This window comes from Acidilobus saccharovorans 345-15 (assembly GCF_000144915.1).
In the GTDB taxonomy this organism is placed as follows: domain Archaea; phylum Thermoproteota; class Thermoprotei_A; order Sulfolobales; family Acidilobaceae; genus Acidilobus; species Acidilobus saccharovorans.
In genome coordinates this window covers 1,427,607-1,484,440 of record NC_014374.1, presented here as the reverse complement: position 1 = coordinate 1,484,440, position 56,834 = coordinate 1,427,607, and the positions used below count along the sequence as shown (strand labels likewise).

General features: G+C 62.1%; 60 protein-coding genes (2 of these 60 cut by a window edge). 32 read left to right on the top strand and 28 right to left on the bottom strand.

Annotated features, from left to right (window positions below):
• Both ASAC_RS07580 and ASAC_RS07575 read left to right on the top strand, forming a co-directional pair.
• On the top strand, positions 1–713 hold the 3' end of the coding sequence (locus ASAC_RS07580; RefSeq protein ID WP_013267416.1) for a hypothetical protein. The gene continues 1,864 nt to the left of window position 1, outside the view; 713 of the gene's 2,577 nt are visible here — the last part of the coding sequence; its start codon lies beyond the left edge, outside the window; the stop codon is at positions 711–713.
• A gap of 393 nt (positions 714–1,106) precedes the next feature.
• Complete coding sequence (locus ASAC_RS07575; RefSeq protein WP_238523608.1) at positions 1,107–3,134, top strand: APC family permease; 2,028 nt, start codon at positions 1,107–1,109, stop codon at positions 3,132–3,134.
• Positions 3,135–3,455: 321 nt separating this feature from the next.
• Here the strand turns inward: ASAC_RS07575 and ASAC_RS07570 are convergent, their stop codons facing one another.
• The gene (locus ASAC_RS07570) at positions 3,456–4,046 is read right to left on the bottom strand and encodes a DUF973 family protein (protein ID WP_013267413.1); all 591 of its coding nucleotides are present in this window, start codon (positions 4,044–4,046) and stop codon (positions 3,456–3,458) included.
• A 459-nt stretch (positions 4,047–4,505) separates the two neighbouring features.
• On the opposite strand from ASAC_RS07570, the gene ASAC_RS07560 reads away from it, so the two are divergent.
• Complete coding sequence (locus ASAC_RS07560; protein ID WP_048812906.1) at positions 4,506–5,126, top strand: 2,3-bisphosphoglycerate-dependent phosphoglycerate mutase; 621 nt, start codon at positions 4,506–4,508, stop codon at positions 5,124–5,126.
• Positions 5,127–5,617: 491 nt separating this feature from the next.
• Here ASAC_RS07560 and ASAC_RS07555 read toward each other — a convergent pair whose 3' ends face one another.
• A complete protein-coding gene (locus ASAC_RS07555) occupies positions 5,618–6,313 on the bottom strand; it encodes a creatininase family protein (protein WP_013267410.1) in 696 nt (231 codons plus the stop codon).
• A gap of 110 nt (positions 6,314–6,423) precedes the next feature.
• On the opposite strand from ASAC_RS07555, the gene ASAC_RS07550 reads away from it, so the two are divergent.
• Entirely contained in the window at positions 6,424–6,654 is a 231-nt protein-coding gene (locus ASAC_RS07550; RefSeq protein ID WP_013267409.1) for a MoaD/ThiS family protein, read from the top strand.
• Here the strand turns inward: ASAC_RS07550 and ASAC_RS07545 are convergent.
• Positions 6,651–6,986, bottom strand: a complete 336-nt coding sequence (locus tag ASAC_RS07545; protein ID WP_048812905.1) for a hypothetical protein — start codon at positions 6,984–6,986, stop codon at positions 6,651–6,653. The genes ASAC_RS07550 and ASAC_RS07545 overlap by 4 nt on opposite strands.
• Before the next feature lie 142 nt (positions 6,987–7,128).
• Between ASAC_RS07545 and ASAC_RS07540 the strand changes: the two genes are divergently transcribed.
• From ASAC_RS07540 to ASAC_RS07530, 3 genes are all read left to right on the top strand, one after another.
• Positions 7,129–7,605, top strand: coding sequence for an aminoacyl-tRNA deacylase (locus tag ASAC_RS07540; RefSeq protein WP_013267407.1), 477 nt, complete (start codon positions 7,129–7,131; stop codon positions 7,603–7,605).
• Positions 7,602–8,063, top strand: coding sequence for a vitamin K epoxide reductase family protein (locus tag ASAC_RS07535; RefSeq protein ID WP_013267406.1), 462 nt, complete (start codon positions 7,602–7,604; stop codon positions 8,061–8,063). Before ASAC_RS07540 ends, ASAC_RS07535 begins: the two co-directional genes overlap by 4 nt.
• Positions 8,064–8,346: 283 nt before the next feature.
• Positions 8,347–9,879, top strand: coding sequence for a cytochrome b N-terminal domain-containing protein (locus tag ASAC_RS07530; RefSeq protein ID WP_013267405.1), 1,533 nt, complete (start codon positions 8,347–8,349; stop codon positions 9,877–9,879).
• 12 nt (positions 9,880–9,891) lie between these two features.
• On the opposite strand, the gene ASAC_RS07525 is transcribed toward ASAC_RS07530, so the two are convergent.
• On the bottom strand, positions 9,892–11,370 hold the full coding sequence (locus ASAC_RS07525; protein WP_013267404.1) for a dihydropteroate synthase-like protein: 1,479 nt from the start codon (positions 11,368–11,370) through the stop codon (positions 9,892–9,894).
• A 106-nt stretch (positions 11,371–11,476) separates the two neighbouring features.
• On the opposite strand from ASAC_RS07525, the gene ASAC_RS07520 reads away from it, so the two are divergent.
• From ASAC_RS07520 to ASAC_RS07505, 4 genes are read left to right on the top strand one after another with little or no spacing between them, the layout of a single operon-like run.
• Positions 11,477–12,493, top strand: a complete 1,017-nt coding sequence (locus ASAC_RS07520) for an alcohol dehydrogenase catalytic domain-containing protein (RefSeq protein ID WP_013267403.1) — start codon at positions 11,477–11,479, stop codon at positions 12,491–12,493.
• The gene (locus ASAC_RS07515; protein WP_013267402.1) at positions 12,490–13,260 is read left to right on the top strand and encodes a CBS domain-containing protein; all 771 of its coding nucleotides are present in this window, start codon (positions 12,490–12,492) and stop codon (positions 13,258–13,260) included. The genes ASAC_RS07520 and ASAC_RS07515 overlap by 4 nt, the downstream gene beginning before the upstream one ends.
• A 34-nt stretch (positions 13,261–13,294) precedes the next feature.
• Positions 13,295–14,593: a histidine--tRNA ligase gene (hisS, locus tag ASAC_RS07510; protein WP_013267401.1), complete on the top strand. Its 1,299-nt coding sequence runs from the start codon at positions 13,295–13,297 to the stop codon at positions 14,591–14,593.
• The gene (locus ASAC_RS07505; protein ID WP_013267400.1) at positions 14,593–15,342 is read left to right on the top strand and encodes a PEP/pyruvate-binding domain-containing protein; all 750 of its coding nucleotides are present in this window, start codon (positions 14,593–14,595) and stop codon (positions 15,340–15,342) included. Before hisS ends, ASAC_RS07505 begins: the two co-directional genes overlap by 1 nt.
• On the opposite strand, the gene ASAC_RS07500 is transcribed toward ASAC_RS07505, so the two are convergent.
• Both ASAC_RS07500 and ASAC_RS07495 read right to left on the bottom strand, forming a co-directional pair.
• On the bottom strand, positions 15,321–15,836 hold the full coding sequence (locus ASAC_RS07500) for a hypothetical protein (protein ID WP_013267399.1): 516 nt from the start codon (positions 15,834–15,836) through the stop codon (positions 15,321–15,323). The two genes, ASAC_RS07505 and ASAC_RS07500, sit on opposite strands and share 22 nt — an antisense overlap.
• A gap of 83 nt (positions 15,837–15,919) precedes the next feature.
• Positions 15,920–16,090, bottom strand: coding sequence for a ribbon-helix-helix protein, CopG family (locus tag ASAC_RS07495; protein WP_013267398.1), 171 nt, complete (start codon positions 16,088–16,090; stop codon positions 15,920–15,922).
• Between the two features lie 175 nt (positions 16,091–16,265).
• Here ASAC_RS07495 and ASAC_RS07490 point away from each other — a divergent pair, with 175 nt between their 5' ends.
• A complete protein-coding gene (locus ASAC_RS07490; protein ID WP_048812904.1) occupies positions 16,266–16,625 on the top strand; it encodes a hypothetical protein in 360 nt (119 codons plus the stop codon).
• Here the strand turns inward: ASAC_RS07490 and ASAC_RS07485 are convergent.
• On the bottom strand, positions 16,615–17,649 hold the full coding sequence (locus ASAC_RS07485; protein WP_013267396.1) for a DUF1152 domain-containing protein: 1,035 nt from the start codon (positions 17,647–17,649) through the stop codon (positions 16,615–16,617). The two genes, ASAC_RS07490 and ASAC_RS07485, sit on opposite strands and share 11 nt — an antisense overlap.
• 95 nt (positions 17,650–17,744) lie before the next feature.
• Positions 17,745–18,509, bottom strand: coding sequence for an SDR family oxidoreductase (locus ASAC_RS07480; protein ID WP_013267395.1), 765 nt, complete (start codon positions 18,507–18,509; stop codon positions 17,745–17,747).
• A gap of 71 nt (positions 18,510–18,580) precedes the next feature.
• Between ASAC_RS07480 and ASAC_RS07475 the strand changes: the two genes are divergently transcribed.
• From ASAC_RS07475 to ASAC_RS07460, 4 genes are read left to right on the top strand one after another with little or no spacing between them, the layout of a single operon-like run.
• Positions 18,581–19,480 carry an ABC transporter ATP-binding protein gene (locus tag ASAC_RS07475; RefSeq protein WP_158303802.1) on the top strand — a complete coding sequence of 300 codons (900 nt, stop codon included), beginning with the start codon at positions 18,581–18,583 and terminating at the stop codon, positions 19,478–19,480.
• Positions 19,481–20,239, top strand: a complete 759-nt coding sequence (locus tag ASAC_RS07470; RefSeq protein ID WP_013267393.1) for a hypothetical protein — start codon at positions 19,481–19,483, stop codon at positions 20,237–20,239.
• Entirely contained in the window at positions 20,236–20,853 is a 618-nt protein-coding gene (locus ASAC_RS07465) for a hypothetical protein (protein WP_013267392.1), read from the top strand. The genes ASAC_RS07470 and ASAC_RS07465 overlap by 4 nt, the downstream gene beginning before the upstream one ends.
• Before the next feature lie 42 nt (positions 20,854–20,895).
• The gene (locus ASAC_RS07460) at positions 20,896–21,222 is read left to right on the top strand and encodes an AlbA family DNA/RNA-binding protein (RefSeq protein ID WP_013267391.1); all 327 of its coding nucleotides are present in this window, start codon (positions 20,896–20,898) and stop codon (positions 21,220–21,222) included.
• Here the strand turns inward: ASAC_RS07460 and ASAC_RS07455 are convergent.
• A complete protein-coding gene (locus ASAC_RS07455) occupies positions 21,191–22,525 on the bottom strand; it encodes a signal recognition particle protein Srp54 (RefSeq protein WP_013267390.1) in 1,335 nt (444 codons plus the stop codon). The two genes, ASAC_RS07460 and ASAC_RS07455, sit on opposite strands and share 32 nt — an antisense overlap.
• 76 nt (positions 22,526–22,601) lie before the next feature.
• Between ASAC_RS07455 and ASAC_RS07450 the strand changes: the two genes are divergently transcribed.
• Positions 22,602–23,687, top strand: a complete 1,086-nt coding sequence (locus ASAC_RS07450) for a DUF711 family protein (protein ID WP_148217218.1) — start codon at positions 22,602–22,604, stop codon at positions 23,685–23,687.
• Here ASAC_RS07450 and ASAC_RS07445 read toward each other — a convergent pair.
• Positions 23,684–24,211 carry a hypothetical protein gene (locus ASAC_RS07445; protein ID WP_013267388.1) on the bottom strand — a complete coding sequence of 176 codons (528 nt, stop codon included), beginning with the start codon at positions 24,209–24,211 and terminating at the stop codon, positions 23,684–23,686. The genes ASAC_RS07450 and ASAC_RS07445 overlap by 4 nt on opposite strands.
• A 50-nt stretch (positions 24,212–24,261) precedes the next feature.
• On the opposite strand from ASAC_RS07445, the gene ASAC_RS07440 reads away from it, so the two are divergent.
• Positions 24,262–24,897, top strand: coding sequence for an archaellin/type IV pilin N-terminal domain-containing protein (locus ASAC_RS07440; RefSeq protein ID WP_013267387.1), 636 nt, complete (start codon positions 24,262–24,264; stop codon positions 24,895–24,897).
• A gap of 188 nt (positions 24,898–25,085) precedes the next feature.
• Positions 25,086–25,388 (top strand): CpXC domain-containing protein, encoded by a 303-nt coding sequence (locus ASAC_RS07435; RefSeq protein WP_013267386.1) that lies wholly within the window; start codon positions 25,086–25,088, stop codon positions 25,386–25,388.
• On the opposite strand, the gene ASAC_RS07430 is transcribed toward ASAC_RS07435, so the two are convergent.
• From ASAC_RS07430 to ASAC_RS07385, 10 genes are read right to left on the bottom strand one after another with little or no spacing between them, the layout of a single operon-like run.
• The gene (locus ASAC_RS07430) at positions 25,385–26,221 is read right to left on the bottom strand and encodes a deoxyribonuclease IV (protein ID WP_013267385.1); all 837 of its coding nucleotides are present in this window, start codon (positions 26,219–26,221) and stop codon (positions 25,385–25,387) included. The two genes, ASAC_RS07435 and ASAC_RS07430, sit on opposite strands and share 4 nt — an antisense overlap.
• Positions 26,222–26,280: 59 nt before the next feature.
• Complete coding sequence (locus ASAC_RS07425; RefSeq protein ID WP_013267384.1) at positions 26,281–28,254, bottom strand: DUF2079 domain-containing protein; 1,974 nt, start codon at positions 28,252–28,254, stop codon at positions 26,281–26,283.
• 55 nt (positions 28,255–28,309) lie between these two features.
• The gene (locus ASAC_RS07420; RefSeq protein WP_013267383.1) at positions 28,310–29,935 is read right to left on the bottom strand and encodes a type II secretion system F family protein; all 1,626 of its coding nucleotides are present in this window, start codon (positions 29,933–29,935) and stop codon (positions 28,310–28,312) included.
• The gene (locus ASAC_RS07415) at positions 29,932–31,641 is read right to left on the bottom strand and encodes a type II/IV secretion system ATPase subunit (RefSeq protein ID WP_013267382.1); all 1,710 of its coding nucleotides are present in this window, start codon (positions 31,639–31,641) and stop codon (positions 29,932–29,934) included. Before ASAC_RS07415 ends, ASAC_RS07420 begins: the two co-directional genes overlap by 4 nt.
• Position 31,642: 1 nt before the next feature.
• A complete protein-coding gene (locus tag ASAC_RS07410) occupies positions 31,643–32,332 on the bottom strand; it encodes an ATPase domain-containing protein (protein ID WP_013267381.1) in 690 nt (229 codons plus the stop codon).
• 1 nt (position 32,333) lies between these two features.
• Positions 32,334–32,822, bottom strand: a complete 489-nt coding sequence (locus ASAC_RS07405) for a hypothetical protein (protein ID WP_048812902.1) — start codon at positions 32,820–32,822, stop codon at positions 32,334–32,336.
• A 9-nt stretch (positions 32,823–32,831) separates the two neighbouring features.
• On the bottom strand, positions 32,832–33,326 hold the full coding sequence (locus ASAC_RS07400) for a hypothetical protein (RefSeq protein ID WP_013267379.1): 495 nt from the start codon (positions 33,324–33,326) through the stop codon (positions 32,832–32,834).
• A gap of 6 nt (positions 33,327–33,332) precedes the next feature.
• Positions 33,333–34,004, bottom strand: a complete 672-nt coding sequence (locus tag ASAC_RS07395; RefSeq protein WP_013267378.1) for a hypothetical protein — start codon at positions 34,002–34,004, stop codon at positions 33,333–33,335.
• Entirely contained in the window at positions 34,001–34,378 is a 378-nt protein-coding gene (locus ASAC_RS07390; RefSeq protein WP_148217217.1) for a hypothetical protein, read from the bottom strand. The genes ASAC_RS07395 and ASAC_RS07390 overlap by 4 nt, the downstream gene beginning before the upstream one ends.
• 11 nt (positions 34,379–34,389) lie before the next feature.
• A complete protein-coding gene (locus tag ASAC_RS07385; protein ID WP_013267376.1) occupies positions 34,390–35,049 on the bottom strand; it encodes an archaellin/type IV pilin N-terminal domain-containing protein in 660 nt (219 codons plus the stop codon).
• A 252-nt stretch (positions 35,050–35,301) separates the two neighbouring features.
• Here ASAC_RS07385 and ASAC_RS07380 point away from each other — a divergent pair, with 252 nt between their 5' ends.
• The gene (locus ASAC_RS07380) at positions 35,302–37,779 is read left to right on the top strand and encodes a tRNA(Met) cytidine acetyltransferase TmcA (protein WP_013267375.1); all 2,478 of its coding nucleotides are present in this window, start codon (positions 35,302–35,304) and stop codon (positions 37,777–37,779) included.
• 23 nt (positions 37,780–37,802) lie between these two features.
• Here the strand turns inward: ASAC_RS07380 and ASAC_RS07375 are convergent, their stop codons facing one another.
• The 3 genes from ASAC_RS07375 to ASAC_RS07365 all read right to left on the bottom strand — a co-directional run bounded on the left by ASAC_RS07375 (position 37,803) and on the right by ASAC_RS07365 (position 39,475).
• Positions 37,803–38,291: an SAM-dependent methyltransferase gene (locus tag ASAC_RS07375; protein WP_013267374.1), complete on the bottom strand. Its 489-nt coding sequence runs from the start codon at positions 38,289–38,291 to the stop codon at positions 37,803–37,805.
• A 99-nt stretch (positions 38,292–38,390) separates the two neighbouring features.
• The gene (locus ASAC_RS07370) at positions 38,391–38,882 is read right to left on the bottom strand and encodes a flavin reductase family protein (RefSeq protein ID WP_420805110.1); all 492 of its coding nucleotides are present in this window, start codon (positions 38,880–38,882) and stop codon (positions 38,391–38,393) included.
• Between the two features lie 26 nt (positions 38,883–38,908).
• Positions 38,909–39,475 carry a hypothetical protein gene (locus ASAC_RS07365; protein ID WP_013267372.1) on the bottom strand — a complete coding sequence of 189 codons (567 nt, stop codon included), beginning with the start codon at positions 39,473–39,475 and terminating at the stop codon, positions 38,909–38,911.
• 166 nt (positions 39,476–39,641) lie between these two features.
• On the opposite strand from ASAC_RS07365, the gene ASAC_RS07360 reads away from it, so the two are divergent.
• The 5 genes from ASAC_RS07360 to ASAC_RS07340 all read left to right on the top strand — a co-directional run bounded on the left by ASAC_RS07360 (position 39,642) and on the right by ASAC_RS07340 (position 45,573).
• On the top strand, positions 39,642–39,851 hold the full coding sequence (locus tag ASAC_RS07360) for a DUF3311 domain-containing protein (protein ID WP_048812900.1): 210 nt from the start codon (positions 39,642–39,644) through the stop codon (positions 39,849–39,851).
• Positions 39,848–41,341: a sodium:solute symporter family protein gene (locus ASAC_RS07355; protein WP_238523607.1), complete on the top strand. Its 1,494-nt coding sequence runs from the start codon at positions 39,848–39,850 to the stop codon at positions 41,339–41,341. Before ASAC_RS07360 ends, ASAC_RS07355 begins: the two co-directional genes overlap by 4 nt.
• An 89-nt stretch (positions 41,342–41,430) precedes the next feature.
• Positions 41,431–43,128 (top strand): M28 family peptidase, encoded by a 1,698-nt coding sequence (locus ASAC_RS07350; RefSeq protein ID WP_013267369.1) that lies wholly within the window; start codon positions 41,431–41,433, stop codon positions 43,126–43,128.
• Between the two features lie 45 nt (positions 43,129–43,173).
• Complete coding sequence (locus tag ASAC_RS07345; protein WP_476692188.1) at positions 43,174–44,340, top strand: pyridoxal-phosphate-dependent aminotransferase family protein; 1,167 nt, start codon at positions 43,174–43,176, stop codon at positions 44,338–44,340.
• 54 nt (positions 44,341–44,394) lie between these two features.
• Positions 44,395–45,573 carry an MFS transporter gene (locus tag ASAC_RS07340; RefSeq protein WP_048812899.1) on the top strand — a complete coding sequence of 393 codons (1,179 nt, stop codon included), beginning with the start codon at positions 44,395–44,397 and terminating at the stop codon, positions 45,571–45,573.
• Between the two features lie 94 nt (positions 45,574–45,667).
• Here ASAC_RS07340 and ASAC_RS07335 read toward each other — a convergent pair whose 3' ends face one another.
• From ASAC_RS07335 to tldD, 4 genes are read right to left on the bottom strand one after another with little or no spacing between them, the layout of a single operon-like run.
• The gene (locus tag ASAC_RS07335; RefSeq protein WP_013267366.1) at positions 45,668–47,329 is read right to left on the bottom strand and encodes an SLC13 family permease; all 1,662 of its coding nucleotides are present in this window, start codon (positions 47,327–47,329) and stop codon (positions 45,668–45,670) included.
• Between the two features lie 10 nt (positions 47,330–47,339).
• Complete coding sequence (locus tag ASAC_RS07330; protein ID WP_013267365.1) at positions 47,340–47,843, bottom strand: hypothetical protein; 504 nt, start codon at positions 47,841–47,843, stop codon at positions 47,340–47,342.
• A 48-nt stretch (positions 47,844–47,891) separates the two neighbouring features.
• Positions 47,892–49,151, bottom strand: coding sequence for a TldD/PmbA family protein (locus ASAC_RS07325; protein ID WP_013267364.1), 1,260 nt, complete (start codon positions 49,149–49,151; stop codon positions 47,892–47,894).
• A gap of 4 nt (positions 49,152–49,155) precedes the next feature.
• Positions 49,156–50,490 (bottom strand): zinc metalloprotease TldD, encoded by a 1,335-nt coding sequence (gene tldD, locus ASAC_RS07320; protein ID WP_013267363.1) that lies wholly within the window; start codon positions 50,488–50,490, stop codon positions 49,156–49,158.
• Between the two features lie 84 nt (positions 50,491–50,574).
• On the opposite strand from tldD, the gene gcvH reads away from it, so the two are divergent.
• The 7 genes from gcvH (at position 50,575) to mvk (ending at position 56,535) form a co-directional block, all read left to right on the top strand.
• A complete protein-coding gene (gene gcvH, locus ASAC_RS07315; RefSeq protein WP_013267362.1) occupies positions 50,575–51,000 on the top strand; it encodes a glycine cleavage system protein GcvH in 426 nt (141 codons plus the stop codon).
• A 111-nt stretch (positions 51,001–51,111) separates the two neighbouring features.
• Positions 51,112–52,863 carry a succinate dehydrogenase/fumarate reductase flavoprotein subunit gene (locus ASAC_RS07310; RefSeq protein WP_013267360.1) on the top strand — a complete coding sequence of 584 codons (1,752 nt, stop codon included), beginning with the start codon at positions 51,112–51,114 and terminating at the stop codon, positions 52,861–52,863.
• Positions 52,864–52,876: 13 nt separating this feature from the next.
• Entirely contained in the window at positions 52,877–53,368 is a 492-nt protein-coding gene (locus tag ASAC_RS07305; protein ID WP_013267359.1) for a succinate dehydrogenase/fumarate reductase transmembrane subunit, read from the top strand.
• Positions 53,369–53,380: 12 nt separating this feature from the next.
• Complete coding sequence (locus ASAC_RS07300) at positions 53,381–53,740, top strand: succinate:quinone oxidoreductase hydrophobic anchor subunit D (RefSeq protein ID WP_013267358.1); 360 nt, start codon at positions 53,381–53,383, stop codon at positions 53,738–53,740.
• A gap of 11 nt (positions 53,741–53,751) precedes the next feature.
• The gene (locus tag ASAC_RS07295; protein WP_148217215.1) at positions 53,752–54,663 is read left to right on the top strand and encodes a succinate dehydrogenase/fumarate reductase iron-sulfur subunit; all 912 of its coding nucleotides are present in this window, start codon (positions 53,752–53,754) and stop codon (positions 54,661–54,663) included.
• An 80-nt stretch (positions 54,664–54,743) separates the two neighbouring features.
• Positions 54,744–55,523, top strand: a complete 780-nt coding sequence (locus ASAC_RS07290) for a tRNA (adenine-N1)-methyltransferase (RefSeq protein WP_013267356.1) — start codon at positions 54,744–54,746, stop codon at positions 55,521–55,523.
• Between the two features lie 7 nt (positions 55,524–55,530).
• Positions 55,531–56,535, top strand: coding sequence for a mevalonate kinase (gene mvk, locus ASAC_RS07285; RefSeq protein ID WP_083774124.1), 1,005 nt, complete (start codon positions 55,531–55,533; stop codon positions 56,533–56,535).
• On the opposite strand, the gene ASAC_RS07280 is transcribed toward mvk, so the two are convergent.
• A protein-coding gene (locus ASAC_RS07280; RefSeq protein ID WP_013267354.1) for an MFS transporter crosses the window boundary here: on the bottom strand, positions 56,536–56,834 show its end. It continues 991 nt past the right edge of the window; the window shows 299 of its 1,290 coding nt (coding positions 992–1,290); its start codon lies beyond the right edge, outside the window — the gene reads right to left on this strand; it ends in the stop codon at positions 56,536–56,538.

Genomic DNA, 56,834 nt, shown 5'->3' with positions numbered 1-56,834 from the left:
GGGGAGCGGTCTACGTGGCGGCCATGGGCTTCGGCTCAGGCGCGGAGTCGTTTTACGCCAACTCCTCAGAGTTCGGCGCTGTTGAGGAGCCGAGCGGCTCAGCGTCGGCGTCCCTGGGCACTATTTCCTTTGTCGAGGCGGGCCTCCCAGGCGGGAGCCTGTGGGGCGTTGAGCTCGCAGGCCTCACTAGCAACACCACCTCAGGCGTCATAACCTTCACCGAGGCGCCCGGCAGCTACGAGTTCCGCGTCCTGCCGCCGCCCAGCTTCACCGCCTCCCCCTTGAGCGGGGTGGTCCAGACCGGGCAGACGGTCTACGTGAGCTTCTCACCGTCGTCTTCCTCCACCTCTACGACTGTGACTACCGTTACTGCGACTTCAACTACTACAGTCACAAGCACTATCACTACCACGAGCAACTATACTACGACTGCCACCGAGACGACCACGACCACCACAACGACAACTGTTACTCCTCCGCCCTCTACCGTAACTTACACCACCACGACAACGGTGCGCGTGACAAGCCCGACGACCTACACCATCACCAGCACCGCCTACAGGACGCCGACCGCGACCCACACCACAACGCCGACAACTGCTACGTACTCACGGGTCAGGATCAGCACGGCCCCGATAGCGGCGGCAATAGCCATAATAGTGGCGGGCGCGGCCGTTGCAATTCTCTATAGGCTGAGGCGCGGCCGCGCCTAGCTGCCCTCGGCCTTTTCTTCACTTTTTTTATTTTTGTTTTCAGTAAAGAGCTGTACTTAGGTAACTTGCTGCGCTGAAAGTCAGCTCGCTATGAAAATGGCTCAAATCCTGGAGCACGTGCCCTGCCCGATCTCGCCCGGCCGACCCCGCGGCCCGACCGACGGCTTTAGCTCCTGAGCGAGGAGGCCTGGTCTACGTGCTCAGCAGCCCTGCCGGCTGATAAAGGGCCTGGGGCTGAGGGCCGCGCTAGGCGCTCACCACGGCTTAGCTCGGCCTCCTGGGCCCTCATGCTTCCTAATAATAGAAAGTGGGAACTTAGGCGGTTTAATTACAGGTAAAATTTTTATTTTTCCCACTATTTGTTGTAACTCCGATATACATGAGGTGATCCTGGTGGGCAGCTCGAACTCCTACATAGAGAAGGCGCAGGCGAGCGACAGGGAGCTGAGGAAGGCCCTAGGGCTCCTCGAGATAATGTTCCTGGTGCTCGGCGCCATAATAGGCAGCGGCTGGCTCTTCGGCTCCTTCTACGCGGCCGCCATGGCAGGCCCGGCCGCCATAACGTCATGGATTATAGCGGGCGTGCTCCTGCTCTTCGTGGCCCTCGCCTTCGCCGAGCTCTCGGGCGCTATACCTAAGACCGGCGCGATAGTCAGGTACCCGCAGTACAGCCACGGGAGCTTCGCCTCGACCCTGCTCGGCTGGGCCTACTTCCTGAGCGCCGTGACAGTGGCCCCAGCAGAGGCTGAGGCGGCTGTGACCTACCTCTCCACCTGGTGGCCCTCCAAGTGGCCCCCGCTGACCTACTCAACTACAGTGGCCGGCGTCACGGTGACCCTGCTCACCGGCGTGGGCTTCGCCATAGCCTTCGCCTTCCTCACAGCGTTCTTCCTGCTCAACTGGTTCGGCGTCAGGCTGCTGGGCGCCGTGACCCACGGGGCCGGCTGGTGGAAGCTGGTCATACCGTTCGCCACAGTCATACTGATACTTGTCCTCATTTTCCACCCGGCCAACTTCGCCTCGCTGGCTTACTCGGGCGGAAACATAACGGTTGGCAACAAGACCTACTCGTTCTCCCCGGCCCACGGCTTCGCCCCCTACGGCTGGGCCCCGGTGTTCTTCGCGCTGCCCACAACAGGCATAGTGTTCGCCTACCTTGGCTTCAGGCAGGGCCTTGAGTACGCCGGCGAGGCCAAGAACCCGCAGAGGGACGTGCCCCTCGGCACGATACTCGGCTTCATAATAGCCATAGTGCTCTACGTGCTCCTGCAGGTCTCCTTCGTGGGAGGCATAGACTGGTCCAGGTACCAGATGAACCTGACCTACACCTACCCGAACGGGACCACGGTCTACAAGGTGGTCCAGCTCTCGCCCGGCAACTGGCAGGGCCTCGGCTACACCGTGCTATCCTCAGGGCCCTTCTACGAGCTGCTGGCGGTGAGCGGCATCGGCATACTGCTTGGCTGGGCCTTCATACTGCTCATTGACGCCGTCGTCTCGCCAAGCGGCACCGGCTGGATATACGAGGGCACCACGACCAGGGTGCTCTACGGCATGGCTGCAGACGGGGTGCTGCCCGAGTGGTTCCTTAGGCTCAACAAGTACAGGATACCGTGGATAGCCCTGATAACCTCGTGGCTGCTCGGGGCCCTGTTCATGGTGCCCTACTCCGGCTGGGCCCTCATGGTCAGCTTCATATCGCTGACCACGGTGCTGACCTACATAATTGGCGGCTCCGCCCTCATGGTGCTCAGGAGGACGGTTCCCAACATGCCGAGGCCCTTCAGGGTGGGGAGCGACAGGGTCGCCTGGGTGATAGCTGCCATAGCGTTCATAGCCTCCTTCCTGATAGTTTACTGGTCCACGTTCTCGGTGCTCTGGCTGGCGGCGACCTTCATACTTGTCGGCGTGAGCCTCTACTACATGATGGTCGCCCCGTCCAGGTTCGGCGTCAGCAGGGCCCACGGCGTTGCGGCGGGCGTGGTATTCTGGGCAATACTGGCGGCCACCACGTACTTCCTGGTGTGGAGGAACGTCATGTCCGTGGCCCCGGTGCCCGTCGACGCCAGGACCGTCGGCTCCCTGGTGGGCTTCGTGGTGGTAAACCTGGGCGCGGCCGTTGGGCTCACGGAGTGGCTCAAGGGGGAGATGAACGAGGAGGGCAGGGCCCACACCAACGCTGGCTACTGGGTGCTCGCCGTGCTGTTCGGCGCCTACACGCTCTCCTGGCTCGGCCAGTACGGCCCCTTCACGTCGCCTATAATACCGTTCCCGTGGGACACCGTGGTGACCGCCCTGGTGGCCCTGGCCCTGTTCTTCTACTCGGTGTACAGCGGCATCTTCACCAGGGACCTCGACGCCGTGCTGAGGGAGCTCGGCGTCGCCCCAGTGCAGGCCGACGGGGGAGGAAAGGGCTCCTGAGACCTGAAGGGCGGCCTAGGCCTTAACTTGGTCTTTTTTATTTCCGTTCGTCCCTGCGCTTTCACCTCGGTCATTTTACGTTCACTCGTGATCGAGTGTAGGGACTGCCCTCGGCCACCTGCCGAGCTCAGCGGCGCGGGGCTCGCATATCACCGCGGCGGCCCTCGCCCGCCCTTCTGGGCACAGCCCACGCTGGCGGGAGCTCATCCTTTGTCAATATTTTGTTTTGTAAACAGATACAAAAAGGGTTTCTGTTAGCATGAGAAATGGTTCAGCCCAGGGCTTGGCCTGATTCTCAGGCGACCTTGGCAGGCCGCGGCCTCACGAGGGCCCCGGCTGCTGGCCTCCCCCTCCGAGCCTCTGGGCAAGGGGGTCGGCCTCCACGAAGGTAATTATCCAGCCCACCACGTCCGCGAAGGGGACTATTATCAATATCCCGGCCACCCTCAGGAGGTCGTCGTTGAGCCTGCTGCCGACGTCATAGACCTCAAGGCCGGGGAATATGGAGGCCAGGAGCACGCCGACCCAGCCCAGGGCCGCCACGGCATAGCCGAGCTCCCTGACAACGATTACAGCTATCAGGGCGCCGGGCCCCGGGATGGAGGCCAAAGCCATCAGCGCGGCGGCCGCCATTATCAGCTCCCCGAGCGCCACGGCCCCAAGGGCATACGGAACGTACCTGACCCAGCCGGAGCCGTCGTACTGGCTGAGGCCTGAGGAGCGGAGGTCCCTCAGGGAGGCCTCGAGGCTCCCCCTGGACCTTGTCAGGAAGAGGTAGGCCCCGACGCCCGTGACGAGGAAGCCCACGACGGGGATCCCCGCCCCTATCGCAGCCAGCAGCAGGGATATGAAGGCCCAGAGGGACCCCTCCTTCAGCTGCTCCGCGGCAGCCTTGGCGTAACCTTGGCTCATAAGCCGTCAACTCATGTACATGGGTTCGGCCAGGTATATATGCTGACCCTCGCCTTGGCCCCGCGCGGCCTCGGCCAGCTGAAGGGCGTGTTAGGGGAGGCGCTGGTCATATGATACGTGAGGGACGGCTACGCCACGCGGGGCCTCCTGAGACAAAGGACTACCTTGATTCTATTATTTTACTTCCCTTTTCCCACTCATTTCATTATCAAGATGGCGAAGTTGTCTGGAGACGCCATTATCAAAGCCCTCCCGCTAAGGCTGGCGCGCCCCTTAGCGACTTTTTATAGTCTGGAGGGCTTCGGCCTGGCCAGCGATCAGTGGGGAACGACAGCAGCAATTAGACTATAGGTTAGGCAGCAGAGGAAGCAAAGAAGCTCGAGAAACTCAAGTGAGTTCTTCGACGTCACGGGCTTAAGGCTTTCTTTTCTGATTATGACTAGAGTAGGGGCGAACCGCGTGCCTACGTTGTGCCTGTTAAGGCATGGGGAGTCGCTGTGGAACAGGGAGAACAGGTTCACTGGCTGGGTTGACGTACCACTAACCGACAAGGGCAGGGAGGAGGCCATCAGGGCTGGGCTTCTTCTAAGAGGTTATAGGTTTGATGTGGCCTACACGAGCAGGTTGGAGAGAGCTATTGAGACCCTGGAGCTGGTGATGCTAGCCATGGGCTATCGCGTGCCAGTAATTAAAGACGAGCACTTAAATGAAAGACATTACGGAGACTTGCAAGGCCTAAACAAGGATGAGATAGCCAAGACATATGGAGAAGAGCAGGTCAGGCTATGGAGGAGGAGTTTCAGAGCAAGGCCTCCCAACGGGGAGAGCCTAGAGGACACTCAGAGGAGGACAGTGCCGTTCTTCAAGAATACTATACTGTTGGACCTTGTTAATGGCAAGAACGTCTTAGTGGTAGCGCACGGCAACAGCCTAAGGTCAATAATAATGTACCTTGAGGACGTACCTGAGGATAAAGTACCTCAGCTGGAGATACCAACAGGCCAACCCATAGTTTATGATGTCTACTGGGACCAAGAGGCCCATATGCTGAAGATAAGATCTAAGAGCGTTTTAAGGTAGCTAATGTAGTTATTCATATAGTTACTCATCGCGCAATCCTAAGTAAACATAAGGGCTCTACGGTCAAGCAAGGCCTATACTTACAGTGGAAGCCTGAGTTTTCCCTATCCATACAGAACACGCCTTAGACTTGGGGACCCCGCAGCAGGATCAGTCAAAGGGCCAGCTTGACCTCTCCGGCATGGTCTATCTATGAGTTAGCAGTGCCAGCTACGTGGGGCTGGCCAGGTGGGCCCAAGACTAGCCTAATGGAGACCAGTGAAAGGACTAGGATAATTGCTGGAGTATCAAACTGGCTCCTAGCCACGGTTATCCTAGTGTTGTCTATGCATGTTGGGCTGTTGTGGCCATCTTCTTGACCGAGCTCCACAGCTTCTTCTCAGGGCTTCTATAGAAAAAGCGAAGAAATGAGAGCAGTCATAAGCATCTACAACTGCGGCCCTGACGTGCCTGACCACCCTCAGCGGACAGTGGCCAACAAGGCCAAGGGCCTACGGCAGGGGCCTCCTTGAGCCCCTGGCTGCCCCCAGGGCGGCCTCTATGGCCTCAGCCACGGCCGACCCTATGAAGTCCCTGGTGAGCCCCCTGGCGGGGGACCTAAGCGTGGCGGGCCCCTCGCCCGGCCTCACGTAGACCTTCGCGCCCCTCGGCGAGCCCTGGAGGCACTCGCACCTGCCGAAGTCAACGCTGTAGCCCAGGGCCTTCATGACCTCAGCCTCGGCGTCGCTGGCATGGCCCACGTCGAGCTCCAGGGCCTCCCAGTAGTTGACCTGCACCACCGCGACCTCGGGCGGCAGGGAGGGCATCATGTCCCTGAGGGCAGCCTCGACCGCCGGGGAGTTGCCGTAGTGACCGTTCACTATGACCACGTTTCTGGCCCCGGACCTCACCAGCGACGTTATGACGTCCCTGAGGAGCAGCTGGAGGGCCTGGAGCGAGAGGGACACCGTGCCCGGGGCCAGGGACCACTCGGCGGAGAAGCCGTAAGCTATGGGGGGAGCGAGGACGCAGGGCCCGCTCACCCTCTCGCACGCCGCCTCCGCGACGCCCTGGGCTATCATGAGGTCTGTGCCCAGGGGGCCCTCGCAGTGCTGCTCAACGCTGCCCACCGGTATGATAACTATCGCGTCCTCCCTTGACATGAGCTCCCTGGCCTGGGCGGAGCTGAGCTCCTCGAGCCTGTACAAGCCGCTCACCGACGTGGTTGTGCCTGGACGGTATATTACAATGAGGCCCTGGGAGGTAAGTGCTAAAGCGTTAGAGCCCCCTGGGCATCAGCTATCAGGGGAAGGGGAGGATGGGCAAGGTCAGGGTCAAGTACCTGGGCTTCCTGGCCGACCTTGCCGGCACCAATGAGGCCCAAGTGGAGGTCAACGGCGAGGCCAAGGTAGAGGACATCGCCCCGGTCATAAGGAAGCTGAGGAGGTCCGACTACGTGCTCCTGGTGGACGGCAAGGGAGCTGAGCCCGACACCCCGGTCAGGCCGGGGAGCACGGTTGTGCTGCTGCCCGAGACCGGCGGCGGCTAGAGCCTGAGCTCCACCTCCCTGCCTGGCACCCTGGCCCTGAGGTAGCAGAGCCTCCCCCTCAGGCCCGAGGCCGAGAGCGACCTGGCCACGTACTCTAGAAGGTCCTCCAGCGTCCCCTCCCTCCCCGTGACCTCCCAGAGGGGCCTCCTGTTGGCCCTGCTCAGCGCGGAGTCGAGGGCGGCCCCTATGGCCTCCAGGTCGTCCCTGGCCTCCCCCTCCCCGTAGCAGTAGCAGGCGGTGACCTCAACGTCGTGGCCGTGGAGGCCGTAGCCCATGCTCTCCAGCCTCATGGCCACGCTCACCGTTGAGCTCGCGCAGAGCGACCACTCCAACGGGACCTCACCGCCCTGTACAGGGATATGGCCAGGGCCGCCAGGGCTAACAAGAGTGATCCCCAGGCTATGAGGCTCAAGGCGGCCCCCCGCCCCTCGTGAGTGCTTAGGCTAAAAGTGTCGCGCTCCACTATAAGCTCCGGTGAGCACCCTGGCCTGCGTGGACTCGCCCAGCGACTTCATAAGGAGGTACGGAGTTGACGCCAAGATTGTCGAGTTCGAGGAGAGCGTTGAGACTGTCGAGGCCGCGGCCAGGGCCGCGGGGGCGCCGCCGAGCGACATAGTGAAGACCCTGCTCCTCATAGTGGACGGGAGGCCCATGGCGGTCCTGCTGCCGGGGGACAGAAAGCTTGACTACAGGAAGCTCTCGGAGCTGACCAAGGCCTCGAAGATAAGGATGGCGTCGCCCGACGAGATAGAGGAGCTCACAGGCCTGATGCCAGGAGGGCTCACGCCGCTCTCGGAGTGCATAAGGGGCCTGAAGGTTATAGTGGACGGGAGCATAGCCTCCAAGGAGAGGGTCTGGACCGGGGGAGGCTCGATGAACGCCCTGGCCAACGTGTCAGTAAGAGATCTTTTAAGGGCGCTCAGGCCGATAGTCGCGGACGTCTCGCAGTGAGGCAGAGGACCTTAGCCGCGGCCCTCCTCCTGCTGGCCTTCTCAGCCGTGGGCCTGGCGGCGGCCCTGGAGGTCTACAACAGCTTCTACCTCCACAGGTCGGCCCCGCTGGCCTGCACATACCCGGTCAGGGTCTCCGGCGTTGCAGTGAACTGCCTCGACGTGCTCTCGAGCGGCTACTCGAGGGTCTACAGCTTCAGCCTTGACGAGCTCGCGATAGCGTGGTTCTCGGCGGACCTGGCGCTCTCAGCATTGACAATAGCCACGGGGCTCCCGAGGGCCCTGAGGGTCGCCCAGGCGGCCTGGAGGTTCCTCGGCGTCTCCTTCGTGCCGTACCTGGTCTACCTTGAGCTCTTCAGGATACACGCCATCTGCGTCTACTGCACCACAATGCATGTGATGCTGATAGCCAACGCGGTAGTCGCGGCCGCAGAGCTTAAGGGCTCCGGGCCCCTCTAGGTCGCCCAATCAACCCCTCCTCATCGTTTCCTCGGCCTATGTCGGCCCGCTCATCCCAGGCTATGGTTGGCCCCGAGGTAAATTACGCTTTTTAGGGTTACGTAAGCGCGTCACGGGCGGTCCCTGGCAGCCTTTTCTGGCAGTAACGCTTTACATCTAGTATCCGATATCATAAACGTGTATGTCCACGTTTTAAGCATCTGTCAAATCAATACCAACGCTTAAAAAGACTTGTACATACACAGCCCCAGACGTTAGTCCCCTTGGACGAGGTGAAAATTCTGTGGGAAGTAAACAGGAGCCTGGCGAGAGGGGCTCGAAGTTCAGGGACATATTCAAGGACCTGAGCGACATATTTCACATGTTCTACATAGAGACGGTGCCCTCGTATGGCAACAGCTTCTGGTTCCAGATAGGGTTCTACCTGCTGGTGCTTGCCATAGTGCTGGCCGTCACCGGCGCGATAATGATGTTCTTCGGCCCCTACTGGTGGAACTACAGCGTCGCGGGCATGTACGTTAGCCAGATACACTTCTGGGCCGCTGAAATACTGGTGACGTTGCTGTTCGTCCACATGTTCGTCAACTTCTCCACCAAGGCCTACGAGAAGAGGAAGGACATGTGGGTCCTCGGGACCATAATGCTGCTCCTGGTGCTCATACAGTACGCCTTCGGCATAGGGCTTAACAACAACATAGTGGCACAGTACAACGACAAAAGCGGCGCCGGCCTCTGGAACGCCCTCGGCCTCGGCTGGTTCGTCAACCCAGAGAACTTCGGGGCCGTCCTGGGCTGGCACGCCATAGTTGTGCCAGGCATACTCATGCTCCTGGCCGGGGCCCACTTCATGCTCGCCTGGAGGAGGGGGCTCAGCAAGCCGCACAGGCCGGAGATAAGGTACTCCGTGGTTAAGGCCGACCACAGGAAGATGTTCATAGGGGCGGGCGTCCTCGTGGTCATAGTTATAGCCCTTGGCCTCATACTTGGGCCCCTCTGGGCCTACCCGTTCATACCAGCCCTTGACGCCCAGTGGGCGGCCCAGCACTACCCGGACCTCTTCGCCGCCACGCTGCTGCAGGAGTACAACTACACCTCGGGGACCGCGACCTACCAGAAGTTCTCGATATTCGGCTTCATAAACCCGTACTCTTTCAGGTGGGACAACATAACCTACGTCAACACGAGGGAGGTCTACGTGGTGAAGCCCTACGAGATGCTCATAAACTCCACCGACGGAACCAACTACCTCGCCGAGTTCCAGGCCGAGCCGCCGTCAGTGCAGCTTGAGCAGCTCAACGCGGCCTACAACTACTTCAGTGACAACGGCTCCATAACCGCCGCCCTCCACAACACGTCAAACCCGATAGAGGTCGTGGCGGCCCAGCTGACCGTGATGGCCCAGTCTGGCCTCTACGACGGGGCCCTGAGCCAGGAGACCTGGGACCACAGCAGCCTGGACCAGCTGTATGAGATAAGGCTGATAGCCGACACGGGCCTCATGCACACCATAGAGGGCTTCAAGTACCACCTGCACGAGTACTTCATGGGAATGACGAAGTTCAACGTTGAGCCGTGGCAGATAGGCAGCTACTGGCTGGCCCCCTACGACGCCCTCGAGGCCTGGGGCGACCACATACCTTGGTGGCACACGCTCTACAACGCATCAATAGCCATGGTGTTCTTCCTCATAGTGCTGTTCCTGCCCTGGATACCCGGGCTGAGGAACCTGCCGGACTACCTGAGGCTCTACAAGATATTCTGGAACAGGTACACGATACCTGAGATGAGGGGGCAGGAGGCCAGGAAGGGCAAGTGACTTCCAGTTTTTTCAGCAGTGCGAGTTCCCGTTTTTCTCCCAGGGCGTCACTATGATGGGCTCGTCCTGGACGTATGTCCTGCCCAGCTTAAGCGAGAGCTCCGCCTTGCTGAGCTCGTAGCCTATGTAGGCCGCGTGCTCCGCGCTCACGTTAAACCTCCTGACCAGGGCCCTGGCGAGGCTGAGCGCGTGGGACCCCTCGAGGCTCCCGACGGCCCTGCCGTCCCTGTAGAGCGTGACCCTCATCACCCCCCTCGCCGGGTCGGCTGATACCCTGACGTACTCGCTGGCCGAGACCTGCGGCTCCACGTAGCCCACCGGCTCAGCGCTGACCTCCTCCTGGGGCTGCGGAGGGGGCGGGTAGTCCTGCTTTAGCACCAGGAGCCTGCTGAACATGCCCCTCTCGCTGGCCCTGGCGGCGTAGGCGCTCTCGGCCAGCCTTATGGCCTCCCTGGCCTCGGAGGTGCCGTGCACTGACTTGTAGGTCTCCTCAACAACAAGGTACGCGGAGGCCCTGACCTCGACGGCCATCAGGGCCAGGACCGCGTGCACCCCCGCCGTGTCGGCCTCAACCTCCTCGGTGACGTTAGCCGCTGAGAAGAGGAGCGGCGACGACAGCTCCCTGGAGGCCCTGAGGTACCTCTCCACGCTCTGCGACAGGCCCAGCGGGGGAACGGCCAGGGAGGGGTCAACTATGAGCTTCGCCCTCCCCGCCAGCTCCCTCTCAACGTCCCTGAGCCTGTCTAGGCTGTCACCGCCCACCAGGAGCGCCAGGTCCTTGGACAGCAGGTCCTCGAGCTCGAGGACCTGGTAGTCGGCCACGCTGAGCCCGTCGGCCCCGGCGGCTATGGCCTCCTCGGCGTAGGCCCTCGATGGCGCCTCTGCTATAACTGGGAGCCCGAGCCCCTTGGCCTCCCTGACCCTGCGGCGAAGCTCCCCGAGGCTCATGCCGTCCTCGGCCCCAACCACTATGACCTGAGCTCCCTCGCCTGCGTACCTCCTCGCGGTCGCCGTGAAGTCCTGGGCCCTGGGGTCCACCTCGGAGAAGAGCAGCACTGGGGGCCCCCTCCTCGGCACAGGGACCTGGCCTATCCTGAAGGCCTCCTCGTAGCTTATGCTGGGCGCCAGGGAGCCCAGCACCTCGTCGGCAGCCTTAACGGTGTCAAGCCTGGCCCCCTGGCTCACGTACTTCAGCGTGACCGGCAGCTCCCCGAGGCTCCTGGGGCCCTTGAAGGCGGGCTTCCCCGTGACCTTGGCGACCTCGGAGGCGTCCCCCCTCACAGTGCCAGGCAGCACGACCACGTCGACGTCCGAGAGGCCCGAGAGGAGGTCCCTCCTGGAGCTGAGCACCGAGGCTATGGCGGTAGTCGTAAGGAGCGATATTGCGGGCACCGGGAGCGCGACTATGACGAAGTCCTTAAGTCCCCCCTCCTGCAGCACCTCCCTGACCACTGGCTCGGCGGGCCTGCTGGTTATGATGCCGAACCTCAACCGCGTTCCCAATACCTGGACACGGTATCCAGGAATTTAAATAGTTAGTTTTTAAGGCGAGCGGCTCAAGCTTAAGCTTTTATACATTCCCTTACATATAACCACGGTGGTCCTGTTGAAGGCCAACCTGATGAAGGCCTTCGGCGTAGACTCGCTCAGCTACGTTGACTTCGACGACCCCAGGCCGGGCTACGGCCAGGTCGTGGTGAAGGTGGTCGAGGCCGGCGTCAACCCAGTTGACTACTTTGTCGTGAGCGGCATGAGGAGGGTTGAGCCCATGCCCCACATCCCTGGGGCCGAGTTCGCGGGCATCGTGGAGGAGGTGGGCCCCGGGGTAAAGGACTTCAGGCCGGGGGACAGGGTCGTCGTGTACCCCAGGGTCTTCTGCGGCAGGTGCGACATGTGCATGGGCGGCCACGAGCACCTCTGCAGGTTCGGCGGCATAGTTGGGATGATAACCCACGGGGGCTTCGCGGAGAAGGCAGTGGTTAACGAGGCCAACCTGTTCAGGCTGCCCGACAACGTGCCCTGGGACCTGGCCGCGTCGCTGCCGGTGGCGGCTCTAACCTCCTTCCACGCCCTCCTCGAGGCCGGCGTGGGGCCTGGCGACGTGGTGGCAATAGTGGGCGCCTCGGGCAACACCGGCCAGTTCGCCCTCCAGCTTGCAAAGATCATGGGCGCCAGGGTCCTGGCCGTGAGCACCAAGAAGTGGCCCCTGGAGCTCGGGGCCGACGCCGTGGCCCCGGTGGAGCAGAGCTACGACGCCCTCATCAAGATGACCGGCGGCAAGCTGGCTGATGTAGTGATAGACGCCATAGGCACCCCCACCCTGCCGGTGAGCATGAAGCTCCTGGACAGGAGGGGGAGGCTGGCCATATTCGGTGCCCTGAGGGGCGAGACCGTGACCTTCTCGGTGCCAGAGCTCTACAACAGGGAGGTGAGGGTCATAGGGACGACCGGGGGCACCAGGGCCGAGATGGCTAAGCTCATAGACATGGCCTCGAGAGGACTCCTGAAGGTCAAGGTCTGGAGGAAGCTGCCAATGTCGCAGGCCAAGGACGCTTTAAGGCTCCTCTTCTCGAGGGAGAGGGACGGAAGAATAATGCTGGTGGGTGAGGAGTGAGCGAGAACGTCATAGAGGTCGCCTCGAGGCCCGTGCTCTCGGTGTCCTCGGAGACCAGCGTGAAGGACGCGGCGGAGTACATGGTGTCCCACAACGTAAGGAGGCTCCTCGTCACGGAGGAGGGCAGGGCCATAGGCGTCTTCAGCGCCTTCCACCTGATAAGGATGCTGGCCACGGGCACTGACCCCTCCTCGAGGCCCCTGTCCAGGGCAGGCCTTGACGTGCCCGTCTACGTGGAGCCCACCACGCCCGTGATCGAGGCGGCGAAGGTTATGGCCTCAAGGGACGTCACGGCCGTGCTGGTGGGCCCCGAGGGCTCGCCCCAGGGAATACTGACGACCCACGACGTGGTCTCATACCTGCCCTACGGCGCCGCCGGGTCTGCCTCGCTCCACGAGGCGCTGGTCCCCGACTACCCCGTGCTCGACCCGGGGGCCACGCTGCTCGAGGCTGCCTCGGTGATAAGCTCCAGGGGGACGAGCGGCGTCCTAATTGTTGACGGCGACAGCTTCCTGGGAATAGTCACCGTGAGGGACGTGCTCCAGGCCTACGCCTCCGCCGGGGGCCAGGCCATGTCGGCCAAGGTGGAGGACCTGCCCATGTCGCCCGCGGCCTACATAGACGAGGGCGCCACGGTGGGCGAGGCAGCTGACGTGATGGAGTCCCTGGGCTCCGACGTGGCCGTCGTCTTCTGCGGCCCCAGGCCGTGCGGGGGCATAGACGACATAAGCCTGACCAGGTGGCTGGCCTCCAGGGCTAAGGCTTAAGTTATAGCCTCTCCCCAGCCGCCTGGGGAAGCGCTTGGACCTCAGGCCCCCGAGGGGCTTCAGGGACATACCGCCCGACCTAGCGATACTAAGGAAGGAGCTAATGGGCAGGGTGGAGGCCGTCTACAGGAGGTACGGCTTCGACCCGCTCGAGACCCCGGCCGTTGAGAGCTGGGAGGTCCTGGCGGGCAAGTACGGCGAGGAGGCGGAGGGCAGGCTCATATGGAGGTTCAAGGACCCCTGGAGCGACAGGGAGTACGCCCTCAGGTATGACCTCACGGTGCCCCTTGCTAGGTACATAGCGTCCCACCCGGAGATACCGATGCCGTTCAAGAGGTACCAGATAGCCCCAGTGTGGAGGCACGACGAGCCCCAGAGGGGCAGGTACAGGGAGTTCTACCAGGCAGACGTTGACGTGGTCGGGAGCCCCTACCCAGAGGCCGACGCCGAGATCATAAACGTCATAGTTGACGCCCTGGACGCCCTTGGGGTTGGGTCGGGCTTCAGGGTTCTCATAAACGACAGGAGGATACTGGCGGGCATATTCGAGGAGGAGCTCTCCCTTAAGGACCCGCTGGCCGTCTACAGGATTATAGACAAGCTCGACAAGGTGGGCGAGGAGGGGGTCAGGGCCGAGCTTGAGAGGCTCCTGGGCGCCCCGGCCGCCTCCAAGGTGATGGAGGTCATCTCAATTAAGGGCGACGTGGCGGACTCGCTGGACAGGCTCTCCAGGGAGCACGGCTCCAACGCCACGCTCATGAAGGGGGTGGAGCACCTGAGGCAGGTGGCCCAGCTGGTCAGGAGGCCCCAGGCCCTGGAGTTCAGCATGTCGCTCGTGAGGGGCCTTGACTACTACACCGGGCCGATACTTGAGGTCGTGCTTGACAGGCCCAGGATAGGCAGCGTGGCCGGGGGAGGCAGGTACGACAACCTGATATCTCTGTTCGCCAAGAGGGAGGTCCCTGCTACCGGCGCGAGCATAGGCATAGACAGGCTGATAGACGCTGGCCTGGAGGTCGGGCTCTTCAGGGCCGACAGGAGGACCTACACCCAGGTCATGGTTGTCAACGTGAGGCCCGAGAGCTACGCCTACGCCTGGAGGGTGGCGGACGTCCTCAGGTCCTGGGGCTTCAGCGTGAGGGTTGACCTCAACAGGTCGGGGCAGGACGAGCAGAGGAGGAGGGCGCTAAAGCTGGGCGTCCCTGTCGTGGCTTTCGTCGGCCCCCAGGAGGAGGCCTCCGGCTCGGTGACCCTGTACTCGCCATCCAAGGGCGAGAGGCTCACCGTAAGGCTTGAGGAGGCGAGGCAGGCCCTGGAGAGGCTGCTGAGCTGATGATGCCCCTGAGCGATGCCACCAGGTCAGGCGGCGTCAAGGCCTACAGGCTCAGGCTCCTCATCGACGCTGGCCTCAGGGTGCCCCCAGGGTTCGTCATGAGCGTCAGCGAGGTGACCCCGAGGGCCGTCGAGGAGGCCTGCTCCTCCTCTGGCTGCTCCTTCCCGGCGGCTGTGAGGATAAGCCCTCCCGAGGTGGGGCTGGCGGAGTTCGCCCTCTCTGCCATAGGCCTCAGGGTCGCGGAGGGGCCGGAGGACGTGCCATACCTGGCGACCTGGCTCATCTCAAGGGCCGCAGAGGTAACGCCGGCCGCCGCGGGGAGCATGATAATAGTCCAGAGCCTGGTGGCCTCCCCCAAGGCTTCTGGGGCGGCCTACACGGTCAGCCCGATAACCTGGTTCAGGAGGCTGATAGTTGAGGCGGTGCCGGGCCTCGGGGACGAGTTCATGAGCGTCGGCTCCCCGCACGACAGCTTCACCTTTGACCTCTCCCTGAGGCTTGTGGAGAGGAGGGTCATGAGGAAGGCCAGCGCGAGGCGGTACGTGCCAGGCAGGGGGGTCGTGGCCATCCCCATGGCCGACCCCTGGACGCAGTCCCTGAGCGACGAGGAGGCCAGGGAGGTAGCCTCGTATGCTTTGAGGGCTGAGGAGGCCGTCGGAGGGCCGTTGGAGCTCGAGTGGGCCTACAGCTCAGGCCCCTGGGCCCTGGGGGCCAGGCCGCTGCCCCGTCAGAAGTTTATGTCTATGTAGCCCCCCTCGGCCGGGGTGTACTCTCCCCTCGACTCGAGGGTGCTGAAGACCTCGGCCACCTCCGATGGCGGGCCGTTGACAAAGAGTATGCCCACGTCAGCCTCCTCCATCACGTTGCCCAGGTAGAGGTAGGCGGCCGTGGTCATGGCGCCCTTCCTCGAGTAGTAGACTAATATCGCCTTGCCCTCCGCGCCCTCGGCCCACTCGAGCAGGTCCTCCATCTCCTTGCTTGCCTCAACTGCGAGCATCGTGTGCCTGGGAGGCATGACTATTATGAGGGCTGAGGCCCTGCTCAGCCTGGCCTCAAGCTTCGGCATCTCGGACCCGACCCTGACCTCCCTCGGGGACCACCTGCTGGTGGCCATGATCACCTCCTGCTTCTCCTTAATGGCCTGGCTGACGTCGGGCCTCTGAATGTGCCTGGCCCTCTCCAGCATGTCCCTGTGCACGTCCTCCGCGCCTATGACCTCAAAGCCGCCGTACTCCAGCGACACTTTCTCCCCAGGAAGCTGGCTGAGGCCTAGCTCTTAACCTTCAATCACAAGGAGGAGGGGCCGGGACTAAAGGGGCTCAGGGCTCACGTGTAGATCTTTATGTACTTACCCACGTAGGGCCTGTCCCTGTCCGCGCTTATGTACTGCCTCAGGGCCCTCCTTATGACCTCGGACTTGGGTATGTTCCTCTTCCTTGAGTACTCCTCAAGGAGCTCGAGGAGGTCGTCCTCGAGCTTGAAGCTGAGCACCTTCATGCGTTCCACCTCCTGTCTTCACCCTCCAACAGGGCTCCGATACTACTGCAGTACTACTGGAGGCTTTATTGAAAGTCCCTCTCGGACTACAAGAGGAAACCTGCAATAGGACTCTATGTAACATAAGAGTATATTAGGCCTCCTGCAGTACTCCTCTTACAACGGGGAGACAGCAGTGCCCACAGTGCACCTGTCGCTGAGCGACGCCATGTACAAGCAGCTGAAGGAGAAGAGCGACGAGATAGGCATACAGATAACGGACCTGATAAAGCTCTACATAAAGATGGGCCTGCAGGGCGGCCTCGCTGCCAGGCAGGAGGGCGCCTCAGAGGTGATGGTCGCCAACCTGTCGAACAGGCTTGACAAGGTTGAGAGGGACCTGAAGCTCAAGGTGACCATGATGGAGGGCAGGTACAGGCAGCTGGAGGAGGCGCTTGACTACATACTCCAGAGGCTTGACGCCCTTGAGGACCTGATAGGGGAGGTCAAGGCTAAGAAGGCGCTTGGCGTTGAGCAGGAGAGCGTCAACACTTAACCGGCCTGCAGCCCTGCCTCACGAGCCTTCCTATGCCCTCCCTCCTGATGTCCTCGAGGCTCATGGGCCTGGAGCTGGTGGAGCCCCTCATGTTAAAGAGGTCGTACTCAAGGTCAAGCTCAGTGTAGATGCACATGGAGTTGAGTATCTGCCTGGCTTGCGAGATCCCCATGGTGCCTGAGACGGCCCTGGCCAGCGGGCTCCTGTTGTAGACGGTCAGCGCATCCATAACGTAGGTGGTGGCCAGGACGGGCGAGAGCCTGACGGTCCTCGTGCCTCCCCTTATCCTCTGGTCCCCCCTCCTTCCCCTGAAGGCCAGCAGGGGCATCAGGGAGGCCTCAGTCTCGATGGCCTTAGTTGCCCTGTCGAGCAGCTCCGCCTCCTCCTCGTTTATGCCGTATATGCCCAGCAGGCCTCCCTGGGCGGCCACGTCAGCTATGTAGGAGAGCACCTGGTCCGTCGAGAGCTCCCCGTCAGCGCCCGGGCCGTGCACAGCTATGAGGGAGTCGACGCCGGCCGAGCCGAGGCCGGCCAGCGAGACGGAGTCGGCCAGCGGGCTCCAGAGGTTCTCCTCGCACCCGAGGGCGAGCGCGTCCCCTCCCACGTCAACCCCTATGACGAGCTCAACCCCGAGCTGGTCCCTGGCTGCCTCAAGGGCCCTCCTAACCCCCTCGCTCCCCTTGCTTATGTCGACGAAGAGGGCCTTCTCGCCCAGGAGCTCGGCGGCCCTGACTATCTGGGGCCTGAGCTGCCTCCCAAACCTTACTGCATATGAGCTCCCGCTGACCAGGGCGGCGGAGTCCCCGAGTATGTCGACGTCCACCATGGCCTCAAGCGGTATGGGCCCTGGGTAGGGGTCTATGGCGTACCTCTCCCAGACCACTGAGCCTAGTATTGGCCTCCCGCCGAACCTCCTGACCTTCTGGTAGAGGTAGAGGGCCCCAGCGGCGTCTCCCCCTCCGCCTATGCCGAGCACCAGGACCTTCCTGTTGGCCACAGCCTCCTCAAGGCTCTTGAACTTCAACCTAGGCCCCAGCGAGGCCTGTGCCCTTGCTCTTAAAAGGCTCCACCAGGGCCCTATGATATGGATTCCTCATGTAACGGGAATCCATATCGTGGCTAGAGGGACTGCAGCGTGGCCCCGTCGAAGAGCACGGTGACGCCGGTGAGGTACTCGGGCGAGAAGGCGAGCCACGCTATGAGCTCCCTCAGCTCCTCCGGCCTCCCGAGCCTCCTCAGGGGCGACATGGAGGCGACCCTTGACCAGTAGTCCTCGGCGCTCACGCCCTCCCTCCTCGCGAGCTCACCTATGAGCCTCTCAGCCCCGGGGGTCCTGAAGCTGCCCAGCTCAAGGACTATGACCCTGAGCGACCCCGGGTAGGCCCTTGAGAAGAGCTTCGCCATGGCCGGGAGGCCGGCCCTCACGACGTCGCTTACCCCGGTGGGCCACATGGGCGACCTGGAGGAGAAGCTGGAGACCAGTATCACTGTGGCCTTCCTCCCGTTGACCCTGGCAAGCCTCCCCAGGAGCCTGGCGGGGAACACGAGGTACATGGAGGCGGCGTACTGCCAGTCGTCCCAGCTGGCGTCGGCGGGCTCGCAGGGCTCGCACGGGGGGTTGCCGTAGCTCACAAATGCCACGTCTATGTCGCCCAGGAGGGACCTGGCCTCGTCAACTATGGCCTCCGACTCCCTTGACGTCATGTCGGCGGGCCTTGGTATGGCCTTAACCCCGTACTTCGATGACAGCTCCCTGGAGGCCTCCTCGAGCCCCGCCCTGTCCCTTGCGACCAGGAGCTCGTCGCAGCCCCTCGAGGCCAGGGCCCTGGCCGCCTCGAGGCCTATGCCCCTGCTGGCCCCTGTGACTATTGCGTTGCAGCTCAACCCGACCCCGGTCTTCCCTGTATTAAAGGAAAATTAAGCCCGCGCCCACAGTGGGGCTGGGAGCTAAGGCTTTGGGCCAGGCCGTGCTGGAGCTCAGGGACGTGCGGAAGAGGTTCGGGGACAGGGAGGCCCTGAGGGGCGTCAGCGTGAGCATTGGGGAGGGCGAGTTCCTGGGCCTCGTGGGCCCCAACGGCGCGGGCAAGACAACCCTCATAAGGGTCTCCCTGGGCCTCCTGAGGAGGGACTCGGGCGACGTCAGGCTGTTCGGCAGGGACCCCTTCCTTGACCCCACGGCGAGGGAGAGCGTGGGGGTCATATTTGAGAGGCCCTCCCTCCCGGCGACCATGCCGGTCATAGAGCTGCTGAGGAGGGCTGCCAGGATCTACGGGGTGCCCGAGTCTGACGTGAGGGAGGCGGTTAAGCTGGCAGGCCTCGAGGGCCACGAGTCCAGGCCCTTCGGCCAGCTCTCGGCAGGCCTCAAGCAGAGGGCAGCCATAGCCCACGCCCTCGTGGCCTCCCCAAAGTTTCTTGTGGCCGACGAGCCCACCAGCAACCTTGACCCCGTCGAGAGGGCCTCCGTGCTCGAGACGCTCTCAAGGCTAAAGAAGGAGAGGGGGGTGACGATACTGCTCTCAAGCCACGTGCTCTCCGAGGTGCTGAGGGTCGTCGACAGGATAGTCGTGATAAAGCAGGGCTCTGTGGTGGCCCAAGGGGCCCCCGACGAGGTCATAGGGTCCATCAAGGTCGCCAGGGTCAGGGCGCCTGACCCCCAGGCGCTGGCAAAGGCGCTCATCGGGAGGGGGCTCAACGCGGAGGCCGGGGTCCAGGAGGTCACGGTCAGGCTCAGGGGGCCTGACGACGAGAGGGCCCTCCTGCTGGCGCTTGCGGACGCAGTGAGCTCCGGCATAAGGTACTACGGCATAGACCTGGTGGAGCCTGGCCTCGAGGAGCTCCTGAGGGAGGTGAGCTGAATGTCCATAAGGAGGAGCCTTGAACTGCTTTACCTGGACCTCTGGGACGCCCTCAGGCCGCCCGGCTTTGACATAATGCTCCTCGTGGTAGCGGCCATGGGCGGCGCCCTCTCAGTGCTTCAGCCAATATCAAGCCCCGTGGCCGCCCTGGGGCCCGGCTTCACCTTCAGCCCAGAGTCGCTGGCGCTCTTCGTGACAACGATATACATCGCGATAAGGGCCTCGTCAGACCTCGTGAACATAGTGCAAGGGGGGATAATGCAGGTCTACATGAGCTACCCCATCTCGAGGAGGGCGGTGGCGGCGGTGCTCTACATAACCAGGTCGCTGCTCCCGGCGGCCATGCTCCTTGGGGTGCCGGCCATAGTGACGGCCGTAATGCTCTACCCCGTGGTGCTCAGGGGCCCCGCCCAGTACGCGGCCATGTGGGCCTCGTACCTGGTGCAGAGCCAGCTCTACGGCACAGTCTTCCTTCTGCTGGCCAGCAGGTTCAGGTCTACGGGCACCGCTATAATTGCAAGCATATCCTTCTACTTCGGCTACGTGGCCCTCTCGGGGGTGCTCTACCTGATAGGGCTCCTTGACAACATACAGTCGCTCGTGAACGCCTCGAACTCCATGGGGTTCTACTTCGACGTCTACTACGGCCTCACTGGGCAGGCCGTCAGCGCATGGCAGTACCTTGTGGTGCCGCTCTCGTACGCTGTTCTATTAGGCCTCTACTTCTACTACTTTGAGAGGAGGTTCGAGCCGACTTGAGGTGGTACAGGACAGCCGTGTCAAGGCTGCTGTTCTTCGTCGGTGTCGCGTTGATAATATCGAGCCTGGTGGCCACCTACTACGGCGTCCAGCTGGGAACCTCTTACTCGACCGCAGTGCCCTCGTCACAGGTGGGCGCGGCAGTTGCAGTGGTTATGCCGACTACGTCCCAGGGAGTCGCCACCATGAGGATCATCGGGGCCTCCCAGGTGCTCTACCTGAGCCTTCAGGCAAACCCGATAGCCCTCCTGCCCCAGGTCAAGGGCCTCGGGCTCAAGGTCGTCACGCTCTCGACGGACGAGGACTTCAGGGCCGGAGTGATAGTGGAGGTTGCCGGCCTCCAGGGCAACCCCATATTCGTGGAGGAGGCCTTCCAGAACGCGGTGAAGTACTCCAGGCCGGTGAACGGCGTCTACACCGTGAGGGGCAATGTGAACAGCTCCAGCTACCTCGTGGTGGTGGCAGTGCCCAGCAACTCCAGCTCAAGCGTGGGGGTCAGCGTGGACTACAGGGTGACGGGCTACGGGAGGCTCTCAAACCTGGGGGCGGCCGCCGGGGCAGCGGTCCTCGTGGTGGCCTCGCTGGCCTACGACCTCCTCAGGAGGGCTGCCTAACGCTTTTATTGCCAAGCCCCCACCCACCTTGAGGCGAAGTATATGTCGCAGGGCCAGGAGAACGTGGTGCTCATAGGCAAGAAGCCCGTAGTTAACTACATGCTTGCCCTCATAGAGGTCTTCAACTCGTCCCCCTCGGCCGAGGTCAAGGTTAAGGCCAGGGGGAAGGCCATATGCAAGGCCGTTGACGTGATAAGCGCCGTGAAGGCCAGGTACTTCACGAACCTCTATGTCAAGTCCTTCTCGGCGGACTACGAGGAGGTCGACACAGACAAAGGCAAGGTGAAGCTCCCGGCCGTGGAGATAACGGTGGCCCTCGCCCCGCAGGGCTCCCAGCCTACTCCCCAGCCTGCAGGCCAAACCTCCTGAGGAGGGACCTGTCCCTCTTCAGCCTCTTGACCACCGCCTTGACTGACTTGTAGTAGGCCAGCAGCTCCTTGACGTCGTTAACCGTGGTCCCGCTGCCCACAGCTATCCTCCTCATCCTCGACCTGTCTATTATGTCCGGGTCGTCAAGCTCCTCGTAAGTCATGCTCTCTATTATGTGAAGCCACTTGTTGATCTTCTCCTCCCCGAGCTTCACCTGCTCGTCGCCAACCTTGACAGGGAGCGTGGACAGGGGCAGCATCTCCAGGACCCTGCTCAGCGGGCCCAGCCTCCTTATTGACTTGAGCTGGGCGTATATGGTCCTCATGTTGACCCTGCCCTTCTCTATGTCCTCCTCCACTACCTTTACAGCCCTCTCCTCGGCCTCGGCCTCCCTGACCCTCTCCAGCAGCGACCTTATGTCGCCGAGGCCCATGATCCTTGAGACGAAGCCCTGGGGGTCGAAGGGCTCCAGCTCGTCCACCTTCTCGCCCGTGCCCACGAACTTAACCCTCGCCCCCGTGGCCGCGACGGCCGAGAGAACCCCTCCGCCCTTGGCCGTGCCGTCAAGCTTTGTCACTATTATTGTGCCGATCGGTGTGGCCTCGTGGAACCTCCTTGCAAGGTCGAAGGCCCTCTGGCCTATGGCGGCGTCAACCACGAGGGCCACCTCGTCGGGGCTCACGGCGTCGGCTATCCTCCTCATCTCGTCCAGGAGCGCCTGCTCGTCGCCGTAGCCGTGCCTCCCGGCGGTGTCAACTATGATGACCTGGGCCCCCCTGGACTCGAGCTCCTTGACCCCCCTGGAGGCTATCTCCTCGGCCCTCCCAGCGGGCTCCCCGTAGAAGAGGGCCCCTGACATCTGGGCCAGGGTCCTCAGCTGCTCGAGGGCCCCGGGCCTGTAGGTGTCGGTCTCCACCAGGCCTACCCTGTAGCCCCTGGCGCTGTAGAACCTGGCGAGCTTGCCCGCCGTTGTGGTCTTCCCCGAGCCCTGCACGCCCACGAGGAGGATCACCCAGGGCACCTTCCTCGGCTCCACGCTCGGCGGCTCCTCTCCCCCGAACACCTTGACAAGCTCCTCATAGACTATCTTCAGGAACCAGTCCCTCCTGCTGACGCCCGGGGGCGGCTCCTGCTCGAGGGCCCTCTGCCTTATGGCGTCGCTGAGCCTCTTTACAAGTGCGACGTTGACGTCCGCCCTTATGAGCTCCCTCTGCAGGTCCCTTATGAACTCCTCGACCGAGTCCTTGTAGGTGGAGCCTCCGCCGAGGAACTTCCTCACAGCCTCCCTGAGGCCCTCGAGCACCAAGGCAGCTTTCCCTTGGTTTCCCCAGCGATTGAGGCTAATAACCTCAAGGCCTCCACAGGCCCAGGTGCAGGCCGTGAGCTTCGAGGTGAGGGCCGTAACCCTTCACCTTGGCACGGTGGAGGGCGATGAGGTTGCAGAGTCGCTCGAGGACGCCGTGAGCAGGCTGCTTGACGCTGTGGACTCCGCCGCCTCCCAGCTCGGCGTCAGGCCGACGTACGTGAGGGTAGCCATACCTGACCCAGGTGGCGCCGGGCTGGGCGGCCTGGCAAAGGAGCTTGAGCACCTGACCTCGCAGGCGTCAATAAGCGTCGGGCAGCTCGAGCTGAGCGTCAGCCAGGACGACCTGAAGGCGCTGGCCTCGGCGGGGCTCTACGCCTCCCTGCTGCTCAGGGAGCCCTCATGGAGTGAGGCCAGGGCCGCCGCCTCCCTCATAGCGGGCATAGCCTCCGAGGACCCCACCCTCGCCACGAGGGTGGCAGTTAACGTCTCCGGCGAGAGGCACTTCGTCACGCCCTACTACCCGCTCGCGTCCGCGATACCCGGCAGGGTTGGGGTCACGGCGGCCCTCACCTACCCCTCGTACCTCGCCTCGGCCTACAGGTCTGGCGGAATCAAGGGCCTAGTCAAGGCCATAGCCGAGGCCCACGGCAGGGCTGAGTCGCTGGCCAAGGCGGTCGCCAGCTACCTGGGGGCGGAGTACATGGGCGTGGACCTCAGCGTCTCCCCGTGGATGGAGGACTCATCCCTTGGCCTTGTGGAGGAGGTGGCCGGGGTCAGGATGCCGAAGCCGGGCTTCGTGGTCGGCGTGAGGCTGGTCAACGAGGCCATAGCAGAGGCCTCCAGGGGGCTCAGGACTATAGGGTTCAACGAGGTCATGCTACCCGTGGGCGAGGACTCCAAGCTCAAGGCAAGGGCCAGCGAGGGCGACGTTAACGCCAGGTACCTTGCGATGCTCAGCGGGGCCTGCGTGGCTGGCCTTGACATGGTCGCTGTCCCGGCGGACCTGCAGGGGCTGGCGGGCCTCATACTTGACGTGGCCTCGTACTCGAGGGCCAAGGGAAGGACCCTCGGGGTGAGGCTCATACCGGTTGACGGCGCTGAGCCCGGGGACAAGGTGGACCTGGGCCGCTTCGGCGAGGCCCCGGTGATTGCTATCTAGCCGCCGTAGGTGAACTGGCAGCTGGCCTGGTAGCCGGAGGCCGTGAAGACGGTCACCGTGTAGGGCTCATACTGGTTAAGTGCCATGACATACATGGTTATGGGCACGTAGTGCTTGGGAGGTATGTATACCTGAGTGGTGTTCGAGGCGTCCTCAAAGCCGGCGCTGTCGTAAAGGTAAGCGCTTGAGACCTCGACGCCCGAGGTCCCGTTGTTATAAGCTATAGCGTAGACCTGGAGCATGCCCTGCTGCGTGGCCACAGCGCCGCAGGAGAGCAGCGTGACCCTCTGCTGCGTTATCGCTATCCCAGGGGCCCCTATCCTTGAGGCTATTATGGGCGACAGCCTGGCCAACATCAGGGCTATGAGCACCGCCGCGGCGAACATTGCTATGGCAGCCAAGTTCTCCCTCACGGGGAGCCCTGGCAGCCTTGGCCTCCTCAAGTCCAGGACCGTAATACTGTGCAGGGCCTGAGGTATTACAGGGGTCAGCCTAGGCTCCTCACACTTGGCAAGCCGTCCCACGTAAATCCCTATATCTTACGGGGGCGCCTTAACATTCCTTGGTCTGAGACATGCCCAGGAGAAGCAGGAGAGGCATGGTGGGCATAGACACGGCCATAATCCTCATAGCGTTCGTCCTCGTGGCCGCGGCCGTGGCCTTCGTGGTCCTCGACATGGGCATGACGTCGGCCCAGAAGGCCAAGCAGACCATGGAGAGCGGCCTCCAGGAGTCGTCCACGGCCCTCCAGGTTGACGGCAACGTCATGGCTTACGTGAACAGTAACGGTGAGGTGCAGGACGTATTCATACCGCTCGGAGTGACCCCCGGCACGGGCTACGTCAGCTTCGCCCCGAGCCTGATGGAGGTGTCAATTATAACTCCAAGCGGCAGCTACGCTAACATATACAGGGGCGTCAGTAACCTACTGGAGATGAACCCCTCAACCCCCTTATACACTATTGCTACTGATATGCAAACCGCGTATACGACCAGTACTGCCGCGGTGGTCTACTTCATACACGGCAACATAACTCCCTACGTCCTGGGCCCCTACGGCCAGGCCCTGCTGGTGATTTACCTGCCCTCGGGGCTGCCTGCCTACAAGAGCTTCACCGTGACCATATCGCCAAGCATAGGAGGGGCTATAACTGTAGCCAGGATCATACCGCCTGACAACGTGACTAACACCACAATAGACCTTGGATGAGAATCGGGCCCTAACGACTAATATCTGAGCTATACCTAGCTCTATTCCATCTCCTTTTTTTCTTTTATTACCTTTTTCTACGTCTTCTAAGCTAAGTCCAGTATGTCGCATGTGCATCTGCAGCAAAGGGCTCCTGCCAGCCTCTGCCCCCTTTATAGTCGCTTTACAAGAGTAGTACGGGGGCCAGCGTGGAGACGAGGTCGATAGTTAAGCCTGCCGTGTGCCCATCCTGTGGAGCCCTGGGCGAGTACCACTACGAAGTCTCGGGCCCCGTGGTCAGGGACGGGCAGGCGTTCATAGAGGTTAAACACCACTTCAGGTGCGAGGCCTGCGGCCACGTTGAGGAGGGAACCGTGTACGTGCCCCTGGAGGGCCTCTACAGGCTGAGGTACCTGCTGGTCCCGGAGGCCATGGCGGTGGTTGAGAAGGCTAAGCTGCTGAGCGAAATAAGTCCCGAGGTTAAGGGGTTGGCCGCGGCTGGGACAGGCTAAAGGTACTTCTCGCAGACCCTCTTCATCAGGAGCGCGTCCTGCTCAAGTATAGGGCTCTCGCTTATTATGACCCCGTCAATTCCTGTGTCCACGTAGGCCTTGCAGACGTACTCCCACTCGGGCCCGAAGTCCCTCTCGCCCAGCGTGTGGTGCTCCCTCTCGCCGCCCTTGCCGTACTCTATCTTTGAGAAGTGCGTGTGCAGCGGCCTTACAGCCCACGTGCCGAGCTCCTTCTCTATCCTGTCAATCACCTTAATGACGTCGTCCTCGCTGTTTATGTCAGCCCCCTCCGTCCTGGCGTGGAGGTGGGCCCAGTCAACGGCAGGCCTGAGCCTGTCGTGGGACTGGCATATCCTTATGGTCTCCTCCACGTCGCCCACCTGGGACTCCTTGCCAGTGGTCTCGGGGGCCAGCCAGGCCACCCTGAGCTCAAGTCCGTCGAAGACCTGTTTGAGGGCCTCAATGACCCTGTTCAGGGCCTCCTCTCTGCTGGAGTTCCCCTTTATGTAGCCTGGGTGAAAGACCACCGCGTAGGCGCCCATCCACTCGGAGGCCTGGGCCGCCTCCCTGAGCCTCTCCACGCTCTTCCTGACGGTCTCCTCCTCGGGGCTGGCCAGGTTTATGAAGTAGGGGGCGTGCATGCTGAGCGTTATGTCGTACTGCTGCGCCGCCTCCCTTATCTTCTCAGCCTTCTCCTTGGTCACCCTAACGCCCCTGACGGCCTCATACTCGAGGGCGTCAAGGCCCATCTGCCTCAGCACCGGGGGCACGTCCTCGTAGTCCCCACTGAAGTTCGTGGGCTTCCCCGCTGGACCGAACCTCAGCGCGGTCAAGCCTCTCCCCAGCCAGAAGTTGAATAGGGAAGGTAAAAGGGGGGAACACTTACTTATGCCTAAGAAGGCGAAGTCTGGGCAATGGAGAAGCCCCTTATCAGCAGGGTGCCGTTCACGTCGTCAGAGAGCAGCGTCACTGAGCCCAAGCCCACTAACGTCGGCGAGTAGAAGCTTAGAGTAAGCCTCACCCACCTTCCCTGGGGCAGCAGTGAGACGGGCACGCTCTCGTTGAGGAGCGTTATCTGGGTCAGGAGGCCGTCGCCGCTTATGTAGTAGCCTGTGACCACGGCGTAGAGCCTCGTTGACGGCGAGAGGCCGTCGTTCATTACGTAGAAGGTCACGTTGTACCTTCCCGGCAGGAAGTTCAGCGCGTGGGGCTCCGCGAAGAGCCCCTCAAGCCTGCCGTAATGGAAGCTGGTCACATTTATGTAGCCCTTTCCATACCATGCCGTGAAGAGGGGCCAGAGGTCGCCGGCCCCGTAGCTGTAGGAGTACGGCCTGAAGGCGACCACGCCGCCCGAGTAGTTCCTCTCAAGCAGCATGGTGCCGCCCTCCTCGGCCACTATGCCGTAGCCTGACCTGAGGGCCCAGTCCGCGACCTCAAGCATGCTCTTGCCGCAGACGTCAGTGTTATCGTAATATAGGTAGAGGCCGTGGATTACGTTAACGACTATGTACTGGCTCTGGTTGGCCTCTATGCAGCCCAGGAGGACGTCGCCGTTGGGCCTGGGCAGCAGCTCAGGCATGTTGTCCTGGGCCGCTATCATTGTGGCGTTGCGCGGCACCATATTTATGACGTCTATCATGCTCTCATAGTAGGTCACGTTGAAGCTTGTCCACTGGGAGAGCTGGTAGTCCGTGAAGGACATGTAGTTGAGCGGCCCGTAGGGCTCAAAGAAGGCGGCAGTCACAGCTGACATGACGAGCACGCCAGCTGCCACGTAGGTGGCGACCCTCCGCGACCCCCTGGATATCACGGCTGCGCCCTCTACCGTGCCGAGCCAGACGGGAGCCATGATTATCGAGGGGTACTCGAACCTGAAGAAGTAGGGGTAGTGGTAGCCCCAGTAGGATGAGAACGCCAGGAGCGCTATAAACGGCAGCAGCGCGGGGGCCCACCTCCACGAGAGCAGCGGCAGGAAGAGCACAGGCAGGAGGGAGAGCCCGATGGTCAGGGCGTCAACCACGTAGCCCCTCACGTAGAGCAGCTGCACGTGGCCGGGCTCGGCCACCGGGGGCGCCACTATGTTTATCGAGAGCAGCTGCGACAGGCCTGGAGTCAGCCTTAGATACGTGGACGCCGTTGAGCTCACCGAGGCGGGGGCCGCCTGGATCGCCTTAGTGGGCGACGTAAAGAGCGACGTCAGGATTCCTACGTTATACGCCGCCAGCAGGAGGGAGGCGACTATGAGCGTGAGGCCCGCGGCAAGGCCGAACCTCTCCCTCCTGTCCCTGAGGGCCCAGTAGCCAACTAGCGTCACGCCGAACCACAGGGGGTAGACCTCGTAGCCGAACCTGAGCATCGAAGAGAATATCATCAGGGGCACCGAGACGTACCTGGATCTGCCTCCCCTCAGGTAAAGGTAGTATGAGGTTATGAAGAGGGTCGGGAAGAGGGCCTGCCTGTGAACGTCGAACCAGTTAACGCCCGCCAGGGGGAAGTATATGAGGTATGAGATAGCTAGCATGAGGGCGGCGACGTCGCTCCTGAGGTACCTCCTGGCTATCGCAAATATCGGGAAGGCCGCGGCCCCCAGCCACAGCGTCTGGAAGATCACCAGGGCCTCTATCATGTGGGGGCCGAGGGGCAGGAACAAGGCATATATTAGGAGCGCCGCCTGGCCCGTGAGGTAGTTAACGAAGCCCTGGACGCCCGAGTGCACGGAGTCCCAGGCGCCCTGCACTATTATGCCCAGGTCCCCTAAGGTCACCCTGAGGCCATACACCTTGGCCAGGGCTATGTAGGACCACGCGGCCGAGTATGCAGCGTAAGCCGCTAACAGCACGAGGTAGAAGGCGACGTTCCGCCTCAAGCAGGACCCCGAGGGTGCCTTGCCTGGGGCAGGTATTTAGGGCGGGAGGCAAGGCCTAGGGGAGGCCGGCTGCCGTCACTGGGAATATGTGGAACAGGTACGACATCAGGGCGGCTACCCCAACTATGGCGCCTCCCGTCATTATTGAGAGTATTGCCAGGAAGAGGTAGAAGGACCTCGGGCTCCCCACCTTGGTGACCGCGAGTATGTAGGCGTTTATGAGCGTTATCACTGCTGCAAATATGAGCGTTGAGGACTCCAGCAGGGGCACGTTTATGTTGCCGAAGACGAAGATGTTTGCAAAGGAATCGCTTATGCTGGCCCTCAGGGGTATCAGCAGCTGTGAGAAGTAGTACATCATCTCTGCCATGAACACCATTATCGCTATGACGCTGGCGTGCATAAGTATGAGCGTTGACAGGAAGTTCCCTGTGACCTGGAGCTTCCTCTCCCTCAGGGTGAGCAGCAGGTTCATGTGATCAGAGAGGGCCACGCCCGCCTCGCTCAGGTCCCCTCCGTGGTCCATGACGTCAGTGAAGACCTGAAGCGACCTGTATATGTTCTCGCTGCCCGTCTGCACGGCGAACTTGGCCATAGCTATGCCCTTGTCGACCCCCATGGCGAGGGAAGCCTGGAGGTTCTCGAGCAGCTTCCTCAGCCTGCCGAGCTCTATCTTGGAGAGCTCCTTGACCGCTTGCCTCAGGTCGGGCACCTGGGACAGGTATATTCCAAGGCTCCTTATCATGACTGGGAAGAACTTGTCGTAGTCGTCTATCAGGTTCTCCATGTTGTTTATCACGTAGCCCGCGGGGACGAAGAGGAGGCCGAAGACTATGAATGATATGCCCACGGTAACGTAGTTGACGCCGTGCGACAGCACCAGGTATGATATTATGACGCCCAGCACGAACCCGGCAGCGGCAAGGATGTCGGCGAGGAGCGCCGTGGGGTTCCTGGACCTCTTGGCCTCGAATAGGTCCTTTGGGGCCTTCAGTATCACCAGCACCCCAAGCACGGAAATCGCTACCAGGGCGGCCACGTAGCTCAGTATAACTATCCTGAGGCTGGTGCCCCCAAAGAAGAAGAACAGCAGCATCATCGTTGTGACTGCAAATATCACCGAGACCATGGTTGACGCGTAGGCGCCGTACAGCACGTTGAGCGAGTCAAGGCTCCTGTTGTAGAAGTTCTGGTAGTTGAACTTTATGGTCTCGTACTCTACCTTGAGGAACGACGTCACCTCCTCGCCCACTGCTGAGATGACAGCGAACCTCTCCATGAACTCCTTGAACGCCTTGTTCCTCTCCCCCCTTGAGGAGAGCGACAGGGCCTCGGGTACTGTGTAGCCCCACCTCTTCGAGAGCTCGGCGGCCTTCTTGTAGGTCTTCGAGTAGTGCCCGTAGGGCCCCTTGGACGCGCTCCTGACTATTTCACCTGGCGGCTGGGAGCCTGTGGAGACCACGTACATGTGAAGCAGGGAGTAAAGGAAGTCCACGTCTAGCTTTATGTACGTCCTGTGGGAGAGCAGCCAGTAAAGGAGCGCGCCGCCGCCCGCCATAATTATCAGCAGCGACGGCGCCTCCAGCCTCGTCCTGCCCACCGCAAGCAGCAGGAGGCCGGCAGCTATCACCAGGGCTGAGACGTGCAGCAGGCTAACCTTAGGCCTCCCTGGCCTCCTCAAGACAGGTCAAGCCTCCCTGCCCTCAGCTCCGCCAGGGCCTTCTCTATGCCCATGCTCTCTGTCTTGACCACGGCCTTGAAGACCTGGAAGTAGTCGAAGACCTTCCTGTTCACCAGCTCCCTCAGGAAGGAGGCCCTCAGCTCAAGCTCGTCATATATCAGCCTGTAGTCCCTCCTCGAGAGTCCCCTCATCCTCGCTATCTTCTCCTCCAGCAGGTAGCTTGAGCCCCTGCCTGAGAATATGAAGCGGTCAGTGGAGGGGTCCCAGGTGAACACGGGTATTGCGCTCACCGAGTCGCTGTTGGGGTCGTAGCCGACTATCTCGTAAAGCGCGGTCATCCTCCTGACCAGGAGGCCCGTCTTAGAGTAGGTCGAGGCCTGGAACCAGGCGAAGTTAAGGTTGTCCATGTAGGGCTTGGGTATGTCTATGGGGTGGCCCGTGAGCCTCTGTATGAGCCTCGTGAAGTCGCCCGCGTGAAACGTTGAGAGCACCGGGTGGCCAGTCTGCATGGCCTGGAATGCGACTGCGCCCTCAGCACCCCTTATCTCACCCACTATTATGTAGTCGGGCCTCTGCCTCAGAGCTGCCCTCAGCAGGTCGAAGAGGGTCACGCTGGTCTCAGGCCTTCCGGTGTCCCTCGCCAGCTCCCTGGTCCAGTTGGGGTGGGGAAGCTGGACCTCGGCCGTGTCCTCGATTGTGACTATCTTGTAGGTGGGCCTTATGAAGACGGCTATCGCGTTTAAAGCTGTTGTCTTGCCTGAGGCCGTCTCGCCGCATATGAAGCCGCTCATGCCCTCCCTCAGCAGCATCCAGGAGTAGGCCGCGACCCTCTCGTCTATCGTGCCCCAGTCTATGAGCTGGGTGACGCTTATGGGCACCTTCGACGACTTCCTTATGGTGAAGTTCGTGCCCCTGAGGCTCACGTCGCTCCCGAAGACAATGTTTATCCTGCTCCCGTCGGGCAGCGTGGCGTCGACTATGGGCCTCGCCCTCGTTATGGGCTTGCCTATCTTCTCCCCCAGCCTGAGCACGAAGGAGTCCAGCTCGTCCTCAGAGGAGAAGCTCACGGTGCTCTCCATCCTGTTGAATATCTTGTGCACCAGGTATATGTTGCCGACGCCGCTGGCCGAGATGTCCTCGAGGTACGGGTCCCTGAGGAAGGGCTCAAGTACCCCGACGCCTATCTTGTCCCTGACCACGTGGTACTTTATGTAGTCGACCCACTCCCTCTTAACAGGCACCTTCCTCAGCTCCAGGTCGCTGGAGAGCGAGGAGTAGTCCACGTCCGAGCTGGCAGGCTCAAGTATCCTGTCCAGGAGCGAGAGGAGGAGCCTCCTCCTCTCCTCCGCAGACTCTGGGGCCTCGCCGCTTATCACGTTGGCCAGGGCGACGTCTATTGCCCTAAGGAGCTCGGGCGGGGGCCTCGGGGGCTCTATAACTATGTACCTGCCCATGTCGCTGCCCCTGACGGAGTGCGCGTGAATGAAGACGCCCCCTCCCACAGGGTAGATGACGTTGTACTCCCTCCGCTTCTTAAGCGAGGAGTCCAGCTTCTCCATGTAGACGGGCTCCCCGAGCTCCCCGCTCACCTTTGAGATGTACTCCTGGAGGTACTGGGGCCTCTCGCCGAAGTCAGGCTCCTTTACCTCAGGAGGCCCCTGGCCCTTCGACCTCCTCGGCAGAAGGCTAAACCTCAAGGCAAGCACCTCAGGACAACACTATTGGTATGACCTTGATCCCGAAGGCTGGGTCCACGTCAAACGTTATGGAGCTCTGGGCCCCCGAGGGGAGGCCCTTGAGCTTAACTATTGTGAGCACCTTGAGCCTCCTGCCCCCAAGGCTGGCCTCGCTGAGCTTTATGTAGCCGTCACACGTGGCCTTTATGGGCTCCGAGAGAGCCTTGGGCAAGGTGTTCGGGTGAAATGTGACAACCACACTCATGCCCCTGTCCGCTGACTTCCTGAGGGCCTCAAACAGCATCTTTATTGAGCTCTCGGGGGCCGCCGAGGAAAGGTAGGAGAGCGTGTCTATCACGGCGGCGTCGAAGCCCAGCCTGCCCGAGGTGAATATGTAGGACAGGGCGCCCAGGAGCTTCTCAGCGGTGTTCCTCGTTACTGGGACGCCCACGTTCATAGTGTAGACCCTCAGGGAGCCCCTCAGGAAGTAGTCGAAGAGGTCAAAGCCTGATTCCTTCGCCTTGTTCACGAAGGTGTAGCTGCCCCCCTCGTTTGTGAAGTAGACCACCGAGAGGCCCGCCCTGAGGTATGTCTGCGCCAGGAGGAGCGCGATGCTGGTCTTGCCCGAGCCGTTGTCGCCCTCGACAGCTATGAGGCTCGGGTGGGGTATCCCTCCCCCCAACCTTGAGTCTATCTCCTCGTTGCCAGTGCTAAGTATCACTCTAGGGGCCCGGTGTAAAGGAATACTGGGCGGGAGGTGCTTTAAGGGGTATTACTGTAACGCTCATCGGCTGCGACCTAATGGCCTGGTACGTCAGGGTCAGGTTCAGCTCTATGGTCTCGCCCGGCATGAGGCCGGAGCCAGGGGAATAGGGGGCCGCGTAGTCCCCCACGAACTTGAACACGGGAGGGCTCGAGGTCAGGTTAAACACCTGGACCCTCTCCCCCAGGGAGGTGCTGTAGAGCACTATCACGTAGGTCTCGCCGACCAGGTACAGCGGCTCCTGGCCATAGTTTGTAACGTTTACCAGCAGGGTCCTGTTGTTGGACTCCAGGTAGGCCGAGGTCACCCTGATGTAGGGGGGAGGGCTGAGGGCCTGGGGCTGCGGGACCGCGCGGTAGGCAGTGAGTATCATCCCTGCAAGTGAGCCCAGGACCACGACCAGGGCCACGGCGGCTATTGCCATGCCGACGGCTACCTCAAGCCCCATGGGATCCACCTAAGGGGACGACTGGAGGTACGCGCTGAAGTCCTGGCCGTCGGGGAGAGATATGACCACGTGCACGGTGTTGCCGAAGTTAACCCCGGTCCTCACAACTATCTCTGCCATGGCTCCGGGGCTCAGCTGGCCTCCCTGGGAACCGTACATGGCCACGAGCCCCCAGGTCCCCTGGCCGCCCGACTGGGAGTAGAGGTACATGTTCAGCGTCCCGTTGGCAGGTCCCAGGAAGACCTCGACATAGCTCAGCTCGGCTCTGCTTATCGTGGTGTACCCGCTGTTCCTTATGAAGACGTAGTAAGAGGAGTCAGTGGAGTTGTAGTAGGCGTAGACCGGCGTAAGCTGCGTCTCAAGGGCCTGGGCCTCGGCGCTAGACCTCTGCGAGTAAGCGCTCATTATCTGATATGTTTTAAGTATGACAGCGGCGCTCACGGCCGACACGAGTATTACAGTGACTATAATGAAGACCGTGTGACTTATCGCGACCTCGCTCAAGGCCTCTCACCTCGACTCGTCCTGCCTCCTCAGCTTAGACAGTATCACCTTGGCAAGGCCGCTCCTTATCACCTCGTCGTTGTCAACCCCGGCCTCGCTGAATATTATTGCCAGGAGGGATACCACCTCCTGGGGAGAGAGGCCCTTCTCGACGCCGAGCTTCATCGTGTTCAGGAGGTAGACTAGGGCGTCCCTCTCGCCGTCGCTGAGCACCCCGAGGGAGCTCATGGCCTTAACCACGCTCTCGAAGAAGTCATTTGAGAGTATGTTCATGTCGGCGAAGAGGTTGAGGAGCTTCATTACCCTCTCAACGTTAGTCACAGGGATTACAGGCGCGGCGGCCCTGCTAGGACCTACCGCCTGGGAGGCCATCGGCTGGGCCTTTACCACCTCCGTGCTGGTCGCCTCAGGGCGAGGCTGGGGTCTAACGACGTCCTCCTGCTCTGCGCGCTTCGCCTCCTGTGGCGCTTCCTGGCTATGTTGCTCCCTGGGCTGTGGCTGCTGAGGGGCCGCCTGCTGGCTCTGCATGGCGTTGGCCGCTATTGCAGCTAGCGGGTTGTTGAGGCTGTCTATAATTGACCTGAGCTGAGCGGCGGCGTCCCTGAGCATCTCTGCCACGTCCCTGAGCTCTGTGGGAGCTTCCTGTGGCCTCTGCTCCTGTGGCTTCTGTTCACTCATGGCAACACACCTCCTCGCAAGCCTGACCTTTCTGAGGAGGAGGGACTCCAGGGCTCCAGCCGGCGTGAACCCAGCGGGGCCGAGCTCTTCCCTGAGGGTGCCAGCGCCGAGAGGAAAAAACCGGAAAGATCACAGTTCCCCTTGACGCTGGTAATCAGCGAAAGGGGCACAGGAACGTCGAGGGCCGCAACTACCAGGGCGGCTATGCCCGCAGCTGAGTACAGGGGTCCGCGACCCTCGACGATTATAAATGCCCCCAGGACGCCAATCGCAAGGAAGAGCCCCGTCAGGGCCGCTGAGACGTTGCTCACTTCCCTGGCGGAGCCCTCAACCACAAAAAAAGACCTTTGTGTTGTTGGCCTCTCAGTGCGCAAAGTTGCGCACCTCACCCAAGGTCTATTATCGTGCTGCTCACGTTGTCAGGCGGTATGATCCTGGCTACAGTTATAGCCCCTCCTATGCTTGGCGATATGGTCACGGTGAAGCTCGAGTAAGCCGGCAGCCCGTATGGCAGGTGTATCACCAGCAGGGCCTGGCCGTAGGGGCCCAGGACGTAGGGAGTTATGTTGCCGTGTATGAAGTAGACCACCGCGGCAGCCATGCTCTGATACTTGGGGTATTTGGCGGTGGCCGCTGAGGTGAAGTTAAACGCTATTGCAGTGAGGTTCACGTTGGGGTGCGCGCCCAGGCTTACGTTACTGACGCCAATGTATATGTCGGGGTAGCTGCCCTTTGACGTTATAATTGACACCTCCATCAGGCTCGGGGCGAAGCTGACGTAGCCCGTGCCTGGCGTCACACCGAGCGGTATGAATATGTCCTGGACGTAGCCGCTGCCATTCACGTAAGCCATGACGTTGCCGTCAACCTGGAGGGCCGTGGACGACTCCTGGAGGCCGCTCTCCATGGTCTGCTTGGCCTTCTGGGCCGACGTCATGCCCATGTCGAGGACCACGAAGGCCACTGCCGCGGCCACGAGGACGAACGCTATGAGGATTATGGCCGTGTCTATGCCCACCATGCCTCTCCTGCTTCTCCTGGGCATGTCTCAGACCAAGGAATGTTAAGGCGCCCCCGTAAGATATAGGGATTTACGTGGGACAATGAGGATAGAACTACGGTATGAAGTGTTTTCCTGTAATACCTCAGGTCCTGCACAGTATTACGGTCATGAACTAGGGCTGAGATATTGCATAGCAATAGATAGCGCTGAAAGCTGCCGCTTAAGGCCTTCGTTGCAAGGCCCGTCCTTAATAGGGCCGACCCAGCCCTAGACTTGTGGCCGTGGTGTCCCGACTTGAGGAGGAGCCCTGAGGAGAGGGAGAGGGTCAAGAGGCAGGCCGAGGAGGCCTCCTACGAGCTCGGTAAGGAGCTGCCGGAGTCCGTGCTCAGGCTAAGGAGGCTGCTTAGGAGGGCCATAAAGTACGCAGTGGCATCCAACACGAGGGTCATGGTGGTCCTCAGCGGCTCCGACCCAGTAAAGGTCGGGGTTGCCACGGCCAGCGCGCTGATAACCTACGAGCAGGTCATGAGGTCCCTGAAGTTAAGGCCCCAGCTCAGGGTACTCTATGCCTTCAACCAGGACTACGAGGACTCGCAGCTGAGGAAGGAGCTCGTCAAGAGGTCAGTCAAGGAGAGGGGCAACCTTCTCAAGCTGACCATAATAAAGTCCGAGGACTCGAGGAGGTACCTCGGGACCACCTTCCAGGGCCTGGTGCTTGACCTGGTCAACGACCTCAGGCCCAACAGGGTAGGCATCCTGGTCGGCGTCGTCGAGGGAGGGGGCATAATAATATTCCAGGCACCCTCGTGGAGCTCGTGGGACCAGCAGCTCACGGACTTCAGGAAGAACCTGCTGGTCCCAGGCCACGACCAGCCAAGGTACGTCTTCATAGGCTGGTTCAAGAGGAAGCTGCTGGAGCACCAGGAGAACATATTCGTAGTTGACCTTGATAACGACAGCATAGTAAGCGGGCAGCCTACCAAGCTACCGGCCGCCGCTGAGAGGAAGGTGACGCCGCCCGAGGAGGCGGAGTTCCCAAGGGAGCTGTACTCCCTGGCCCTCACCCAGGACCAGGTCAACGCCATAAAGCAGGCGGAGTGGCTCATAGAGTCGCCGAAGAGGGGCAGGAGGAAGCTGCTGGTGATAACCGCCGACAGGGGCAGGGGCAAGAGCTGCGCCGCAGGCATAGCCATGGCCGGCCTGGCAAAGGTCCTCTCCAGGGAGAGGACCTTCAGGGCCGTCGTCACGTCCCCCGACCTTGAGAACACGCAGAGCCTCATGCAGCTGGCCGAGAGCGCCTTCAAGGCAGAGGGCCTCGACGTTGAGCCCATAGTTGACAGGGGGCTCATAGCCGGCTTCAGGGGCAAGGGGATCAGAATAAAGTACGTGAGTCCCGACGACGTGCCAGAGGTGGACGCTGACCTGGTGATAATAGACGAGGCCAGCGGCCTCCCCGTCCCCCTGCTGCACAAGATATGGAGGAGCCACTCGAGGGTCCTCGTGGCCTCGACGATCCACGGCTACGAGGGCGCAGGAAGGGGCTTCAGCGTCAGGTTCCTCGGCGAGGTGAGGCAGGACCCCGACACGGACCTGAGGGAGTTCGAGATGAGCGAGCCCATCAGGTACTCCGCCAACGACCCGGTCGAGAGGTGGCTGTTCGATGTCCTGCTCCTAGACGCTGAGCCCGCGGACCTGGACGACGCTGACCTGAGGGACATAAGGGAGGGGAGGCTGCAGTACCTGGCGCTGGAGCCCGAGGAGCTTTTCTCAAAGAGGGAGGACCTGCTCAGGCAGGCCTTCGGGATATACGTGCAGGCCCACTACAGGAACGAGCCCGACGACCTCGCCCTAATAGCCGACGCCCCCCACTACAGCATAAGGGCCATGGCCACGTCCTCGGGCAAAGTGGTCTCAGCGGCGCTCCTGGCCGAGGAGGGAGGGCTGGACGAGGAGCTGAGCAACACGCTCCTCAACCAGGACAAGACCAAGGGCAACATAATACCCGACAGGGTGATAAAGCACCTGAGGGTCCCTCCCTTCGGAAGGCTGAGGGGCTGGAGGATAGTCAGGATAGCGACCCACCCCAAGGTGCAGGACAAGGGCATAGGCTCGGCCCTCCTCAGGGGCATATACGAGGAGGCCGTCAAGAGGGGCTACGACTGGGTGGGCAGCGGCTTCGGCGTCAACGAGAAGCTGGTCAGGTTCTGGGCCAGGAACGGCTTCCAGCTCATCCACATAAGCCCTGACAGGAACCCCGTGAGCGGCGAGTTCACGGTGCTGGTGCTCAAGCCCATAAGCGAGCAGGCCTCCAGGCTCACGGCAGCGGCCAACAGGGAGTTCAAGTACAAGCTCCTCAACAGCCTCCAGGACACTTACAGGGGCATGGAGCCTGACATAGCGGTTGCGATGCTCAACGCCACGGCGCCCCTGAGGGACGACGTGCCGCCCATGAACAAGCTGAGGCTCCAGAGGCTCTGGGCCTACCTCTACGGCACCATGACCTACGAGACGAGCAACGACGTCATAAGGGACGTGGTCATGACGTACTGGGAGAGGGCGCCCCTGGACAGGGGCCTGCTGAGCCGCGAGGAGGAGCTGGCCATAACCGTCAAGGTGATGCAGGGGAGGCCGTGGCCAGAGGCCTCGAGGGAGCTCGGCGTGGGCTTCGAGGACGCCCTGTCCCTAGTTAAGACGGCAATAAGGAAGCTGGCGGCCAAGTACTACGGCATTGGAGAGGGCTCGCTGCAGGCCCTGGGCTTTGACGACTTCTAACAAAAAGGGGAGATAACCTAGAGCTACGAGTCGGAGTCTCCTATGACATAGACGTACAGGGTCCTCTGCCAGCCTCCCCTGTCCCCTATTATCTTGACTGGCTTCCACCCGGGTATCTGGAAGTCCAGGGTCACCACCCTGGTCCCCGGCTTCAGCTCCTGCTTGAGCTTCGGCTTCAGGGCCTCGTTGACGCTGGTCAGCAGGTACATGTAGACCACGGTGGCCTCGCCTATCGGGACCCTGAAGAAGTCCCCATGAACTATCTCAACCTTTCCGTCGAGCCCCTCCCTCTTGACCCTCTCGCTGGCCTCCTTGTAGAGCTCGTCCCTGAGCTCAACGCCGACTGCCTTCTTTATCGGGTACCTCTTGGCGGCCTCTATGACTATCCTGCCGTCGCCGCAGCCGAGGTCGTAGAGGACGTCGCCCTCCTTGAGGTCCAGCGCCTGGAACACCAGGTCAAGGACCTCAGGCCTGGTAGGCACGAACGGAACCGAAGGCCCTCCGAACGCCATCGCTATCCACCCTAGGTCTAACTCCTCCTGGTCACCCGTGGTGGGTACCCTTATACGTGTTGACTGGTGTCATTTGATTTAAGCTAACTTGCTGAGCCCTTAACACCCTTTAACAGTGGTGTACGCCCTGTTCTGGTAAAGCAGGGGGCACCTCATGGGAGGGGCGCTGCCGTCAACTACCTCCCCGACAATTATTGAGTGGTCCCCTCCGTCGTAGACGGCCCACCTCCTGGCCACCAGGTAGGGCCTGTCGCCGGGAAGCATGGGACCATACCTGCTCTCCACGTAGTTCACCCTCCTGAGCTTGTCAAGGGCGTCGCCCGGCTCAGCCATTAAGCGGGACACCCACTCGTCGTCCTTGGAGAGCATGGTTACTATGAAGTAAGGCGTCTGGGTCAGGACCTCGTGGCTCCTGCTGGACCTGTCTATGCATATCAGTATCAGGGGAGGGCTTATGCTCAGGCTTGTCATCGAGCTCACGGTCAGGGCCGCGTAGGAGCCCCCCAGGTCCCTCGCCGTGACAACGTAGACCTGCTGGGCGGCCGACCTCATGAACTGCTTTATCAGCTCCCCGGCGTCCAAGGCCTGCACCTGGCTAAGGAGGCCGAAGTACAAAATTAAGCTTCCTCGTTGTCTTCACTATTACTTTCCTCGCCCTCCTCGCCGCCCTCCTCCTTCCCCTCTCCCTCCTCCTCGGCGCCTCCCTTCATCTGGGCCCTGTAGACCTCGTATGAGACCTCCATCGCATACTTCAGCGCCGCCTTGGCCTTGAGGAACTCCAGGGTGGAGTAGAGGCCGTCGAACTTGATCTCAGCCACGCTGCCGTCGGGCCTGTCCCTTATGGTAAGCTTGACCCCTCCGCCCTCGTCGCTCCCCTCCCTGCCCTGGTAGGCCCTTATCTCGGCCTCAACGGTGCTGAGGTACTCCCTGACCTCCTTGGGGAGGGCCATGGGCACCTCCGGCACGACCCTCACGTAGCCCTCGCCCCTGAGGAGCCTCGCCACCCTCCTCCTGCCTACCTTTATGTCCTCGGGCCTCTCAGCCGGGCTGGCCTTGCCCGCGTCCTCTATGTAGTCGAGAAGCGCCTTGAGCGCTGACAGCTCCTCCTCGAGCTCCTGTATCCTCTTCTTCAGGTAGGCCTCCAGCGTCTCCTTGCTCACTGCCCTCTCAGACTGCTGGCTCAAGCTTCGCCCCTTAGCTCCTTAGCTTAAAGGGGGCTTTCGCAGGGAGGGGCGAGTAACACCGCTGCCGGGGCCGGAGGATGTATACAGCCATAACGCGTTCCCACTGGGCTAACACTTAAATGCCTGAGGCCTTGGATTAGCCGAGAGCGAGGTGCGCGGTGATGGAATGGGAATATGTAGGGGGCGCAGGGGACGCCTCGTAGAGGTGCTGCTCCTCCTGGCGCCCCTGGTAATGATACTTCCGGTCCCCCTCTACAACAGGGCGTCCCCTGAGCTCCTGGGGATTCCCTTCTTCTACTGGTACCAGCTCGCCTGGCTACTAGTGCTCAGCGCCTGCCTTGTCATGGCCTCCAGGTGCGGGGGTGAGCCCAGTTGAACGCCGCTGAGCTAGCGATGTTCACTGCGGTTGTGGCGGCCCTCTCGGCCCTGGGCTTCCTGGGCCACAGGTTCAGGAGGTCGGGCGGGGGGCTCGAGGAGTGGGCCATAGCCGGCAGGAGGTTCGGGCCAGTCATAATCTGGTTCCTGCTCGGCGCTGACGTGTTCACGGCCTACACGCTTGTCAGCGTGCCCTCGCTGGCCTTCGCCTCAGGCGCTATAGTGTTCTTCACCGTACCCTACGCCGTCACGTTCCTGGTGGCCTACGCTGCCATGCCTAGGCTCTGGTCCGAGGCCAGGAGGAGGGGGCACCTCACTGCCGCGGAGCTCGTGGCCGACATCTACGGCAGCAGGGCCCTCGGGGTGGCCGTCGCGGTGACGGGCATAGTCGCCGTGCTGCCTTACATGGCCGTGCAGATAGACGGCATGAGAGCCGTGCTGGAGGTCCTGCTCCAGGGCGTCTCAAGCCCGGGCCTCGTGTCTGAGCTCTCCCTCCTGCTTGCCTTCGCCGTCCTGGCGGCCTTCACATACAGGAGCGGCCTCAGGGGCTCGGCCCTTGGGGCTGTGCTCAAGGACGCGCTCCTCTGGCTCACGGTGGTTGTAATGGCCGCGGTGGTGATATCCAGGGTCGGGGGCTTCCAGGGCCTCTTCTCAGGGCTCTCCAGGGACCCGCTGCCCACGGGCACGCTGACGCTCAGGAGCGACCTCTACGTTGACTACCTCAGCCTGGCCCTGGGCAGCGCCCTGGCCCTCTACCTCTACCCACACGTAATCAACGGAGTCATGAGCTCCCAGTCGCCAAAGACTATAAGGACCTCCACGGCCCTGCTGCCCCTCTACGTCATAGCTGTTGGCGTGTTCTCCTTCCTTGGCTTCGCGGCCTACCTCATGCCTGGCGTGCTCAGGTTCGTGTCCCAGTTCCCGGCGTCCCAGAGGGGGCTCCTCGTCGTCCCTGCCATGGCCCAGCTCCTCCTCCCCAGCCCGCTTGCGGCTGTGATCCTCGCGGGCATATTCATAGGCGGCATGGTGCCGGCTGCCATAATGGCCATAGCCCAGTCGAACCTGCTGGTGAGGGGCATAGTGAGGCCCCTGGCGAGGCTCAGCCCGGAGGGTGAGGAGGCCGCAGCCAAGTGGGCATCCGTGCTCTTCAAGTTCCTAGCCCTGGGCTTCGTGTTCGTGACCCCGCTGACGTATGCGATTCAGCTCCAGCTGCTCGGCGGCATAATAGTGCTCCAGACCCTGCCCCCTGTCATGCTAAGCCTTGTCATCAGGAGGCTCGACCCAAGGGCACTCCTGGCGGGCCTCGCCGCGGGCCTGGCGTCAGGGGTCTACCTGACCCTCCTCGCCAACAGGTTCGGGCCCATAAGGACCACCTCAATAGCAGTCGGGGGCGTGCCTGTCTTCGTTGGGCTCATAGCCCTGGCAGTAAACCTTGTCGTTGTCTTAGCGGGCTCCGCGGCGGCCTCGCTCCTTGCCCGCGGCGCCCCCTGAGCCGCAGGGCCGCCTGCGGCAACAATGCATATCTTGTTAATAGCCTCCTGCCAAGGCGGTGAGGAGGTCTGAGCCTAAGGGCTGAGGACGTGGTCAGGGCCCTGAGCTCGGCCATAAGCGACCACAGGGCCATGAGGGTCCTGGCCTCGCTGACGGCATACAACAGGGTGCAGGGCACCATAGAGCTTGTCGACGCCGCGAAGCACGTCCAGGAGGTGCTCCTGGAGGAGGCGGGGGACTCGCTCGAGGTGGAGCTGGTAAAGTTCGGGGGCACCAACGTCCCCGACTGGGTCTCCTCCCCCACGGGCTGGGCCATACACGAGGCCAGGGTGAAGGTCGAGGGGGGCCAGGAGCTCACCCTTGAGTCCCACCCCACCCTGGCTGCCGCCCACTCGCCCCCGGGCAGCGCCGAGGCGGAGGCAATAGTCATAGACAGGTACTGGTGGAGGCCTGAGTCCTACTCCTCGGCCAAGGGGAAGGTCGTGGTGAGCCCCGGGGACCCATATATAGTATATAGGTTAGCAGGCGACGCCGGCGCGGCGGCAGTGGCCTTCTACAGCGAGTCCGCTCCCCCGGACGCCGTGCCCTACAAGAGCCTCTTCCTGAGCAGGGGCGAGGCCGCCAACGGCTCCCTGCCGGCCGTCTCAATACCTCGCTCCATGGTTGAGCCCCTGAGGCACGGCAGGAAGCTGTCGGTTGTGGTGGACTCGGACGTGAGGAGGGACCCGGGGTTCCCCATAGTCATAGCGTGGCTGGGCGACAAGGACGGGAAGGGGCCGGCAGCCATGGCCCACGTGTGCCACCCCACGCCGGGAGCCAACGACAACGGCAGCGGCTCAGCATCCCTCGTGGAGGCCGCGGTGGCACTCTCAAGGCTGATTGACAGGGGCCAGCTGCCCCAGCCGGAGGCCACGGTCAGGTTCGTCTGGGTGCCAGAGTACACGGGGAGCGCCGTGGCCCTGACGAAGACGCTCAAGGGGCAGGTCACCCAGCTCCTTAACTTTGACATGGTTGGCGTCGAGCCTGGCGGCGGCAACGGCCCCCTGAGGGTCGTGGCCAGCAGCCTGTCCGCCCTCGGGCAGGCCGACGCCGCGCTTCAGGAGGCAGCGGAGGCCTCCGCCGAGCTCCTTGGCTTTGACTCCCTGAGGCTGGTGCCCTACGAGGGCGGGAGCGACCACGACGTGGCCTCCGCCCTTGGCATTCCCTCAGCTATGCTCAACGGCTGGCCGGACGTGAACTACCACACTGACGTCGACGACCTTGACAGCGTCTCGAGGCGCATGCTGAGGCTGTCGTCGCTTATAGCCTCCTCCTCGCTGTACATCCTCGCCAAGTCGCCCCCCGACCCGATGGCCTTCAGGTCAAGGCTCGTGTCAACCCTGTCGCGGAGGCACTACCTCAACGGGGACCAGGTCGCGGCCTCCCTCGCGGCCAGCCTGATGTCCGGGGCCCTGGGACTGCAGGAGGCCTCAGCGCCTCCCGAGGGCTGGCCGCCCAAGGTGGACACAGTTGTAAAGGTGAAGCCCCCGATGATAGAGGGCCCGAGGGTCATAGCCAGGAGGTCGCTGGACGCAGCCATAAGGGTCGAGGAGCTGCTGGCCACCTCGGGACCCATGGCCAGCACTGTCTACCTCAGGGAGGGCCTCATGCTCGCCGCGCCCGAGAGGCCCCTGGGGGAGGTGGTGGCCCTTCTTGCAGCTGAGTACGGCACCGCCTCGGTCTCCGCTGAGAGGCTCACGGAGCTCGTCAACCTGCTGGCGGACGTGAAGCTCTTAGAGCTGGGCTGAAAGTTCAGCAAGCCGTTTTTACTTGGGCGGCCAAAGGCAGGCCCTGTGGAAGCCTTGTTCAGCGAGAGGCTCATAATGACCCCCGGCCCCACTGAGGTCCCCTACAGGGTCATGATGGCTATGACTAGGCAGGAGACCAACTCAGACCTTGACCCCGACTTCCTTAGCTTCTACCAGGACCTCAGGTCCAGGGCCGCCAGGCTCTTCGGGGCCGCCAGGTCCAGGGTCTACCTCATGATAGGTGAGGCCATGCTAGGCCTGGAGTCAGCTATAGCCAACACGGTGAGCAGGGGCGACAAGGTAATAGTCGTTGACAACGGTGTCTACGGTGACGCCTTCGCCGACCTCGTCAGGTCCTACGGAGGGGTCCCAGTTAAGCTTGGCGCCAGCTGGAGGAGGGCCGTGGACCTGGGGGACCTAGAGAGGGCCCTCGAGAGGAACAGGGACGCAGTTGCCGTGACCGTGGTGCACTGCGACACGCCCTCAGCCATGTTAAACGACCTGGCCGGTGTGGCCAGGGTGGCCAAGTCCTTCGGGGCGCTCGTCATAGCTGACGTGGTCTCAACTATAGGGGCAGTGCCGCTCCAGGTGGACAGCTGGGGCGTCGACATAGCTATAGGGGGGAGCCAGAAGGCCCTTAACGCGCCCGCCGGGGTCACGCTGATGAGCGTCAGCGAGGAGGCCATGGAGAGGGCCAGGAGGGTCAGCTACCAGGGCTTCTACATGAGCCTCCTGCAGTGGGACTCGTGGCTTGACTCCAAGGGCGTGTTCCCCTACACCGTGAGCGAGCCGCTCCTCTACGCGGTCTCAGAGGCCATAAACATGGTGCTTGAGGAGGGCCTTGACAAAGTCTACTCAAGGCACCTGGCCGCCAGGAGGGCCGCCTGGGCCGGCTTTGAGGCCCTGGGGCTCAGGCACTACCCAGACTTGATGGAGCACAGCTCGCCCACGGTCACCGCCGCCGAGGTTCCTGAAGGGGTCGACGAGGCCAGGCTCAGGGACCTGGCCTGGAGGAAGTACAACACCATGATAGCCGGCAGCTGGGGGCCGCTGCAGGGCAAGGTGATAAGGGTTGGCCACATGGGGGTTCAGGCCTCGCCCGAGAAGCTGGCCAGGGCGTTCCTGGCCCTTGGCAGCGCCATGAGGGACCTGGGCCTCAGGGTGAGCCCAGAGGAGGCCGCCAGGGCCGCACTGGAGTCCTTCAGGTACTGAACGTTCAGCAGGCCGTTTTCCTCCAGGGCGCTGGTTCAGGGGCAGGTGTCGGGCTTGGACTCAAGGCAGGGCCTGATAGTGGCCTCGACAACGGTGTCCATGGTAGTCTACGGCCTGGTGCTCGGCCTGGTGCCCGTGGCGGCCATATGGTCCTCGGCGCCCTCCTGGGCGGTGAGCGTCATGTACCTGACCATACCGGTCGGGACGCTGGCCGGCAACCTGATAATAGGGAGGCTCACGGACATCATAGGCAGGAAGCCGTCGTTCATAGTCACCCTGGCCCTCTACGGCGTGGGCTCGCTCGTAACGCTGCTGAGCGTCAGGGGCAGTGTCTACGTCCTCCTCGCGGGCCTTGCGGTGGCCCAGGTTGGCCTCGGGGGAGAGATGCCAGCCATGTTGGCGTACCTGGCGGAGGTGATAGAGCCCAGGTGGAGGGCGGCCGCGCTCATACTGATAACTGACGTGTCGAACCTGGGCGTCCTGATAGACGGCCTGATAATGATGCTCTACCAGAGCAGCACCATACCAGTCTCTGTTGCGGTCGACGCGCTCGGCGCCGTGCTCGGCGTGACCATAGCGGTCATACTTGTCATGAGGTTTATGATGCCGGAGTCGCCCGAGTGGCAGTCCGTGCCGAGGGAGTCCAGGGGCAGGGTCACGAGCCCGGGGGAGGGGCCGGGCATAGCGTTCAGGGTAACGGCGCTGACGGCTTTTGTGATAGCCACGGCCCTGACCTACGCCTTCCTGGCGCTTACAATAGGCCCCTACCTCTTCCCCTCTAAGACCGGCCTGCTGCTGGTCCTCTATAATGTGGGCGAGCTCGTCGGGGGGCCGATAGCGCTGGCGGTGCTCCCATGGGGCAGGAGCAGGGGCCTGGCCCTGGTGAGCTACCTCGGCGGCGCCATTACCATGGCAGTGGCCGCGGTCGCCCTGGGCCTCCTTAGGAACAGCTTCACCCTGTTCGTCTACATACTCCTGATAAACGGCATCTTCGGCGAGATGGCCTGGGCGGCCAGGGTCCTCCTGGAGCCCCTGGCCTTCCCGGTGCACTACAGGGGCACGGCAATAGCGATAGTCAGGGTGGTGCCCTACGCGCTCTACGCGGCCTCAGTCTTCTACCTGGCCAACGTGACGACGGGGGAGTACATGCTTTACAACGTGGGCCTCTGGGCCGTGGGGGCCGCGGCCGGCGTCGCCTGGTACCTCAGGGGCCCGGAGGTGTACAGGCATTAAAGGGCCCAGTACAACAGGGAGGGCGCGCGATGAGGAGGATGCACCTCTGGAGAGCCTGGGGCGGCGGTGACCGGAGCACGAGCTGCCTGAGCGCTTAGAGCAGGTGAAGCATTAGGGCGGTGACCGCGATCACTGCGATAGCCACTGGCACGCCCGCCTTGGCGAAGTCCTTGGGCGTGTAGCCCCCAGCTGAGTAGACTACCAGGTTGGCGGGGTGTGAGAACGGGGTTATGAAAGTCGAGGAGGCCGCCATTGAGAGTGCCAGCACGGAGGTGAGCGGGTGGGGCGAGCTGATGGCCAGGGGCCCAAGTATTATCGCCGAGGCCACGTTGCCCACCAGGTTAGCGAGGACCACGCCGGCAACCATGAGCAGGAGCGGCGAGGAGGCCAGGAAGCCCATGGCTTTTCCAAGCCCCGAGCTGAGCAGCGCCTCACCCATGGAGAGGTAGGTGCCAACGAAGACTATCGCGGGCCAGTCCACGTAGGAGTAGACCTTCCTCAGCGACCCGGGCTGCGGGAGGATGGCCAGCAGGGCCCCGGCCAGGAAGCTGAGCGCCATGTTAAGCCCGGCCGCCGAGGCGGCCAGGGCGGCGGACAGGCCAAGGAGGCCGGAGGCCGCTGCCCTGACGTTGAGCGACCTCACGGGCGTTGTGGTCAGCGGCGTGAGCCTGAAGGCCTCGGCCGCCCGCGCCACGGCCTTCTCGTCGCCCTCAACGAGGATTATGTCGCCCGGCGACAGGGCGTAGCTCCTTATGCTCCTGAGGCTGTTCCTGGTGGCCACGCCAACAACCTTGACGTCTCTGAGCCTCAGGTTGACCTCATATACAGTGTTCCCCACGACTGCCGAGTCCCCGGTCACCATGAGTTCGTAGAAGGGGCCCTGGCCAAGCTCAGTCCTGAGGCCCTTGACGCTCATTACGATGGGCAGCCTGTCCCTCTCCACGGAAAGTATGAGCGTGTCCCCGGCCCTTATGATGCGCCTTGAATATATAGAGAACCTGCCCCTGAGCAGCCTTATCCTGGCCCCGAGCTTCTCCTCGGCCTGCCTTATGGTGAGGCCCGCTATATCGCTTCCCTCCTCGACGCTGGCCTCAATAAGTATCTCGTGCCTTCCGACGGCCTCAAGGCTTGCAGCGCCCCCGGCGCTCCCCCTGACAAGCAGCGGCACCAGGGCTACGGCGACCCCCAGGCCCGCCAGGGCGGCCGCGAGGCCCACTGGGAGCGTCGAAAATATGCCTAAGGGGGTCCCGAACCTCTGGGTCCAGAGGCCCTCGAGCACGATGTTTGAGGAGGTGCCAATTATCGTGTACCTCCCGCCCAGTATGGCGGCGTAGGAGAGGAGCATCAGGTACCTCGAGGCCGGCCTCTTCATCCGCGAGGCGACGCTGTAGATCAGCGGCATGAACATGAGCGTCAGGGCCACGTCGCTCACGAAGCCCGAGCTGAACAGCGATATGAGCAGCACTATGACTATAACCAGGAGGCCGCCCCTCACCCTCGAGGCTATCCTGTCCCCCACCACGTCAAGGACTCCGGAGTCGGCCACCACGCCAGCTATTATCATGGCTGAGGCCAGCACTATGACAGCCACCGAGGACAGGTTAGAGAGCGCCTGCGAGGGGCTGACCAGCCCGAGGGCCACCAGGGCCAGGGCGGTTATGACGCCAACTATGTCGTGTCTCAGCCTCCTTGATATCAGCAGGGCCACCGAGAACGCAAGGATCGCGAGGGCCTCGTAGGCCTTTACTGTGAGCAAGGGCAACACCCTAGGGCACCGTGACCTCGTAGGACGCGGTCTCGTTGGCAGAGTCCATAACAATTATGTAGACCTGCTCGCCCGGCCTGAAGGGCACGCTGTCGCAGCTCACCCAGACCCTGGCGTCGGAGTAGTACTTCATAGTTATGTTAAGCTCCCTGTAGCATGCCACGGTGCCGTTGGGCCACCTCAGCGCGGCGTAGGTCAGGGTGACGTTTGGGGTGCCGTCGTAGAACACTATGGCGCTGACGTTGAGCCTGCCGTCCGCGTTAACCGGCACCGCGGTCACGAAGACCAGGAAGGAGGGTGTGTAGGTGGCCGCTGAGGTCGTTGAAGTTGTTGTGGTGGTGAGGCCCTGTGAAGAGGTAGTTGTCATGGCCCTGGCGCGCGTGGAGGTGGCGGCCGGTGAGGCCCTGTGCTGCCGCGGCTGGAATAGCGCGTAGTAACCTGCCGAGAACATGGCGAGGAGAAATATGGCTATCACTATGGCTGCGAACGCCCTGGAAAGCGCCAAGCCTCTCCCCAGGGCTGTGAAGGGTCATTAGTTAAAATTCGCTAGGGCTCAGGGCGAGAGCCTGAGGCCCCTCACTAGCAGGGTGCCGCTGACGACCCTGCCAAACCTTGACCTGTCGGGGGCCATGCCTATGACCCCTCCCAGCAGGGACCTCAGGTCGCCCGAGAGCACGAACTCCCTGAGGCCGCCGTCGGAGTCCCAGGCCAGGGCGGCGCTCACGGCGAACTCGCCCGTGTCGAAGTTGCTCGTGTGCACCCCCTGGACCTGGTCTATGAACACCGCGTCGCCCAGGTCGCCTGCCGAGGGGGCGTCCAGCACCAGGTAGCTCATGGATATCGAGGGCAGCGTCATGAAGGTCCTCCAGGAGGAGTGTGTGTTGACGCCGCCGGCCTTCCTGGCCCAGAAAGTGTTGGAGAGCGGCGTCCTGAAAGTGCCCGAGTCTATCAGGGTGACCTCCTTGGTCGGGAGGCCCTCGCCGTCAAAAGCCCTTGACCATGCGCCGCCTGGCAGCCTGGGGTTGTCAACCGCCGTCACCCTGCTCCCCAAGGCGTCGCCGGGCCTCAGGGGCGACCTGCCCCTGTAGACGTTCTCAAGGCTCACGGCGTGGTTGAGCAGGGGGAAGAGGAGCTCAGACACCGCCTTAGCTGTCAGGGCCACGGGCCTGTCGACCTGCTTAAGCGGGTTCCTGCTCCTGGTGAGCTCGACCTTCCTCAGGAGCTCCTTCATAAAGGGGTCCACGCTGACCCCCCTCGCCGTCCTGGAGTCGCCGTACTCGTAAACCTCAGGGCCGACGTAGCTCTCGCTCATGTAGTTGCCGGTGGCCGCGGCCCCCACGAACGACGTGGTGGAGCTCACGTCAACGCCCTCCGTGTTCTTGACCGTCACTGTTGCCGTGCCGCCCCACGCCCTCGCCGATATTATGTTCAGCCCCCTGCCGGAGTAGGAGAGGACGGCCTCCATGAGGTCCCTCAGCAGGCCCCACGGCTCCTCCAGGGAGCTGTCGTAGGAGTCCTCCAGGGGGCTCACGGGCTCCGGGCCCGGGAGCGCGTTGGCGAGGTCGGGCTGCGAGGCCTCCATGGAGGACAGGGCCATGTTGACCAGCTCCTCAGTGCACCTGTTAGAGTACGCGAAGCCCACCCTGCCGTCCTTTATCACCCTGAGGCCGCACCCCTCCTCGACGTAGGTCATGCCGTACTGGCTCATCTTCTCCCACGAGAGCTCCACGGAGCGCGACCTGACGAACAGCACCTCAGCCTGGGCGCCGCTGGCTGAGGCCTTCCTCAGAATGTCCTCAGGGCTCAGCTGCATGCTGTCACCCCACCTTGAGCTTCGACACCCTAACGTAGGGCCCCCCTGTGCCGACGAAGACGCTCTGGCCCGACTTGCCGCAGACCCCCGGCCACACTCTGAAGTCCCTCGAGACCCCGTCTATGTTGCCTATGGTCTCTATGGTGTAGCCCGCTATGCCCGCGCCCCTTATGGGCTCCCTCACCTCACCGTTAACAACCCGGTAGCCCTCCTGTATGCCGAACTGAAACGTGCCGTCGCTGCTAGTCTGCCCTCCCATGACTGACTCCATAAGGAAGCCGTCCTTGACGTCCTCCAGGAGCTCGTCGAGCGTCATGTCCCCTGGCTTGAAGTAGGTGTTCCTCATGCGGACTATCACGCTGCTCCTGAAGTCCTCGGCCCTCCCGTTGCCCGTGGGCTCCTCCCCCAGGGACGCCGCGTATGACCTGTCGTTCATGAGCTCCTTCACGACGCCGCCCTCTATTATCTTGACCTCCCTCCCCCTGACGCCCTCGTCGTCGTAGGGGGTTATGCCTATCGCCATGGGCTCGTCAAGCTGAGGCGAGTCTGAGACGTTGACGAACTCGGCCCCTATCCTCTTGCCCCTGAGCTTCCCAAGTATCCCGTTAACCGCCAGGTCCGCCTCCGCCAGGTGCCCCAGGGCCTCGTGGGCGAACACGCCGGAGACGTCGGGGCTGAGCACAACCTGGTACTGCCCAGGCTTCACGGCCACGCCCCTGAGCTGGGCCCTGAGCCTCCTGAGCAGGGTGTCCACGAGCTCGCTGACGTCAAAGGCCTCAAGGGCGTAGCCCAGGTACGTGGAGGCCGAGGCGTACGCCGAGGCCACAATGTCGCCCTCTCGGGCCACGGCGGTGAGCGAGACCCTCGATATTGAGTAGCTCAGCTCCAGGTCCCTGCCGTCGCTGCTCCAGTAGCCCTTGTCGTACTGGACGTGGGCGTAGCTGACAGTGATCGACTTGACCCTCGGCTCCGCAGCCCTCACCTGCTCCCTTACCTTCCTCAGCTCGTTCATCACCTCAAGCGGGTCCCTGTCAAGCGGGTACTTCTCCCTGACCCTGACCCTGTCCCTCAGGGGGCTGAGGAGGTACACCTTGGCGTTCCCCTGGCCCGAGGCGGACCTCACGGCCTCCCCTGCCGCCTCCCTGGTGACCTCCGAGGAGGTGGTGTAGTAGCCCCAGGAGCCGTTGACCAGGGCCCTGAGGGCGTAGCCCTCTGATATGCCGTAGTTGTTGACCAGGTCCCTGGCCTCGCTGCTGGTGACGACGAGCGTCTTGGCCCTGTAGTACCTCAGGTCGGCGAAGGAAGCGCCAAGCCTAAGGGCCTCATCTATGACCTCCACTTCCCCGCGCCTGCCTGTAGGCCTACGTGTTGCCAAGATTTAAAGCATTAATATTTGTGAGCGCACCAAGGCGCGGTGTTGGGCTTGGCAAGGTACCAGGTCACGGTCGGCAAGACCACGTTCACGGTTGATGACTCCCTGCTCTACACGCAGAGCGACGAGTGGGTCAAGGTTGAGGGCGACAGCGTGAGGGTGGGGATAACGGACTACGCCCAGAGGCAGCTCAAGGACATAGTTGGCGTCGACCTGCCAAAGGTCGGCCAGGAGGTCCACGAGAACATGGACCTTGCAGTGCTGGAGTCTGTCAAGGCCACGGCCGAGGTGTACTCGCCGGTTAACGGGGTCGTCAAGGAGGTCAACGAGGCCCTGCTTGACAGGCCCGAGCTGATAAACAAGGAGCCATACGACGGCGGCTGGATAGCGGTCATAGAGGTCAAGGGAGGCCTCGACAAATCTAAGTTCCTTGACCACCAGGCGTACGTCAACAACGTCAAGTCAAGGAGCAAGTGAACTGAAGCTTCTAAAAAGCATTACTATTTGAACTAATATAGCCAACTCTGCTTGCTTTATATTCCTCCCAGCACAGCTTGCTGTACACGTGGTGTAGAGGCGAAAGCCTGGATGCCGGTTGAGACTATTTATCACGATGTTGTAGTCATAGGGTCCGGCATCGCGGGGCTGAGGGCCGCAGTTGAGCTCAAGAGAAGGTACGGCGATAAGCTCAACGTTGGAATAGTAAGCAAGGTACAGCTCATGAGGAGCCACAGCGTGGCCGCCGAGGGAGGCACGGCGGCCGCCCTCTACCCCCAGGAGGGGGACAGCTTCGCCCTGCATGCCTGGGACACGATTAAGGGCTCTGACTTCCTTGCCGATCAGGACGTCGTCTGGAACTTCGTGAAGCTGATGCCCGAGGAGATCCTGCTGCTGGACCACTGGGGCATACAGTGGTCCAGGAGGCCCGACGGGAGGATAATGCAGAGGCCCTTCGGGGGCCACAGCTTCCCGAGGACCACCATGGCGGCCGACAGGCTGGGGCACGCCGTGATGAGGACCCTCTACAACAAGCTGCTCCAGTACGACGGCTGGGAGAGGTACGACGAGTGGTTCGTCACGGACTTCATAATTGAGAACAACACGTACAAGGGGTTCTTCGCCATAAACCTCAAGGACGGCAACCTCTACATGTTCAGGAGCAAGGCCGCCATAATAGCCATGGGGGGCCTGGGGAGGCTCTACCCGTTCACCACCTACGCCCACACGGTGACGGGCGACGGCATGGCGGCTGCCTACAGGGCGGGGCTCGCTATAAAGGACCCTGAGATGGTGCAGTTCCACCCAACCGGCCTGGTGCCCAACGGGATCCTCATAACTGAGGGGGCCAGGGGCGACGGAGCTATACTGAAGAACAAGAACGGCGAGAGGTTCATGGCCAGGTACGCGCCCAAGTTCCTCGACCTGGCCCCGAGGGACGTGGTCTCAAGGTCAATATACACGGAGTACCTGCAGGGCAGGGCGTTCATTGACGAGGCCACAGGGATGCCATACGTGCAGCTTGACATGACTCACCTGGGCGAGGAGAAGATAAACGAGAAGCTACCAGCGATAAGGGAGATAGGCATAAGGTACGTGGGCATAGACCCAGTCGAGGAGCCGCTGCCCGTTTTCCCAGCGGCGCACTACCACATGGGAGGCATAGCAACCGACATATACTACCGCGTCATGACGCCTGACCACAAGTGGGTCAAGGGCCTCTTCGCGGCCGGCGAGGCCGCCGCGGCATCGGTGCACGGGGCCAACAGGCTCGGGGGCAACGCGACAGCTGAGTGCCTGGTGAGCGGAAGGATAACTGGGATGCTCGCGGGCGAGTACGCCCTCAAGCTGGGCGAGCCCTCCAGCCCAGAGCCTGACGTCGCCAAGAAGGAGGAGGACTTCGTGTGGGGCCTGGTGAAGAAGGAGAGTGGCACGCCGTCATATCAGATAAGGAGGCAGATGCACAACATAATGATGAAGGACTTCTACGTCTTCAGGAACGGCACGGACATGAGCGAGGGCCTCTCGCAGCTCATAAAGCTCAGGGACTCCTACCTCAACGAGGTCTACCTTGAGGACAAGGAGAGGATCTACAACACTGACCTAGTGCAGGCCCTTGAGACGTACAACATGCTCCAGAACGCCGTGGTGGTGGCCGCCGCAGCCCTCAACAGGACGGAGAGCAGGGGAGCGCACTACAGGACCGACTACCCGCAGAGGGACGACGTGAACTGGCTGAAGCACACCATAGCTATAAGGGACGCCAGTACAAACCTAGGCGTCGGCTTTTCATACTGGCCTGTCACCATAACCACGTGGAAGCCCGTCGAGAGGCACTACTGAAGGGGTGGTTACAATGGCCAGGGAACAGGGAGGGGCGGTGGAGAAGGAGAACAGGCCCGGCTTCTGGAGGTCGAGCCTCAACCCGTGGACTGTCAGGACTAAGAACAACCCGGAGAGGGTGGCCTTCGTGCTTCACAGGGTGACGGGCTTCATAATTCTGGCCTTCCTCCTGGCGCACATACTTGAGACTGACTCGCCCGTCTGGTCTCAGATAGTCTACCACGTGAACGGCTGGGCCTTCTGGAACCACATAATGGGCATTGAGAGCGGGCTGGCCTTCAGGATTGGCGAGTTCATAGTGGCCGGGGCGGTGCTCTTCCACGCCCCCAACGGCATAAGGCTGCTGCTCACCGAGTTCTTCGGCGTCGGCGTCGGCAGGCCCGGCGACCCGAAGCCGCCCTACGTGCCTTTCACCTTCACTGCGGCGCAGAGGCAGTGGCTCTACGCTGTTTTTGTGGTGTGGATAGTGCTCTGGATCATAGCTGGGGTGATAATATTCACGTGAGGGGTGATGGGAATGTCGAGCGGTAAGGCCTCGAGCGTTCAGATCTGGCAGTACATAACTGCCATACTGCTCATAGGGCTGCTTGGCTTCCACCTGCTTGAGAGGGTGCCCTGGATCTGGGGCGTGTCTACGATGGACCAGACCCTGACCGCCGCCTTCGTCTACAGTGACTACGTGCACTTCGGCTGGGCGCTGCTCCTCCTGGCCTACGTTGCGCTCTTCCACGGCCTCAACGGCGTCAGGGGCATGTTGCTTGAGCTCAGGCAGGGCAGGATGTACACGGCAACCATAAACGCCCTCTTCTGGATAGTGTTTATCGTGTTCGCCGCTATAGCCACACTAACTGTGGTAAAGCTGCCTGCTTACCCGTGAGGTGAGAGCCAATGGCAATGGACATGGAGGCTGCGAGGAGGTCTCCTCCCAAGCAGGTGACCGTGAGGATAAGGAGGTACGACCCCGAGACCAAGAAGACGTGGTGGCAGGAGTACAAGATAGAGGCCCACAGGGGCATGACAGTGCTCGACGCACTGCTTAAGATAAAGGAGGACGTGGATCACACGATAGTGATGAGGTACAGCTGCAGGCAGGGCATATGCGGCAGCTGCGGCGTGGTGGTCAACGGCACCCCGAGGCTGGCGTGCCAGACCCAGCTGACAGAGGTCGTGAGTGATGCAAACCCTGTTATGACAATTGAGCCGCTCTACAACTTCCCAGTCATAAGGGACCTCATGACTGACTTCACGGACTTCTTCAACAAGCACAGGAGCGTCAAGCCATACCTGATAAGGAACGACAAGGAGGAGCAGGAGAACCCCAAGGGACAGTACGACATGTACCCCGACGAGTACCTGCAGATTTACCAGTACACCAACTGCGTCTACTGCGGCCTCTGCTACGCGGCCTGCCCAGTGGTCGCCGCCGACCCGGAGTTCCTTGGGCCGCAGGCGCTTATGTACGCCCTGAGGTTCGTCAATGACGTCAGGGACGAGGGCTGGAAGGAGAGGTTCCTGATAGTGGACACCGAGCACGGCTGCCACAGGTGCCACTTCGCCGCCTCCTGCAGCGCCGTGTGCCCGAAGGCAGTCGACCCCGCGGGCGCCATACAGTCGCTGAGGAGCAAGCTGTTCAGGTTCAGGCTTGGGCTCTACAAGAGGAGGGTCAGCAAGATCATTGGGCCGCCGCCGGAGAAGGGCGAGAAGGTGCCGCTGCCGCCCGAGGCCACCCTGCTGCCAGGGGTTGACCTCAAGAAGCTCGAGGAGGAGCCTGTAGTAATCAAGCTGCCCGAGGACTACTGAGCGTCTTAACCTTCCCCTTTTCTTTTCCCTTAGTCCTAAGTCCTATAAGCCTGAGGGCCTAGCTCTAGCTGGGGCCATCCATGTCAGCCGTCGGCGAGGGCGACTGGGCGCTGCTGATAGTTGAGGGCAGGGAGAGGAGGAAGAGCTACGTCTTCAGGGTCAGGTCCAAGGCCTCCTACACCACGTTCGCCGGCAGCCTGAGGGGGTCCCAGCTCGTGGGGATCCCCTGGGGCTCAAGGGTGGAGCTCGGCAAGGGGGTCGCCTACGTGCTGAAGCCCAACCTTTACGACTTAATGATGCACGTCCTCCCGAGGAGGAGCCAGGTCATATATCCTAAGGACGCGGGCTACATAGCGTCCGCGGCGGGCCTCCTGCCCGGCATGAGGGTCCTTGAGGCCGGGGCCGGGAGCGGCTTCCTGACAATATGGCTAGCAGCCCACGTGTGCCCGGGGGGAGCTGTCTACACATATGAGGTGAGGAGCGACATGAGGGAGCTGGCCGCCTCAAACGTGAGGGCCGCTGGGCTTGAGGGCTGCGTCACAATAAAGGAGGGCGACATAAGGAAGGGGGCTGAGGAGAGGGAGCTGGACGCGGCGTTCCTTGACATGCCTGACCCCTGGGAGGCCCTGGGCCCCATAAGGCCCTCGCTCAAGCCCTCGGCCCCGGTGGTGGTCTTCACGCCCACCGTGAACCAGGTCATTAAGCTTCTCGACGCCCTGAAGTCCATAGGAGGCTACGCCGTGCAGGAGGTGAGCGAGCTCATAAAGAGGGAGTGGGAGGCCAGGCCAGAGGCCCTCAGGCCCGCCGTGAGGATGATAGGCCACACGGGCTTCATAACTGTGCTAAGGGCCCTGGCCTAGCTTAAATATTCCTGGGCCCACGGCTCCCCTAGGGACAATCACGAGGTACGCCAAGGCAGTAGCCCCGGCCAAGGCAATACTCTTCGGGGAGCACTTCGTGGTCAACGGCTCAAGGGCCATAGCCACGGCCCTCGGCCTCTGGACCCAGGCAATAGCGTACGAGAAGCCCTCCTGGCCCATTGAGGTGGAGTCCCCAGCCCTTGGGCTCAGGTGCGCCACCGGGCCTGAGCTCTCCTGCAGCTCGAGGGAGGCCACCCCGCTGCTGGCGGTTGTGAAGGCCCTGAGGGGCGCTGACGTTGACGTGCCCCCTGCCAGGGTTATAATAAGCAGCGAGGCGCCGGCCTCGGCTGGGCTCGGCTCCAGCGCCTCATCGTCAGCGGCCCTCGCCTCGGCCCTGGCGGAGCTCGCCGGGGCAGGCCTGAGCAAGGAGGAGCTCTACCGGGTCGTCATGGAGGGCGAGAGGGCGGCCCACGGGAACCCGAGCGGCGTCGACCCGGCCGCGGTGATATACGGCGGCACCATTGTCTTCAGGAAGGGGGCCGGCGTGGTAGGAACCATAAGCCCTGGCCTCAGCGTGCCCCTGATAGTAGCTGACTCCGGCGCGAGGAGGAGCACCAGCGCGCCGGTGCTCTCAGTGATAAGGTTCCTCGACAGGATAGGGGGCCTCAGGGACTCCATGATAGGCCTCGTGGAGCAGATCATAGACCTGGCCTCTGACGCCATCAGGAAGGGCTCACTGGAGGACATCGGGAACCTCATGAACATAAACCACGGGCTCCTCTCGGCAATAGGCGTCTCTACGCCTGAGCTTGAGGAGCTGGTACACGCCGCCAGGAGGGCCGGGGCCCTGGGCGCCAAGCTCACGGGGGCCGGGTGGGGAGGCTCGATAATAGCCATTGCGCAGCCTGAGAAAACAAACGACGTGGTTAGTGCCCTCTCGGCCCACTCGCGCTGGGTCAGGGCCCTCGAGGCCGGGGCCGAGGGGGCTAGGGTCGTGGAGGCCAGCTACTAATTACATGAGCGGGGCCCCTATCCTGTCCCTGGGCGACGCCAGGGTGAATGTCATGGCGAGCACGGCCGCCCCGATGGCAACCAGTATGTTTGCGAGGGGCGTGTTGTTAATCCTGTAGCCCAGGTAAGTCACCGCGAACGGCGCTAGGGACGAGAGGGCCACGCCAACGTTTATGACGAAGGCTATGTAGGAGTACCTCACCCTCGTGCTTATGTTCTCGCCCAGGAACGCCGGCAGGACGGCGTACTGCCATGAGAACAGCAGGCCCACGACTGCGCCCGCCGCCAGGGCGGCCGCGT

Coding starts and splice junctions, on each gene's coding strand:
- ASAC_RS07325 (WP_013267364.1), bottom strand. CDS start 49,151: ATGCAGCTGAGCCCTGAGGACATTCTGAGGAAGGCCTCAGCCAGCGGC.
- ASAC_RS07295 (WP_148217215.1), top strand. CDS start 53,752: ATGGCAATGGACATGGAGGCTGCGAGGAGGTCTCCTCCCAAGCAGGTG.
- ASAC_RS07395 (WP_013267378.1), bottom strand. CDS start 34,004: ATGAGTGAACAGAAGCCACAGGAGCAGAGGCCACAGGAAGCTCCCACA.
- ASAC_RS07305 (WP_013267359.1), top strand. CDS start 52,877: ATGGCCAGGGAACAGGGAGGGGCGGTGGAGAAGGAGAACAGGCCCGGC.
- ASAC_RS07440 (WP_013267387.1), top strand. CDS start 24,262: ATGCCCAGGAGAAGCAGGAGAGGCATGGTGGGCATAGACACGGCCATA.
- ASAC_RS07310 (WP_013267360.1), top strand. CDS start 51,112: ATGCCGGTTGAGACTATTTATCACGATGTTGTAGTCATAGGGTCCGGC.
- ASAC_RS07460 (WP_013267391.1), top strand. CDS start 20,896: ATGTCGCAGGGCCAGGAGAACGTGGTGCTCATAGGCAAGAAGCCCGTA.
- ASAC_RS07360 (WP_048812900.1), top strand. CDS start 39,642: ATGGGAATATGTAGGGGGCGCAGGGGACGCCTCGTAGAGGTGCTGCTC.
- ASAC_RS07375 (WP_013267374.1), bottom strand. CDS start 38,291: ATGGCGTTCGGAGGGCCTTCGGTTCCGTTCGTGCCTACCAGGCCTGAG.
- ASAC_RS07300 (WP_013267358.1), top strand. CDS start 53,381: ATGTCGAGCGGTAAGGCCTCGAGCGTTCAGATCTGGCAGTACATAACT.
- ASAC_RS07385 (WP_013267376.1), bottom strand. CDS start 35,049: ATGCCCAGGAGAAGCAGGAGAGGCATGGTGGGCATAGACACGGCCATA.
- ASAC_RS07570 (WP_013267413.1), bottom strand. CDS start 4,046: ATGAGCCAAGGTTACGCCAAGGCTGCCGCGGAGCAGCTGAAGGAGGGG.
- ASAC_RS07470 (WP_013267393.1), top strand. CDS start 19,481: ATGTCCATAAGGAGGAGCCTTGAACTGCTTTACCTGGACCTCTGGGAC.
- ASAC_RS07290 (WP_013267356.1), top strand. CDS start 54,744: ATGTCAGCCGTCGGCGAGGGCGACTGGGCGCTGCTGATAGTTGAGGGC.
- ASAC_RS07550 (WP_013267409.1), top strand. CDS start 6,424: ATGGGCAAGGTCAGGGTCAAGTACCTGGGCTTCCTGGCCGACCTTGCC.
- ASAC_RS07405 (WP_048812902.1), bottom strand. CDS start 32,822: ATGGGGCTTGAGGTAGCCGTCGGCATGGCAATAGCCGCCGTGGCCCTG.
- ASAC_RS07495 (WP_013267398.1), bottom strand. CDS start 16,090: ATGAAGGTGCTCAGCTTCAAGCTCGAGGACGACCTCCTCGAGCTCCTT.
- ASAC_RS07505 (WP_013267400.1), top strand. CDS start 14,593: ATGATGCCCCTGAGCGATGCCACCAGGTCAGGCGGCGTCAAGGCCTAC.